65 protein-coding genes, 1 tRNA gene and 1 pseudogene (2 of these 67 running past the window's edge) are annotated in these 52,264 nt (G+C 69.4%); 24 read left to right on the top strand and 43 right to left on the bottom strand.

Going from position 1 to position 52,264, the window contains the following annotated elements; translation table 11 throughout:
- Positions 1-385, bottom strand: partial view of a molecular chaperone DnaK gene (gene dnaK / locus ACEN2M_RS08890; protein WP_441647755.1) — the start only. 1,484 nt of this gene lie to the left of the window's left edge; 385 of the gene's 1,869 nt are visible here — the first part of the coding sequence; the start codon lies at positions 383-385; its stop codon lies off the left edge, out of view.
- Positions 386-650: 265 nt separating this feature from the next.
- On the opposite strand from dnaK, the gene ACEN2M_RS08885 reads away from it, so the two are divergent.
- The 5 genes from ACEN2M_RS08885 to ACEN2M_RS08865 are packed head-to-tail and all read left to right on the top strand — an operon-like array spanning position 651 to position 5,295.
- Positions 651-1,355, top strand: a complete 705-nt coding sequence (locus tag ACEN2M_RS08885) for a response regulator transcription factor (protein WP_441647787.1) — start codon at positions 651-653, stop codon at positions 1,353-1,355.
- Positions 1,352-2,893, top strand: a complete 1,542-nt coding sequence (locus tag ACEN2M_RS08880; protein ID WP_441647754.1) for a sensor histidine kinase — start codon at positions 1,352-1,354, stop codon at positions 2,891-2,893. The genes ACEN2M_RS08885 and ACEN2M_RS08880 overlap by 4 nt, the downstream gene beginning before the upstream one ends.
- 11 nt (positions 2,894-2,904) lie before the next feature.
- Complete coding sequence (locus ACEN2M_RS08875; protein ID WP_441647753.1) at positions 2,905-3,396, top strand: 2'-5' RNA ligase family protein; 492 nt, start codon at positions 2,905-2,907, stop codon at positions 3,394-3,396.
- 20 nt (positions 3,397-3,416) lie between these two features.
- On the top strand, positions 3,417-3,923 hold the full coding sequence (locus ACEN2M_RS08870) for a GNAT family N-acetyltransferase (RefSeq protein ID WP_441647752.1): 507 nt from the start codon (positions 3,417-3,419) through the stop codon (positions 3,921-3,923).
- A gap of 43 nt (positions 3,924-3,966) precedes the next feature.
- Positions 3,967-5,295, top strand: coding sequence for an MFS transporter (locus ACEN2M_RS08865; RefSeq protein WP_441647751.1), 1,329 nt, complete (start codon positions 3,967-3,969; stop codon positions 5,293-5,295).
- Positions 5,296-5,316: 21 nt separating this feature from the next.
- Here ACEN2M_RS08865 and ACEN2M_RS08860 read toward each other — a convergent pair whose 3' ends face one another.
- A complete protein-coding gene (locus ACEN2M_RS08860; protein ID WP_441647750.1) occupies positions 5,317-5,871 on the bottom strand; it encodes a hypothetical protein in 555 nt (184 codons plus the stop codon).
- A gap of 90 nt (positions 5,872-5,961) precedes the next feature.
- The gene (locus ACEN2M_RS08855) at positions 5,962-6,228 is read right to left on the bottom strand and encodes a hypothetical protein (RefSeq protein WP_441647749.1); all 267 of its coding nucleotides are present in this window, start codon (positions 6,226-6,228) and stop codon (positions 5,962-5,964) included.
- 123 nt (positions 6,229-6,351) lie between these two features.
- On the opposite strand from ACEN2M_RS08855, the gene ACEN2M_RS08850 reads away from it, so the two are divergent.
- From ACEN2M_RS08850 to ACEN2M_RS08840, 3 genes are all read left to right on the top strand, one after another.
- Entirely contained in the window at positions 6,352-7,152 is an 801-nt protein-coding gene (locus ACEN2M_RS08850) for an isocitrate lyase/PEP mutase family protein (protein ID WP_441647748.1), read from the top strand.
- 68 nt (positions 7,153-7,220) lie between these two features.
- Positions 7,221-8,318, top strand: a complete 1,098-nt coding sequence (locus ACEN2M_RS08845) for a carboxylate-amine ligase (protein WP_441647747.1) — start codon at positions 7,221-7,223, stop codon at positions 8,316-8,318.
- Positions 8,319-8,326: 8 nt separating this feature from the next.
- Positions 8,327-9,196 (top strand): alpha/beta fold hydrolase, encoded by an 870-nt coding sequence (locus tag ACEN2M_RS08840; protein WP_441647746.1) that lies wholly within the window; start codon positions 8,327-8,329, stop codon positions 9,194-9,196.
- Here the strand turns inward: ACEN2M_RS08840 and ACEN2M_RS08835 are convergent.
- The 3 genes from ACEN2M_RS08835 to ACEN2M_RS08825 all read right to left on the bottom strand — a co-directional run bounded on the left by ACEN2M_RS08835 (position 9,193) and on the right by ACEN2M_RS08825 (position 10,967).
- Complete coding sequence (locus tag ACEN2M_RS08835) at positions 9,193-9,684, bottom strand: FBP domain-containing protein (RefSeq protein ID WP_441647745.1); 492 nt, start codon at positions 9,682-9,684, stop codon at positions 9,193-9,195. The two genes, ACEN2M_RS08840 and ACEN2M_RS08835, sit on opposite strands and share 4 nt — an antisense overlap.
- Positions 9,685-9,691: 7 nt before the next feature.
- Complete coding sequence (locus ACEN2M_RS08830; RefSeq protein ID WP_441647744.1) at positions 9,692-10,330, bottom strand: TetR/AcrR family transcriptional regulator; 639 nt, start codon at positions 10,328-10,330, stop codon at positions 9,692-9,694.
- 61 nt (positions 10,331-10,391) lie between these two features.
- Entirely contained in the window at positions 10,392-10,967 is a 576-nt protein-coding gene (locus tag ACEN2M_RS08825; RefSeq protein WP_441647743.1) for a helix-turn-helix domain-containing protein, read from the bottom strand.
- A gap of 101 nt (positions 10,968-11,068) precedes the next feature.
- Between ACEN2M_RS08825 and ACEN2M_RS08820 the strand changes: the two genes are divergently transcribed.
- Complete coding sequence (locus ACEN2M_RS08820; RefSeq protein WP_441647742.1) at positions 11,069-12,178, top strand: zinc-binding alcohol dehydrogenase family protein; 1,110 nt, start codon at positions 11,069-11,071, stop codon at positions 12,176-12,178.
- Here ACEN2M_RS08820 and ACEN2M_RS08815 read toward each other — a convergent pair.
- A complete protein-coding gene (locus ACEN2M_RS08815; protein WP_441647741.1) occupies positions 12,175-13,293 on the bottom strand; it encodes a DNA alkylation repair protein in 1,119 nt (372 codons plus the stop codon). The genes ACEN2M_RS08820 and ACEN2M_RS08815 overlap by 4 nt on opposite strands.
- A gap of 147 nt (positions 13,294-13,440) precedes the next feature.
- Here ACEN2M_RS08815 and ACEN2M_RS08810 point away from each other — a divergent pair, with 147 nt between their 5' ends.
- Positions 13,441-13,821, top strand: coding sequence for a DUF2255 family protein (locus ACEN2M_RS08810; protein WP_441647740.1), 381 nt, complete (start codon positions 13,441-13,443; stop codon positions 13,819-13,821).
- A 181-nt stretch (positions 13,822-14,002) separates the two neighbouring features.
- The gene (locus ACEN2M_RS08805) at positions 14,003-14,452 is read left to right on the top strand and encodes a VOC family protein (RefSeq protein ID WP_441647739.1); all 450 of its coding nucleotides are present in this window, start codon (positions 14,003-14,005) and stop codon (positions 14,450-14,452) included.
- Between the two features lie 8 nt (positions 14,453-14,460).
- On the opposite strand, the gene ACEN2M_RS08800 is transcribed toward ACEN2M_RS08805, so the two are convergent.
- From ACEN2M_RS08800 to ACEN2M_RS08765, 8 genes and pseudogenes are all read right to left on the bottom strand, one after another.
- Positions 14,461-14,871 carry a TetR family transcriptional regulator C-terminal domain-containing protein gene (locus ACEN2M_RS08800; RefSeq protein WP_441647738.1) on the bottom strand — a complete coding sequence of 137 codons (411 nt, stop codon included), beginning with the start codon at positions 14,869-14,871 and terminating at the stop codon, positions 14,461-14,463.
- 6 nt (positions 14,872-14,877) lie between these two features.
- Positions 14,878-14,961, bottom strand: a pseudogene (locus ACEN2M_RS08795) (helix-turn-helix domain-containing protein); the annotation flags it as partial.
- Between the two features lie 104 nt (positions 14,962-15,065).
- A complete protein-coding gene (locus ACEN2M_RS08790; protein ID WP_441647737.1) occupies positions 15,066-15,599 on the bottom strand; it encodes a hypothetical protein in 534 nt (177 codons plus the stop codon).
- A gap of 10 nt (positions 15,600-15,609) precedes the next feature.
- A complete protein-coding gene (locus tag ACEN2M_RS08785; protein WP_441647736.1) occupies positions 15,610-15,948 on the bottom strand; it encodes a TraR/DksA family transcriptional regulator in 339 nt (112 codons plus the stop codon).
- Between the two features lie 423 nt (positions 15,949-16,371).
- Positions 16,372-18,114, bottom strand: coding sequence for an acetyl/propionyl/methylcrotonyl-CoA carboxylase subunit alpha (locus ACEN2M_RS08780; RefSeq protein WP_441647735.1), 1,743 nt, complete (start codon positions 18,112-18,114; stop codon positions 16,372-16,374).
- The gene (locus ACEN2M_RS08775) at positions 18,111-19,763 is read right to left on the bottom strand and encodes a 5-oxoprolinase/urea amidolyase family protein (protein ID WP_441647734.1); all 1,653 of its coding nucleotides are present in this window, start codon (positions 19,761-19,763) and stop codon (positions 18,111-18,113) included. Before ACEN2M_RS08775 ends, ACEN2M_RS08780 begins: the two co-directional genes overlap by 4 nt.
- A 13-nt stretch (positions 19,764-19,776) precedes the next feature.
- On the bottom strand, positions 19,777-20,562 hold the full coding sequence (locus ACEN2M_RS08770; protein ID WP_441647733.1) for a LamB/YcsF family protein: 786 nt from the start codon (positions 20,560-20,562) through the stop codon (positions 19,777-19,779).
- A gap of 16 nt (positions 20,563-20,578) precedes the next feature.
- On the bottom strand, positions 20,579-21,850 hold the full coding sequence (locus tag ACEN2M_RS08765) for an NRAMP family divalent metal transporter (protein ID WP_441647732.1): 1,272 nt from the start codon (positions 21,848-21,850) through the stop codon (positions 20,579-20,581).
- 214 nt (positions 21,851-22,064) lie between these two features.
- Here ACEN2M_RS08765 and ACEN2M_RS08760 point away from each other — a divergent pair, with 214 nt between their 5' ends.
- Positions 22,065-22,733, top strand: coding sequence for a GntR family transcriptional regulator (locus ACEN2M_RS08760; protein ID WP_441647731.1), 669 nt, complete (start codon positions 22,065-22,067; stop codon positions 22,731-22,733).
- Here the strand turns inward: ACEN2M_RS08760 and ACEN2M_RS08755 are convergent.
- Complete coding sequence (locus tag ACEN2M_RS08755; RefSeq protein WP_441647730.1) at positions 22,709-22,996, bottom strand: helix-turn-helix transcriptional regulator; 288 nt, start codon at positions 22,994-22,996, stop codon at positions 22,709-22,711. The two genes, ACEN2M_RS08760 and ACEN2M_RS08755, sit on opposite strands and share 25 nt — an antisense overlap.
- 69 nt (positions 22,997-23,065) lie before the next feature.
- Between ACEN2M_RS08755 and map the strand changes: the two genes are divergently transcribed.
- Entirely contained in the window at positions 23,066-23,839 is a 774-nt protein-coding gene (gene map / locus ACEN2M_RS08750) for a type I methionyl aminopeptidase (RefSeq protein WP_441647729.1), read from the top strand.
- 17 nt (positions 23,840-23,856) lie between these two features.
- On the opposite strand, the gene nrdG is transcribed toward map, so the two are convergent.
- Both nrdG and nrdD read right to left on the bottom strand, forming a co-directional pair.
- Complete coding sequence (gene nrdG / locus ACEN2M_RS08745; RefSeq protein ID WP_441647728.1) at positions 23,857-24,459, bottom strand: anaerobic ribonucleoside-triphosphate reductase activating protein; 603 nt, start codon at positions 24,457-24,459, stop codon at positions 23,857-23,859.
- A gap of 9 nt (positions 24,460-24,468) precedes the next feature.
- Positions 24,469-26,712: an anaerobic ribonucleoside-triphosphate reductase gene (gene nrdD, locus ACEN2M_RS08740; RefSeq protein WP_441647727.1), complete on the bottom strand. Its 2,244-nt coding sequence runs from the start codon at positions 26,710-26,712 to the stop codon at positions 24,469-24,471.
- 345 nt (positions 26,713-27,057) lie between these two features.
- On the opposite strand from nrdD, the gene ACEN2M_RS08735 reads away from it, so the two are divergent.
- The gene (locus ACEN2M_RS08735) at positions 27,058-28,245 is read left to right on the top strand and encodes a haloacid dehalogenase type II (RefSeq protein WP_441647726.1); all 1,188 of its coding nucleotides are present in this window, start codon (positions 27,058-27,060) and stop codon (positions 28,243-28,245) included.
- Positions 28,246-28,252: 7 nt separating this feature from the next.
- Here ACEN2M_RS08735 and ACEN2M_RS08730 read toward each other — a convergent pair whose 3' ends face one another.
- Together ACEN2M_RS08730 and dcd are read right to left on the bottom strand one after the other, a co-directional pair.
- Entirely contained in the window at positions 28,253-28,774 is a 522-nt protein-coding gene (locus ACEN2M_RS08730; RefSeq protein WP_441647725.1) for a hypothetical protein, read from the bottom strand.
- Between the two features lie 89 nt (positions 28,775-28,863).
- Positions 28,864-29,469, bottom strand: coding sequence for a dCTP deaminase (gene dcd / locus ACEN2M_RS08725; protein WP_441647724.1), 606 nt, complete (start codon positions 29,467-29,469; stop codon positions 28,864-28,866).
- A gap of 69 nt (positions 29,470-29,538) precedes the next feature.
- On the opposite strand from dcd, the gene ACEN2M_RS08720 reads away from it, so the two are divergent.
- Positions 29,539-29,612: transfer RNA gene (locus tag ACEN2M_RS08720), tRNA-Gly, on the top strand.
- Positions 29,613-29,740: 128 nt separating this feature from the next.
- Here the strand turns inward: ACEN2M_RS08720 and ACEN2M_RS08715 are convergent.
- The 4 genes from ACEN2M_RS08715 to ACEN2M_RS08700 form a co-directional block, all read right to left on the bottom strand.
- Complete coding sequence (locus ACEN2M_RS08715; protein ID WP_441647723.1) at positions 29,741-30,097, bottom strand: hypothetical protein; 357 nt, start codon at positions 30,095-30,097, stop codon at positions 29,741-29,743.
- 5 nt (positions 30,098-30,102) lie between these two features.
- A complete protein-coding gene (locus ACEN2M_RS08710; RefSeq protein ID WP_441647722.1) occupies positions 30,103-30,363 on the bottom strand; it encodes a Txe/YoeB family addiction module toxin in 261 nt (86 codons plus the stop codon).
- On the bottom strand, positions 30,360-30,602 hold the full coding sequence (locus tag ACEN2M_RS08705; protein ID WP_441647721.1) for a type II toxin-antitoxin system Phd/YefM family antitoxin: 243 nt from the start codon (positions 30,600-30,602) through the stop codon (positions 30,360-30,362). The genes ACEN2M_RS08710 and ACEN2M_RS08705 overlap by 4 nt, the downstream gene beginning before the upstream one ends.
- Positions 30,603-30,675: 73 nt before the next feature.
- Complete coding sequence (locus ACEN2M_RS08700; protein ID WP_441647720.1) at positions 30,676-31,152, bottom strand: DUF1801 domain-containing protein; 477 nt, start codon at positions 31,150-31,152, stop codon at positions 30,676-30,678.
- Between the two features lie 85 nt (positions 31,153-31,237).
- On the opposite strand from ACEN2M_RS08700, the gene ACEN2M_RS08695 reads away from it, so the two are divergent.
- Genes ACEN2M_RS08695 through ACEN2M_RS08685 form a run of 3 tightly spaced genes read left to right on the top strand, consistent with a single transcriptional unit; the run spans position 31,238 to position 33,069 of the window.
- Entirely contained in the window at positions 31,238-31,945 is a 708-nt protein-coding gene (locus ACEN2M_RS08695; RefSeq protein WP_441647719.1) for a GAF and ANTAR domain-containing protein, read from the top strand.
- A complete protein-coding gene (locus tag ACEN2M_RS08690) occupies positions 31,942-32,799 on the top strand; it encodes a GAF domain-containing protein (protein ID WP_441647718.1) in 858 nt (285 codons plus the stop codon). Before ACEN2M_RS08695 ends, ACEN2M_RS08690 begins: the two co-directional genes overlap by 4 nt.
- A 30-nt stretch (positions 32,800-32,829) precedes the next feature.
- Complete coding sequence (locus ACEN2M_RS08685) at positions 32,830-33,069, top strand: hypothetical protein (RefSeq protein ID WP_441647717.1); 240 nt, start codon at positions 32,830-32,832, stop codon at positions 33,067-33,069.
- Between the two features lie 31 nt (positions 33,070-33,100).
- On the opposite strand, the gene ACEN2M_RS08680 is transcribed toward ACEN2M_RS08685, so the two are convergent.
- The 4 genes from ACEN2M_RS08680 to ACEN2M_RS08665 form a co-directional block, all read right to left on the bottom strand.
- Complete coding sequence (locus ACEN2M_RS08680; protein WP_441647716.1) at positions 33,101-33,733, bottom strand: GPP34 family phosphoprotein; 633 nt, start codon at positions 33,731-33,733, stop codon at positions 33,101-33,103.
- Positions 33,734-33,774: 41 nt separating this feature from the next.
- Complete coding sequence (locus ACEN2M_RS08675) at positions 33,775-34,119, bottom strand: thioredoxin family protein (protein ID WP_441647715.1); 345 nt, start codon at positions 34,117-34,119, stop codon at positions 33,775-33,777.
- 121 nt (positions 34,120-34,240) lie between these two features.
- Complete coding sequence (locus ACEN2M_RS08670) at positions 34,241-34,732, bottom strand: MarR family winged helix-turn-helix transcriptional regulator (RefSeq protein ID WP_441647786.1); 492 nt, start codon at positions 34,730-34,732, stop codon at positions 34,241-34,243.
- Between the two features lie 5 nt (positions 34,733-34,737).
- On the bottom strand, positions 34,738-35,283 hold the full coding sequence (locus ACEN2M_RS08665) for a MarR family winged helix-turn-helix transcriptional regulator (protein ID WP_441647714.1): 546 nt from the start codon (positions 35,281-35,283) through the stop codon (positions 34,738-34,740).
- A gap of 153 nt (positions 35,284-35,436) precedes the next feature.
- On the opposite strand from ACEN2M_RS08665, the gene ACEN2M_RS08660 reads away from it, so the two are divergent.
- The gene (locus ACEN2M_RS08660) at positions 35,437-35,763 is read left to right on the top strand and encodes a hypothetical protein (protein WP_441647713.1); all 327 of its coding nucleotides are present in this window, start codon (positions 35,437-35,439) and stop codon (positions 35,761-35,763) included.
- Positions 35,764-35,825: 62 nt separating this feature from the next.
- Positions 35,826-36,086, top strand: coding sequence for a GlsB/YeaQ/YmgE family stress response membrane protein (locus ACEN2M_RS08655; RefSeq protein WP_441647712.1), 261 nt, complete (start codon positions 35,826-35,828; stop codon positions 36,084-36,086).
- 79 nt (positions 36,087-36,165) lie between these two features.
- Here the strand turns inward: ACEN2M_RS08655 and ACEN2M_RS08650 are convergent, their stop codons facing one another.
- From ACEN2M_RS08650 to ACEN2M_RS08605, 10 genes are all read right to left on the bottom strand, one after another.
- Positions 36,166-36,735, bottom strand: coding sequence for a M15 family metallopeptidase (locus ACEN2M_RS08650; RefSeq protein WP_441647711.1), 570 nt, complete (start codon positions 36,733-36,735; stop codon positions 36,166-36,168).
- A 96-nt stretch (positions 36,736-36,831) separates the two neighbouring features.
- Complete coding sequence (locus ACEN2M_RS08645; RefSeq protein ID WP_441647710.1) at positions 36,832-37,950, bottom strand: sensor histidine kinase; 1,119 nt, start codon at positions 37,948-37,950, stop codon at positions 36,832-36,834.
- A complete protein-coding gene (locus ACEN2M_RS08640) occupies positions 37,947-38,633 on the bottom strand; it encodes a response regulator transcription factor (protein ID WP_441647709.1) in 687 nt (228 codons plus the stop codon). Before ACEN2M_RS08640 ends, ACEN2M_RS08645 begins: the two co-directional genes overlap by 4 nt.
- A gap of 29 nt (positions 38,634-38,662) precedes the next feature.
- Positions 38,663-38,848 (bottom strand): hypothetical protein, encoded by a 186-nt coding sequence (locus ACEN2M_RS08635; protein WP_441647708.1) that lies wholly within the window; start codon positions 38,846-38,848, stop codon positions 38,663-38,665.
- A 42-nt stretch (positions 38,849-38,890) separates the two neighbouring features.
- On the bottom strand, positions 38,891-39,724 hold the full coding sequence (locus tag ACEN2M_RS08630) for an ABC transporter permease (RefSeq protein ID WP_441647707.1): 834 nt from the start codon (positions 39,722-39,724) through the stop codon (positions 38,891-38,893).
- Entirely contained in the window at positions 39,721-40,683 is a 963-nt protein-coding gene (locus ACEN2M_RS08625) for an ATP-binding cassette domain-containing protein (RefSeq protein WP_441647706.1), read from the bottom strand. Before ACEN2M_RS08625 ends, ACEN2M_RS08630 begins: the two co-directional genes overlap by 4 nt.
- A gap of 28 nt (positions 40,684-40,711) precedes the next feature.
- Positions 40,712-41,557, bottom strand: a complete 846-nt coding sequence (locus tag ACEN2M_RS08620; protein WP_441647705.1) for a DUF4097 family beta strand repeat-containing protein — start codon at positions 41,555-41,557, stop codon at positions 40,712-40,714.
- Between the two features lie 93 nt (positions 41,558-41,650).
- Positions 41,651-42,139: a histidine kinase gene (locus ACEN2M_RS08615; RefSeq protein ID WP_441647704.1), complete on the bottom strand. Its 489-nt coding sequence runs from the start codon at positions 42,137-42,139 to the stop codon at positions 41,651-41,653.
- Positions 42,140-42,197: 58 nt separating this feature from the next.
- Entirely contained in the window at positions 42,198-43,325 is a 1,128-nt protein-coding gene (locus tag ACEN2M_RS08610) for a hypothetical protein (RefSeq protein ID WP_441647703.1), read from the bottom strand.
- A gap of 13 nt (positions 43,326-43,338) precedes the next feature.
- Positions 43,339-43,839 carry a DUF6328 family protein gene (locus tag ACEN2M_RS08605; protein ID WP_441647702.1) on the bottom strand — a complete coding sequence of 167 codons (501 nt, stop codon included), beginning with the start codon at positions 43,837-43,839 and terminating at the stop codon, positions 43,339-43,341.
- A 199-nt stretch (positions 43,840-44,038) separates the two neighbouring features.
- On the opposite strand from ACEN2M_RS08605, the gene ACEN2M_RS08600 reads away from it, so the two are divergent.
- Positions 44,039-44,704 (top strand): ANTAR domain-containing protein, encoded by a 666-nt coding sequence (locus ACEN2M_RS08600; RefSeq protein WP_441647785.1) that lies wholly within the window; start codon positions 44,039-44,041, stop codon positions 44,702-44,704.
- Positions 44,705-44,710: 6 nt separating this feature from the next.
- Positions 44,711-45,466: a GAF domain-containing protein gene (locus ACEN2M_RS08595; RefSeq protein WP_441647701.1), complete on the top strand. Its 756-nt coding sequence runs from the start codon at positions 44,711-44,713 to the stop codon at positions 45,464-45,466.
- 67 nt (positions 45,467-45,533) lie between these two features.
- On the opposite strand, the gene ACEN2M_RS08590 is transcribed toward ACEN2M_RS08595, so the two are convergent.
- Positions 45,534-46,484 carry a cation-transporting ATPase gene (locus ACEN2M_RS08590; protein ID WP_441647700.1) on the bottom strand — a complete coding sequence of 317 codons (951 nt, stop codon included), beginning with the start codon at positions 46,482-46,484 and terminating at the stop codon, positions 45,534-45,536.
- 265 nt (positions 46,485-46,749) lie between these two features.
- Here ACEN2M_RS08590 and ACEN2M_RS08585 point away from each other — a divergent pair, with 265 nt between their 5' ends.
- A complete protein-coding gene (locus ACEN2M_RS08585; RefSeq protein ID WP_441647784.1) occupies positions 46,750-47,670 on the top strand; it encodes a 5'-3' exonuclease in 921 nt (306 codons plus the stop codon).
- A 4-nt stretch (positions 47,671-47,674) separates the two neighbouring features.
- Here the strand turns inward: ACEN2M_RS08585 and ACEN2M_RS08580 are convergent, their stop codons facing one another.
- Positions 47,675-48,691: an NAD(P)-dependent alcohol dehydrogenase gene (locus ACEN2M_RS08580; protein WP_441647699.1), complete on the bottom strand. Its 1,017-nt coding sequence runs from the start codon at positions 48,689-48,691 to the stop codon at positions 47,675-47,677.
- Positions 48,688-49,422 carry a DUF4386 domain-containing protein gene (locus tag ACEN2M_RS08575; RefSeq protein ID WP_441647698.1) on the bottom strand — a complete coding sequence of 245 codons (735 nt, stop codon included), beginning with the start codon at positions 49,420-49,422 and terminating at the stop codon, positions 48,688-48,690. Before ACEN2M_RS08575 ends, ACEN2M_RS08580 begins: the two co-directional genes overlap by 4 nt.
- A gap of 111 nt (positions 49,423-49,533) precedes the next feature.
- Between ACEN2M_RS08575 and ACEN2M_RS08570 the strand changes: the two genes are divergently transcribed.
- On the top strand, positions 49,534-50,250 hold the full coding sequence (locus ACEN2M_RS08570; protein WP_441647697.1) for a TetR/AcrR family transcriptional regulator: 717 nt from the start codon (positions 49,534-49,536) through the stop codon (positions 50,248-50,250).
- Here the strand turns inward: ACEN2M_RS08570 and ACEN2M_RS08565 are convergent.
- Entirely contained in the window at positions 50,247-51,491 is a 1,245-nt protein-coding gene (locus ACEN2M_RS08565) for an ABC transporter permease (protein ID WP_441647696.1), read from the bottom strand. The two genes, ACEN2M_RS08570 and ACEN2M_RS08565, sit on opposite strands and share 4 nt — an antisense overlap.
- Before the next feature lies 1 nt (position 51,492).
- On the bottom strand, positions 51,493-52,264 hold the 3' portion of the coding sequence (locus ACEN2M_RS08560) for an ABC transporter ATP-binding protein (protein WP_441647695.1). Its footprint extends 152 nt past the window's final position; only the last 772 of its 924 coding nucleotides appear in the window; its start codon lies beyond the right edge, outside the window; it ends in the stop codon at positions 51,493-51,495.

Raw genomic sequence — 52,264 nt, 5'->3', positions numbered from 1 at the left:
CCTGACGCTCGGCGTCGTTGAAGTAGGCCGGAACGGTGATGACGGCATCCGTCACCTTGTCGCCCAGGTACTGCTCGGCGTCGCGCTTGAGCTTGGCGAGGATGCGGGCGGAGATCTCCTGCGGGGTGTACTTCTTGTCGTCGATGCCGACGGTCCAGTCGGTGCCCACGTGGCGCTTGACCGACGAGATGGTGCGGTCGACGTTGGTGACGGCCTGACGCTTGGCGGTCTCGCCGACGAGTACTTCGCCGTCCTTGGTGAATGCGACGACGGAAGGCGTGGTGCGGAAGCCTTCAGCGTTTGCGATGACGGTGGGTTCTCCACCCTCGAGAACGGCCACCACCGAGTTGGTGGTTCCGAGGTCAATGCCGACTGCACGAGCCATGTGAGAGTATCTCCTTCAAAAGATTGGGTTCAAGGCGTATTTCTAAGACTTGAGTGTTGCTGGCTCAAGTGTGGCACCGCCCGAAAACCGAGTCAAGCTGAGCCGGCCAAAGTTGAGTCGAGGAGGCTCAACTCTCAGCATCTTCACAAGAAAGGGCCAGCTGAAGATGGTGGGAGAATGACGTGTGCCGCCCTCCTCCTCTCCCAGCCCCGACCCCACCGCGGACTCCGTGCGTCGGCGGGCCGTGCTGGCCAAGCTCCCGCGGATGCACCGGCTCGACGGTTCGGCCATCCGCGTGCTGCTCGTCGACGACGAGGACACCCTCACCAACCTGGTGAGCCTGGCGTTGAGTTACGAGGGGTGGCTCGTGGACGTGGCCCACACCGGGCAGGATGCGTTGCGCGCCTACCGGGAGAACCGGCCCGACGTCGTGATCCTCGACATCATGCTGCCCGACACCGACGGGCTCAGCGTGCTTCGGCACCTCCGCACGGGCGGGTCCACCACGCCCACCCTCTTCCTCACCGCCAGGGACTCCGTGGACGACCGGATCATCGGCCTGACCGCCGGCGGCGACGACTACATGACCAAACCGTTCAGCCTCGAGGAGTTGGTGGCCCGGCTGCGCGGGTTGTTGCGCCGCGCCGTGCAGGCCGTTCCGGATGAACAGGCCGCGCTGGTGGTCGGCAGCCTGAGTCTCGACGAGACCAGCTATCAGGTGCGGCGCGGCGACGCCGACATCATGCTCACCACCACCGAGTTCGACCTGTTGCGCTTCTTCATGCGCAACCCCATGCGGGTGCTCAGCCGGGCCCAGATTCTCGATGAGGTCTGGAACTACGACTTCGCCGGCAAGGCGAGCATCGTGGACCTGTACGTGTCGTACCTGCGCAAGAAGATCGACGCCGAGCGCGCCCCGATGCTGCACACGGTGCGCGGCGTCGGCTACATGCTGCGGCCCGCCGAGTGAGCGCGGTCGACCCTTCGGCGCCGGTCCCCGAGCGGGGCGAGGCGCCCTGGACGCTCCGCCGCCGGTTGGTGGTGGGCATCGCCGGTGTCGTGGCCGCCGTGCTGTTCGGCACCGGCCTGTTGAGCATCCTGGTGTTGAGCACCTCCACGAACACCGTGGCCGACACCCAGCTCACGGCCTCACTGTCGGCCTTGAGCCGGTCGGTCGACAAGTACAGGGGGCCGCCAGGTGTCGGCGGGCGCGAGCACGTGCACGTGCACGGCGGCGGCGGCACCGTGAAGACTTTCGTCGACTTCGTCGGCCATGGGCGCGGCACGGTGATCGCGGTGGTGACCAATGACGAGGTCGCCGACTCCGCCCTGTTCTCCGACACCGGTGCCGTCGCCCTGTCCGCCGACGTGACCGCGGCCATCGAGCTGATGGCCGCCGACCCCGACTTCTCGCCGGCCAATCAGAGCCTGGACCTGGGCGAACTGGGCACCTACCGGGTCGCCACCGTCGTCAATGACGGCGAACTGTTGGTGGCCGGGGTGCCACTGGAGGCCGCCGAGACGGCGTTGCTGCGCCAGGGTGTGGCCATCGCGATCCTCACCGTGCTGGCGCTTGCCGGCACCGTGCTGGGCACGATCCTGGTGGTGCGCATCGCGCTGCGGCCGCTGGCCAGGGTGATCGACACAGCCGTCGAGGTGTCGGCGTTGCCGCTGGACGTGGGCGACTTCGGCATCTCCACCCGGGTTGCGGCCGCCGACACCGATCCGCGCACCGAGGCGGGCAAGGTGGGCGAGGCGCTCAACCAGCTGCTCGACCACGTCGACACGGCCCTGAGTGTGCGGGCCGCGACCGACCGGCGCATGCGCCGATTCGTGACGGATGCCTCCCACGAGCTGCGCACCCCCCTCGCGGCCATTCTGGGCTACGCCGAGCTGACCCGGCAGGACAGCGCCGAGTTGCCCGAGATCACCGAGTACTCGCTGGCCCGCATCGAGTCGGAGGCACGGCGGATGAGCTCGTTGGTGAGTGACCTGTTGCTGCTCGCCCGCCTCGACGAGGGCCAGGACCTGCACGTGGAGGACGTCGACCTCGCCGACCTGCTGCTGACCGCGGTCAACGATGCCAGGGCCTCCGCGCCGGCGCACGCCTGGCGGGCCGAGGTGCCGGACACGGCCGTGACGGTGCGCGGCGACCGGGAACGCCTGCACCAGCTGGTGGCGAACCTGCTCTCCAACGCCCGGGTGCACACCCCGCCCGGAAGCACCGTGACCGCACGACTGCGGGTGGGGCCGCCCGGCATGCCTGTGCAACTGAGCGTGCAGGATGACGGGCCGGGCATCGCCGACGACCTGTTGCCGGTGATCTTCGAGCGTTTCGCGCGCGGCGACGCCTCCAGGGCCTCCCAGGGGGCTGGCGGTACCCGCAGCACCGGCCTCGGCCTGGCGATCGCGCTGTCGATCGCCGAAGCGCACGGCGGCACCATCCGCGCGCACTCCTCCCCCGCCGGCACCCTCATCACGGTGACCCTGCCCACCCCGGCGCCGTGATTGCGCCTGCCGTGACCCCCCGCCTCGTGGTGGTGCTGCCGGTGCTGCCGCTGATGGTGGGCGCCAGCTTTGCGGTGGCCGAGTGGCCCCTGCACGTCACGGTGCTGCCGCCGTTTCTCACGGATGCCGCCCCCGGCGACGTCGCCGCCGCCATCCGTAGCGCCGTGGCCGACCAGGCGCCGCTCACGGTGGTCGCCGGCCCCGACGAGCTGTTCGGGCGGCGGCACGACATCCCCGTCACCCTGATGCTCCCGCACGAGGGCCTCGCCCGGCTGCACCGCACCCTGGTCGCCGCCGTGCGCCCGTTCGCGGCCGCCCCCGAGGAACCGGCCTTCACCGGCGCCGGCTTTCGCGCCCATGTCACGCACAAGCCGCCAGCGCGCATCCACCCCGGCGACACCCTCACCCTCAGCCAGCTCGCCCTGGTCGACATGATCCCGCGCGCCGACACCGCCGGCCGCACGGTGCTGGCCACCCACGATTTCGGGGCCGAGCCGTTCTAACCACCCGCTACTTTAGGCGGATGGAGATACGAGAGGCCCGCGAGGGCGACTGGGCCGGGATCTGGCCGTTTCTGCGCGACGTCGTGGCGGCCGGCGAGACCTATTGCTGGCCACGGGACACCAGCGAGGCCGACGCCAGGCAGTGGTGGCTGGGCAAGCCAGGCGGGCGGGTGTTCGTGGCCGAGGACGGCGGCCGGGTGCTCGGCACCGCCGAGCTGCACCCCAACCAGCCGGCCGCCGGCGGGCACGTCGCCAACGCCGGCTTCATGGTGGCCCCGCAGGCCGCCGGCCGCGGAATCGGGCGGGCCCTGGCCGAGCACGTGCTGGCGGAGGCAGCGAACGCGGGATTTCGCGCCATGCAGTTCAACGCCGTCGTGGAGACCAACCACAACGCCGTGCGGCTCTGGCAGTCACTGGGCTTTCGCGTGCTCGCCACCGTGCCCGACGGGTTCAGGCATCCGGTGCACGGCTTCGTCGGACTGCACGTGATGCACCGCTCCCTCGAGGCGGACACGCACGGCGCGTAGCATCCGTCGCCCATTGTTCACCGACCGGCCGTAGGGTGGCCTCATGACCGAGATTCTCGACGGCAAAGGCGCCGCCAGCGCCGCCTCAGCGCCGACCCCCACCCGCGCCTCCGTGCTCGCCTGGAGCCTGTGGGACTGGGGCTCGGCCGCGTTCAATGCCGTCGTCACCACGTTCGTCTTCGCCGTGTACCTCACCGGCTCCTCGTTCGGTGAGGAAAGCGCCGTCGCCGCCCAGCTGGGCTGGGCGCTCGCGATCGCCGGGTTCCTCATCGCCGTGCTCGCCCCTGTCACCGGTGCGCGCTCCGATTCCTCTGGCCGGCGCAAGTTCTGGCTCGGCGTGAACACCTTCATCGTCGTGGCGCTCACCGCCGGCATGTTCTTCGTGCTGCCCAGCCCCGACTACCTGCTGCTCGGCCTGGTGCTGCTGGCCGCGGGCAACGTGTTCTTCGAGCTCGCCGGGGTGAGCTACAACGCCATGCTCGCCCAGGTCTCCACCCCGCGCACCATCGGCAAGGTGAGCGGGTTCGGCTGGGGCATGGGCTACATCGGCGGCATCGTGCTGCTGCTCATCGTGTACTTCGGCTTCATCAACCCCGAGGTGGGCCTGTTCGGCGTCACCAGCGAGAACGGCCTGGCGGTGCGGGTGACCATGCTCATCGCGGCCGGGTGGTTCGGTCTGTTCGCGCTGCCGTTGCTGCTGCGGGTGCCCGAATACCGGGCACCGGATGCCGCGAAACGCGCCAAGGTCGGCTTCTTCCAGTCCTACGTGGAGCTCGGCCGCGACGTCGCCAAACTCTGGCAGACCAACCGTCAGGTGGTCTACTTCCTCTTCGCGAGCGCGATCTTCCGCGACGGCCTGGCCGGCGTCTTCACCTTCGGCGGGGTGCTCGCGGCCTCGGCGTTCGGCTTCTCCCCCGGCGAGGTGATCATCTTCGCGATCGCCGCGAACGTGGTCGCCGGCATCGCCACCATCAGCGTGGGCGTGCTCGACGACAGGCTCGGCGCCAAACCGGTGATCGTAACCGCCCTGGTGGGACTCATCGTCAGCGGCGGCCTGGTCTTCGTGCTGCATGACGGCGGGCAGATCGTGTTCTGGACCGCGGGCCTGGCCCTCTGCCTCTTCGTGGGCCCGGCCCAGTCCGCCAGCCGCACCTTTTTGGCCCGCATCATCCCGGCCGGCCGCGAGGGCGAGGTGTTCGGCCTCTACGCCACCACCGGCCGCGCCGCCAGCTTCCTGGCGCCCACGGCGTTCGCCCTCATGGTCACGCTCTTCGGCGAGACCTACTGGGGCATCCTGGGCATCGTGCTGGTGCTCTTCGTCGGCCTGCTCCTGCTGCTGCCCGTGAAGGCCAGGCAGAACCAGATGAGCTGAGCTGAGCTGAGCCGGGCCTGGCTAGCCGCCCGGCAGCAGGTCGGTCACGGCGAGCGCCCATTCCACCGGCGTGTCGCTGTCGCCGAGCAGCGCGAAGGTGGCTCCGTCGGCGGTCGTGGAGAACGTCATGCCCTGGGAGACGTCGGAGCACCCGCCGGCGAGAGTCGACTCCTCCGCGTTGTCGACGGTGAGGGTCACCGTGGTGTCGGCGTCGCCGCGGCAGGCGACGTAGACCGAGTAGGTTCCGGCGGGCAGGGTCGACGCGCTGAGCGAGAAGGAACCTGGCGCGCCATCCTGGAACGCCCCGTTCTGGGCCAGGATGAACCCGTCTGCTCCACTGGTGGGCACCGCGGTGGCGGCCCACGCCGCTGTCGCCGCAGGATCGACCGCGGGTTCAGCCGTGGTCGCGGTGGGCGTCGCGGCAGCGGCGGGTGTGGCGGTGGCGGTGGGTGTGGCGGGGTCGGTGGGCGCCGGCGTGCCGGGACCGCCCGCCGTGCAGGCGGCCAATCCGGCCGCGAGAGCGACTCCCCCGAGCGTGGTCAGTACGGTTCGACAGGTGTTCCGTGTGTTCCCCATCCATTCAGTCAAGCGCAGTTGCGCCCGCCGAGTACAGGGCCGGCCGAGCCCGGGCGTGTCAGACGGGCCGCCAGATTGCATACACCCGGCTCAGTATTCGAGGTCGTCGATGGCCACCCAGGGCGACGACACGACAGGTTCGAGCACGGCGCGCGGGTCAACCTCGTAGGTCTCCAGCACCACGCTGACACCGGGTGACACGAGCACCTCCACGCTCACGTCGCCGACGACGGGCAGGCTGACCATCCCGCCGCCCTGCTGCACGGCAATCGTGAGCGCGGCGGCGAGCGCGGTCACGTCGCTCGACGTGCGCAGCCGAAACTGGCGCGCGCCGACGGTGAGGGTATGAGCCTGCATCACGCCTCCCTCGGTCGCACCTCAGGCTAGGGCCAAAGCCTGCATGTGTATACAGGCGGCACCGATACGTCATTGTCTGAAATCCCCCAGCCTTTGGGCCGGAGTCCGCGGCACACTAGGACGATGACTACCTCACTGATCCAGAAAGCCGAACTTCTCAACTCGCTGCACGTGCCGGGGACGCCGCTCATCGTCACCAATGTGTGGGACGCGATCACCGCCAAGATCGTCTCCGAAGCCCCCGGCGTGAAGGCCCTGGCCAGCGCGTCACACTCGGTGTCCAATGTGCGCGGCCTGCAGGACGGCGAGGGCCTCAGCGTCGACGAGGCCATCATCGCCGCCCGCATCATCACCGGCGCCACCGAGCTGCCGGTGTCGATCGACTTCGAGAAGGGCTACGCCGCGGATGCCGCCGGTGTGGCCCGGAACGTCCGTCGCCTGATCGAGGAGGCCGGCGCCGCCGGCATCAACCTCGAGGACTCCGTGGGCGCCGCGAAGGCGCCGCAGTTCGACATCGCCACCGCGGCCGCCCGGGTGGCCGCTGCGCGCGAGGGAGCGGACGCGGCCGGGGTGCCCCTGGTGATCAACGCCCGTGTCGACACCCTCGCCGGCGGCGGCGACTGGGCCGAGGCCGTTGAACGCGCCAACGCCTACCTCGGTGCCGGTGCCGACGTGATCTTCTTCCTCGGGCTGAACGACGAAGACACCGTGAAACGGGCCCTCGACGAGGTGAACGGCCGCATCTCCGTGATCGGGCACCCCGGCGCGGTGCCGCTGACCCGCCTGGCCGAACTCGGTGTCTCCAGGGTGAGCTTCGGCCCCGGCACGCTCGGCCTGGCCCTGGCCGCCCTGCAGCGCGCTGCCGCCACCCTCACCGCGCTGGGCGACTACCCCGAGGACCTCGGCTTCCCGTTCACCCTCTGAGGCAGGTTTCCCACACCGCGCGCCGGTGACAGGATGCTCCGTGCACGACCTGCGGACCGGGAGCGAGCATGACGACGTTTGGCATCGAGGAGGAGTACTTCCTCGTGGAACCGCGCACGCTGCGGCCGGCCAGCCTCGCCGACAGCGTCCTGACCGACCTCGACCCGGGGCGGGGCGCCGTGACCCACGAGTTCCTCGCCTCCCAGCTGGAACGGGCCACCGCGGTCTTCACCGATCTGGCCGAGGCGGAGGCCGACCTGCACAAGTTTCGGGCCGACCTCGCGTCGACCGCCCACGCCCACGGCGTGCTGGCGGTCGGCGCCGGCACGCCGTTCGACGCGCATCCGGCACCCACCCTCACCGACGCACCCCGGTACCACCGGATCGGATCGGGCGTGCGCGGGGTGGTGCGCGACCACCAGATCTGCGCCACCCACGTGCACGTGGGCGTGCCGAACCGCGAGGCCGGGGTGCGGGCGCTCAACGCCGTGCGGGTGTGGTTGCCCACCCTGTTGGCCCTCACTGGAAATTCGCCGTTCTGGCGGGGCCGCAGCACCGGTTTCGACTCCTGGCGGGCGGTGATCATGCGGCGGTGGGCCACGACGGGGTGCCCGCCGGCGTTCGCCGACGCGAACGACTACGACCGGCGCATCCGCCGGCTGGTCGGGGTGGGCGGCACCGTCGATACGGCCACCGTGGCCTGGTACGCCCGGCTCTCCGAGCTGCATCCCACCGTTGAGGTGCGGGTGGCCGACGCCCAACTCGACCTGGCGCCCACCCTGCTGCTGGCGGCCCTCACTCGCGCGCTCGTCGTCACCGCCCTGGCCGACGCCGAACGGGGCACCCGCCCGCTCGATGTGGAGCCCGAGCTGCTCGATGCGGCGTTGTGGCAGGCCTCGCGCGACGGCCTGCGCGGAGAGCTGCTCGATCCGACCACGCGCACGCTCGAGCCGGCCCGCGCGGTCGTGGCCACTCTGCTCCGCCAGGTCGACGAAGCGCTGCACCAGGCCGGCGACGGGCCGCGTGTCACCGCCCTGCTCGAACGTCTGGAGCGGGCGGGCACCGGCGCCAGGCAACAGCAGCGGGCCTTCCACCACGGCGGGCTTTCCGGGCTGCGCGGCTTGCTCGAATCGTCGTTCACCCGAGGAGAAATCTCCGGTGGCTAGGGTGAACCATGCCCACCTTCGCCAGCCACGACGGCACCGCCCTGCACTACGACCTGCTCGGCCGCGCGGCGCCCGGTGCGGACGCCCGCCCACCGGTGATCGTGCTGGCCGGCGGGCCTGCCCGCCATCCGGTCTACCTGGGCGATCTGGCCGGGCTCAGCAGCACCCGCACCCTCGTGCTTCTGCACCAGCGTGGCGTGGGTGATTCGCCGCCGTCTCCCACCGCGGCGGCCGCGACCTGGCCGGAACTCGCCGACGACGTGGAGGCGCTCCGCCGCCATCTGGACCTGCCCGAGATCGAGCTGCTCGGCCACTCGGCCGGCACCAGGGTGGCGCTGTCCTACGCCGCCCGCTACCCGCAGCGCCTGACCAGCCTGTGTCTGATCACCCCGCCGGCACAGTGGATCCTGGCCACCCCCGACGACAGTCCGGGCATCATCGCCGCCCACCGCGATGAGTCCTGGTACGCCGACTACGTGGCGCACCGGCTGGCGGCCACGGCCGCGAAGAGCGCCTCCGACCTCAACCATCTCTTTCCCTACCTCGCCCCGATCGCGTGGGCGCGGTGGACGCCGGCGGCCCAGCAGCACGAGGCGACGGGCGCCTGGCACCCGGCGGCGCAAGACAGCTTCTTCGCGGATGCCGACCCCACCGGCATCGTCGACGGCCTGGCGCAGGTGCACTGCCCGGTGCTGATCGTCGCGGGCGCCGCAGACGGGCTCACCGGGCACGCCCCGGTGCTGGCGCTGGCCGGGCTCTTCTCCGACGGCCGGGCCGTGAGCATCGCCGACGCCGGGCACTACCCGTGGGTGGAGCAGCCCGCCGCGTTCGCGGCGGCCCTGGCCGGTTTCTATCCCGACGGCGCGGCGGCGGCCTAGCTCGGGGCCAGGATCTCCGTGACGAAACCCGCGGACCGCTCCTGCAGCATGCTGATCCGCTCCTGGCGGGCGGCGTCCACATCGAAGCCGATGTAGGCCATGGACGGGAGCTTCCGCACGTTCACGGAGCACTGGAACTCCGCGCAGATCCAGATGGCGACGGTGTCGCCGTTGCGGCCGGCCGCCCCGGCCCGCTGGGCGCTGTAGAGCACCACGTCGTTGGGCAGTTTCACATCGCGGCACCACGAGCACTGGGCGCGTCGGGGCGGGGACGCATCCGCTTGCCGCAGCACGATGCCGACAGGTTCGCCGTCGACGGGAACGACGGCGTAGGAGCGCCGCTTCATCTTGGGGTCGATCCAGCCGAGGTAGTCCAGCTGGGCCCAGTCGATGGTGTTCAGGTCGGCCGGCAGGGTGATGTCGGCGACGACCTTGCGGGAGGCGTTCACGAAGGTGGCCTTGATGGTGCTGGTGTCGAGCGGGAGCATGCGGGTCTCAATCGGTGATGTGGTCGGGATGCTGCGGGTCGGGATGCTGCGGGCCGGGCTGGTCCAGATCGGCCCTGGGCCAGTTCCGCAGTGACGTGTCGATGGCGTCGAGCACGCGGGCCCAGCTCACGGCCGCGGCTGGCTCCGAATGGTCGAACCCGCCGCCGGACTCGAGCGTGACGAAGCCGTTGATGGCGCTGCCAAGCAACCGCACAGCGTGGACCTCGTCGTGCGGGGAGAGACCGTAGCCGCTCACGATGGCCCGCGCCGCCCGGGCGATGACCCGGCCCGCACCGCCGTCGGCAGCGTCGGCAGCTTCGGCCGAGACGCGCCGCTGCGCCGCCTGCCAGCGGCCGGGGTGGGCGAGAGCGTAGTCGCGGTGGGTGTCGGCGAAGGCGAACAGGGCCTCCCGGCCGGCTTTGCCGGGCAGCGCCTCGGCCAGGGCGTCGGCGAGTTCCTGCAGGGCGAGGGCGGCGGTGAGGTCGAGCAGGCCGTCGAGGCCGGTGATGTGCGAGTAGATGCTCGCCGGGCGCACGGCGAAGCGGCGGGCGAGGGCCGACACGGTCACGGCCGGCAGGCCGGCCTCGTCGGCGAGGTCGGCCGCGGCCCGTACCAACTTGGCCTCGGTGAGTCCGGGACGCTTCACGAATACTCCTATGGTCTGTAGTCAATTAACTACACACTATAGGAAAATCGCGGTGAGGAAATCAGGGCTGGGCCATCAGGGCCTGCAGGCGCACGAGGGTGCCCTGGAGCACCTCGGTCAGCGGGCGGGCGGCATCCGCACCGGCGTCCAGCCAGTCGGTGAGCGCGACATCGAAGACCAGCACGCCGAACGGCGCCACCAGCGCGGCCGCAGCCGGCTCGACCCCCTCGTTGACCAGGGCCAGCTCGATGGCGGCGGCGAGCCGCGCGGACTTCAGCAGCTCCCGCTCACGCAGCCTGTCGTCGGAGTGGATGATGCTGCGGCGCACGATCATGCCGGGCCGCCACAGGTCGAAGTTCTCCGCGGTCACGGCCTCAAGACCGAACATGACCAGCTCCAGCGGCGTGAGCCCGGCCGGGGCAGCAGCGAGCACGGTGGCGACGACGACGGGGAACTCCCGGTCGCGCAGGAACAGCACCTCGCGCTTGTCGGTGAAGTGCCGGAAGAAGGTGCGGGTGGTGAGGCCGGCCCTGGCCGTGATCTGGGGCACCGTGGTAGCGGCGTAGCCCTGCTCGGCGAAGAGCTCGAGCGCGGCGCTCTCCAGCCGCAGTGCTGCATCCGGTGCCCAACGACTCATCTGCCCAGCGTACCTGGAGGCGGGGTGACTGATGACACGAACTGTCGTTATAGTGATGACATCACGTGTCGTCACCAATCGCACCCGTCCCGGAGGATCCGATGCCCACCAACACCGCCGCCTGGCTCGCCGGGCGCTACGCCGACCTCACCGTGGGCCCGGCGCCGTACACCGCACCAGGCGCGACCGACATCGTCATTCGCAACCGGGCGCTCGCGGTCAACCCGCTCGACACCATCAAGCAGTCCACCGGCGACTTCATGTACCGCTGGCTGCCCTACCCCGCGGTGCTCGGCGAGGATGTCGCCGGCGAGGTGGTGGAGGTGGGCAGCGCCGTGACCCGGTTCCGGGTGGGCGACCGGGTACTGGCCTACGCCGTCGGCATGGAGAAGGGCCGCGACCATGCGGCGGAGGGCGGCTTCCAGCACTACACGGTCGCTCGCGAGCAGCTCGCCGCGCCGCTGCCGCCCGACCTGAGCTTCGAGGACGCGGTGGTGCTCCCGCTGGGGATCTCGACGGCGGCCTCCGCACTGTTCCAGCGGGACCAGCTCGGCCTGCGGCATCCGTCGGTGACGCCGCAGCCGACCGGCCAGGTCGTGGTGGTGTGGGGCGGTGCCACGAGTGTGGGCAGCAACGCGATCCAGCTGGCCGTGGCGGCCGGCTACGAGGTGCTGACCACGGCCTCTCCGCACAACCATGACCGGATGCGCCGGTTGGGCGCCGCCCTGGCCGTCGACTACGCGAGCCCCAGCGCCGTGCCCAACCTCGTGGCCGCGGTGGCTGGCCGCACCGTGGCCGGCGTGCTCGCCGTGGGGACCGGATCCGCCGAACCGGCCGTGACCATCGCCGCCGCAACCGGGGCCAAACGGGTGGCGATGGCGAGCCCGTCGGTGTCTTTCGCCGGCATCCAGGGCGTCAACGTGCACTTCTTGCGCACGATGTCCCGGCTGGTGGGCGGCAACATCGCCCTGCAGGCCCGCTGCCTGGTGCACGGCATCCGGGCCAGGTTCGTCTGGGGCAGCTCCCTGATGACCAACGAGGTCGGCCCGATGCTCTGGGCCGACTACCTGCCGACCGCCCTCGCGGACGGGCGCTACCAGCTCGCGCCTGCGGCGGAGGTCGTGGGCGTCGGACTCGAGCAGGTGCAGCCCGCGCTGGATGCCCTGCGCCGGGGAGTGTCGGCCCGCAAGCTCGTGGTGAGCCTGGTCTAGCCGACCGCCCCGGCATCCGGCAGCAGGATGAACTGGGCCAGGCCCGACGCCACCCCGTTCACCTGCACCTCGAGGGCGTGCACGCCCGGGTGGTACCGCCGGGTGGTGATCGCCCGGAATGAGTGCGACCGGCTCAGTTGCACGGTCTCGCCGGGCGCCAGGGTCACCGTGGTGAGCTTGAAGGTCTTGCCGGTGAGGCTGCCGTTGGCCTTCTGGTGGTGCATCACGTAGTCCACGGCCAGCCGGGTCGGCTCGGTGCCAGTGTTGCGGATGTCCACCGTGAAACCGATCGTGCCGCCGAATTCCAGGGACTCGGAATCGAGCACCGGACCGGTGACGTGCACCTCGGCGGGGTGGAAGCCCAGCTGCGCCAGTGCCTGCGGGTTGCCCTTCTTGACCAGGGTGCGGAGCGCGTGCCGCACCAGCTGGGCCGTGTTCTCATCGGGCTCGGCCAGCCAGGCCGCGGTGGTGGCGGTGACCAGCTCGGGCTGTTGCCGGCTGAGGTCGTTGAGGTGGTTGGCCACCGAGCGGCGCACCACCTCGTTCTCGTCCAGGTACAGCGCGTGCAGCACGGGCAGGGTGACGGTGGGTTCGGCCAGGATCGCCGGCACCCGGATCGCCCAGGGCAGGAACGGCCGGGTGCCCTCCGAGGCCAGCCGGCGCACATCCGGGTCGGGCGAGCCGGTCCAGCTCAGCACGAACTGCATCGCCCGGTTCAGGTCGTGGGCGAGCAGCAGCCGGATGGCGAACTCCGAGGTGAGCCGCGGGGTGAGTTCGGCGAGCATCCGCATGCCGTCGTCGAACGCCACGTCGGTGCCGGCCTCGATGGCCTTCACCGCGATGGCGCTGGTCACCGGCCAGATCAACCAGCCGGTGAAGGGCGCGCTGCCGGCGGCGGCAGCGCGGATGGTGCCGGCGAACGACTCGTAGTCTCCGGGCAGGTCGGCCAGCAGGGCGCCCCGCAGCAGGTCGCTGCGCTCCCGCAGCGAGAGCGGCCCGAGCGCATCCGCGGCGGCCTGCAGATTGGCCAGCGGCGCCTGCGGGGCGGCGGCCTGAATGGCGGCCGCGAGGGCGCGCGCGGTGGGAACACCAATGAGTTCGTCGGCGAAGGGCATGGGGCTCCAGAGTGTGGGTTCGCGGCTCTCCAGCGTGCCACACGCGTGCCGCACGTGCCTGTTGCCGGGGCCCGACCGTGGGTAGCGTCGAGGGCGCACGACCCGTAGGCCGTGCGCCCTCTCTCGCGACCTGAATGGAGCTCCCGAATGAGCGACTGGACCGCCGACGACCTCACCCGCATCGGCGCCGCCGAGGAACTGCAGGTCTCCTCCACCCGCGCCGACGGCAGCCTGCGCCCGTACGTCACCATCTGGGTGGTGCGCGTCGGCGACGAGATCTACATCCGCTCCGCGTACGGCTCCGACAACCCGTGGTTCGTGCGCGCCACGACCAGTGGCACCGGCCGCATCCGCGCCGGCGGGGTGCAGAAGAATGTCACCTTCGCCGCCGCCGCCCCGGAGGCCCACGCCGCGATCGACGCCGCCTATCACGCCAAGTACGACCGCTACGGGCCCGCCATCGTGGGCACCGTCACCGGTCCGAACGCCGAGGCCACGACCTTGCGGTTGGTGCCGCGCGCCGACTGAGAGCGGCCGGGATGAGCGGCCGGGATACGCGGCCGGGATGCGCGCTGGCGGGAGCACCTGGAGCTGAACTCGCCCGGCCGCCCGCCGGCAGCGTCGAGCGCCATTGCGCCCGGGCACCACCCTTCGTACCGTGTCAACGAACACTCCCCGGCGAGGCACGACCAACGAGAGGAATGGATCGATGACGACCACGGGCCCACTGCGCGGTATGAGCAACGTGAGCTATTGGGCGGCCGACCACGACGCCGCCACGGCCTGGTACACCGATTTGCTGGGCATGGAGCCCTACTTCCGCATGCCCGGCTACGTGGAGTGGCGGGTCGGTGACTACGGCCACGAGCTCGGCCTGATCGACGCCCGCTACGCCCCAGAGCCGTCGGCGGATGCGCCGGGTGGCGCCGTGCTCAACTGGCACGTCGACGATGTGCGGGTGGCCCTCGACCGGCTCCTGGAGCTCGGCGCCACCCTGCGCGAAGACATCCGGGAGCGCGGCGAGGGCTTCACGACCGCCGCGGTGGTCGACCCGTTCGGCAACGTGCTCGGAGTGATGACCAACCCGCACTACCTGCAGGTGCTTGCCGACGCCACCCCCGACGGCGACGCCGCGCGGGCGGGGCATCCGGCCCCGTAGCAACCGGGTCAGGCGTCGGTGCGGGGCGCCGCGATGACCGCCCGGCTGGCGGAGAGCAGGGCGGCGCTGACCTTCTCGGCGTTGCCGAGGTAGCCGCTGACCATGGCGCCGTCGCGCAACATCATCAGTTCTTCGGCCACCGTCGGATCGTCGATCCCGATCGAGGCCGTGAGCTTTTGCAGCATGGACCGGAACCAGGCGCGGTGTTCGTCGACGACCTTGCGCACCGGATGATCCGCATCCGCGTATTCGGCGGCGGCGTTGATGAACGGGCAGCCGCGGAACCCCGGCGTGCAGGCCTCCCGGCCGATGCCCTCGGAGACCAGGCGGATCGTCTCGTCGACGTTGCCGTGTGCCGCCTCGCTCGCGCCCAGGACCGCGCCCCTCTCCCAGGCGGCCCGGCGCTCGAGGTAGGCCACGATCAGGTCGTCTTTGCTGGGGAAGTGCCGGTAGAAGGTGACCTTGGTGATGCCGGCGCGCTCGATGATCTTGTCGGCGCTGACCGCGCGGAGGCCATGCGCATTCTATTCACGCGATGTTCGTGCCGACAGCCGGCTATCCCTCATTTGCGTGCGTGCCCATCCCTGCTGCAGCACCGATACACCGTCACGGGTCACAGGTAGTGGTCGGCGGTGAGGTCTTGAATGGCGGCCTGGGCGACCTCCCGCCAATTCACCACCCCGTGCGCATCGGAGGCCGGAATCTGGCCGGCTCGACCGAGAAGCCGACGTGCCAGCAGCTCCGGGTTCTCGCACCCGGTCACGACGACAAACGTGACGATGACGTAGGCCCCGCAGTCCTGCTCGATCCGGCGATGAGTTGTCTCTGCGGCTTCGTCGCAGAGGGTGAGCACGTCATCCTCCGCGATCGTCGGCGCCGCGTCGACCACCACGATGAGGTGTCGAAGCGTCGGCCGCTGCAGGCAGACGGAGATACACGCCTGCGCCCGGTGCCGCAGCAACGTGCGCAGAGCCCGCCGCGACGTGGCGGCGGCACCGTTCAGCCCCATCACCACCGTCTGCGCGTGCCGACCGCCGGCCGCGTGCGGCAGCACGACGGCCGGTTCGGCCTGCAGCGCCCCCAGACAGTCGAGGGCGTCGCCGAGCAGCACGACGGCCGACGTGGTCACGGTCTGACCCGCAGCCACGCCGCCGTCACTACGGCGCCTGCTCTGCGCGGCCCTGGCAGGTCACGCACAACTCGGCGTGCGGCACGACCGCCAGGCGGTCCTTCGCGATGGGCTCGAAGCATCCGGTGCAGGTACCGAAGGTCCCCGCGGCGATGCGCCCCAGGGCCCGGGTGATCTGGCCGACGACTCGCTTGCTGGACTGGGTCGTCGACCAGGCCACGACGTCGAGGTGGGGTGCCGCGCGCGGGTCCAGTTCCCCGATGAGGGCTTCCCGCTCGCGAAGCTGGTTCTGGAGAATGCGACGAAAGGCGTCGACGTCGATCCGGCGGCCACGGGTGGCACGGGACAGGGAAGGCTGGGTGATCATGGTTACTCCTACGCGTTAAACGAAAAACGCGCCGCAACTGCGACGCGCTACTGCCGGCCGAACTGACCGAATACCTTGGGGGTCAGTGCGGTGGCGCGCGCGTGAGAGAGCAGAAGAGCACAACACATCCTGCGAAGTCGAGGTGGCGCGTCAACGCGACACCCGTGGCATTGCTGGCGCCCGCACCGACCGGGGTGCGCGGAGCGCATCCGGTGAACGTTCGAGGCGTGGGCATAGCCTCACCATAGCCCGCGCCACAGGAAAGGCAAGTTGGCCTCCGCCCGGCACCCCACCGCGCCATGACTGGCCCACATTTGCTAGTGGAACGGGTGCCCGCACTAGCGAAAGTGGGCCAGTCATGGACTGCCTGGACTGGCAGAGGTTGGCGGGGGCTAGCGGGGCGGGTGGGGTCGGGGGATCTTGCTAGTCGAGGGTGGCTAGTCGCTCCCCCGCGGCCACGGCGTCGCCGGGCGCGGATGTGTGGTGCAGCGTGCCCGCGCTGGTTGCCGTGATGGTGGTCTCCATCTTCATGGCCTCCAGCACCACGACGGGGTCGCCCGCCGCCACGGCGCTGCCGTCCTCGACCAGCCAGGTGATCAGGGTTCCGGCCATCGGTGCGACGACGCCGGGCTCGGGGATGCCGGTGGCCGTATCTGCAGCGGATGCGCCGGACGGAACACCGGACAGCGCGCCGGACAGCGCGCCGACGGCCAGGGCGCCGGCGGGCATCCGCAGCGTGTGCCGCACCCCGTCGATCTCGATCCAGCTGCTGCTGACACCGGCGTCTTCAGGCTCGGGGCGGAGCGCCTCGGCGGGAATCCGCTCGGCGAAGGTCGTCTCGATCCACTGGGTGTGCACGTTCAGGACCTCCCCGTTGACGAAGTCGTCGTCGCGGAGCACCGCCTTGTCGAACGGGAGCACCGTGGCGATGCCCTCGAGCACGAACTCGTCCAGGGCCCGCCGGGCGCGGCGGATGGCGATCTCGCGCGTCGGCCCGGTCACGATGAGCTTGGCCAGCATGGAGTCGAACCGGCCGGAGACCACGGTGCCGGTTGCGACGCCCGAGTCGACCCGGATGCCGGGGCCGGTCGGGGCCTCGAAGCGGGTGATGGTGCCGGGCGTGGGCAGGAACCCGCGCGCGGCATCCTCTGCGTTGATCCGGAATTCGATCGAGTGCCCGGTGGGCGCCGGGGTGGCCGTGACCGACAACGGCAGGCCCTCGGCGATGCGCAGCTGCTCGGCCACGATGTCCACGCCCGTGGTCTCCTCGGTGACCGGATGCTCCACCTGCAGCCGGGTGTTCACCTCGAGGAACGAGATGGTGCCGTCCACGCTGAGCAGGTATTCCACCGTCGCGACGCCCCGGTACTTCGCGGCGGCGCAGATGTCGGCGGCCGAGCGGTGCAGGCGCTCGCGCTGCTCGTCGGTGAGGAACGGCGCGGGGGCCTCCTCGACGAGTTTCTGGTTGCGCCGCTGCAGCGAGCAGTCCCGGGTGCCGAGCACCACGACATTGCCGTGGGCGTCGGCGAGCACCTGCACCTCCACGTGCCGGGGCGCGTCGAGAAACTGCTCCACGAAGCACTCGCCGCGACCGAAGGCGGTCACGGCCTCGCGCACCGCGGCGTCGAACTGTTCGGCCACCTCGTCCAGGCTGCGGGCCACCCGCATGCCGCGGCCGCCGCCACCGAAGGCGGCCTTGATCACGATGGGCAGGCCGTGCTCCTCGGCGAAGGCCACGGCCTCGCTCGCCGAGGCCACCGGGTCGGGCGTGCCGGCCACCAGCGGTGCGCCCACGCTGGCGGCGAGCTGGCGGGCGGCGATCTTGTCGCCGAGCAGGTCGATGCTCTCCGGGCTCGGGCCGATCCAGGTGAGGCCGGCGTCGGTCACCTGGCGGGCGAATGCGGCGCTCTCGGAGAGGAACCCGTAGCCGGGGTGCACGGCGTCGGCGCCACTCGTCACCGCGATGGCGATCAGCTTCTCGGCGTCGAGGTAGGTGGTCGCCGGGCTGTCGCCGTCCAGGCCCCAGGCCTCCCCCGCCAGCCGCACATGCAGGGCATCCGCGTCGCTGTCGGCGTAGACGGCCACGGTGGCCAGGCCCCGGTCGGCGCAGGCGCGGATGATGCGCACGGCGATCTCGCCCCGGTTGGCGATCAGGACTTTCTTCATGGCTGCACCTCGGTCACATCGGCGGAGTATTCGGCGAACGGGCCGACGGGTCGAAACCGGATGCGCGCACCCGGCGGAAGCTGGCCGGCGAGCGGCAGGTGGTGGGTGGCGACCGCGCCGATCACCGGGTACCCGCCGGTGAGCGGGTGATCGGCGAGGAAGAGCACGGGCTGCCCGTTCGGCGGGATCTGGATCGCGCCGGAGACGGTGCCCTCGCTGGGCAGTTCGGCATCGACGACCCGGGTCAGCGAGTCGCCCTCCAGGCGCAGCCCCACCCGGTTCGACCGCGCGCTGACCAACCAGCTCTGGCCGGTGAGCGAGGCGACGGCGTCGGAGGAGAACCAGTCGGTGCGCGGGCCGAGCACCACATCGAGCACCACCTCGGCGCTCGTCTCGACGGCAGAGCCCACCGCACCCGCAGCCGGGCCGGGCAGGGCGACCGCCGCGATGCCGCGGGAGGGCACCGCGACCGGCAGCACGGTGCCGGCGATCACCGGGTCAGGGCCGAGGCCGGCCAGAACGTCGGTCGACAGGCTGCCGAGCACCGGCGCCAGGGCGAAGCCGCCGCGCACGGCGAGATAGCTGCGGATGCCCGTGGTCGGTGCGCCCACGACGAGCTCCTCGCCGTCGGCCAGGGCGAACGGCTGCCCGAAGCCCACGCTGCGGGTGCGGGCGCCGCGGCCGTCGGCATCCGCCGGGGTGATCACGCTGAGCGGCGCCGGTGCCCCGGCGACGGCGACAACCTGCTCGCCGCGGGAGCGCAGCCGGAGCCCGCCGAAGGTCAGTTCGAGGCAGGCCACCCGGGTGGCGTTGCCCACCAGCCGATTGGCCTCCCGCAGCGACACCGCGTCGAGGGCGCCGGAGGAAGACACGCCCATGCTGGCGTAGCCGGGCCGGCCGAGGTCCTGCAGCAGGGTCAGCAGTCCGGGGGTGAGGACCTCCACTCCGTGGCTGACCTCGGTCTCGGCGGCCGGACCGGCCACGGTCTCCGCCGTGGGCACCGGCACGGTGCGCGGCACGGAGCGCGGCACGGGACGGCCGGACACATCCGTGAAGCGCACCCTGTCACCGGGCAGCAGCAGGGCGGGCCGGTCGCGGGACAGGTCCCACATCCGGGCCTCGGTGGTGCCGATCAGCTGCCAGCCGCCGGGGCTTTCGCGCGGGTACACGCCGCTGAAGGTGCCGGCCAGGGCCACCGACCCGGCCGGAATGCGGGTGCGCGGTGAGCTGCGGCGCGGCACGTCCAGCGCGGGGTGGCCCCCGGAGAGGTAGGCGAAGCCCGGGGCGAACCCGGTGAAGCCCACGGCGTACTCGTGGCCGGTGTGCAGCCGCACGACCTCCGCGGCGCTGATGCCGAGCAGGTCGGCGACCTCGTCGAGGTCCTCGCCGTCGTAGGTGACCGGAATCTCGATGAGGGTTCCCTCGCCGGCGACGCGCCCGCCCAGGTCGCGGGAGCGCGCGGCGCGCACGATCTGCTCCGGCGTCACCGCGCTCGGCCGGTAGAACACCAGCAGCGTGCGGGCGCCGGGGATCAGCTCGCCGGTGCCGGTTACGGGGTCGCTGCTGAGCGAGTCGAACAGCGCGAGGGTGCTCTCCAGATCGTCGAGTTCGATCAGGAGCGCGTCGTCGCGCACCGGGAGAAAACGCATGCTGGCTGGCACCCTAGGAGGTTCGCGTCTCGCCCGGCCGCGGCGCGAAGGCGGTGAGGCCGATGCCGGCCGCGGTGAGGGCAGCGCGCACCTGCCGGGCCATCTCGGAGGCGCCGGGGCTGTCGCCGTGCACGCAGATCGAGTCGGCGGTCACCCGGATGGTGCTGCCGTCGATGGCGGTCAGGGTGCCCTCGGTGGCCAGCTGCACCATGCGGGCGGCCACCAGTTCGGCGTCGTGCAGTACCGAGCCGGCTTCCCGGCGCGACACCAGGGTGCCCGCCGGCGTGTAGGCGCGGTCGGCGAACGCCTCGGTCACACTGCGGAGGCCCGCGGCGTCCGCGGCGCGCAGCACCTCGGAGCCCGGCAGGCCGAGCACGGCCAGGGCCGGGTCGATCTCGCGGATCGCGGTCACCACATCCTGGGCCTGGCGCGTGTCGTGCACGATCGTGTTGTACAGCGCGCCGTGTGGTTTCACGTAGGTGACGGTGGTGCCGGCGGCCCTGGCGATGCCCTGCAGGGCCCCGATCTGGTAGATCACGTCGGCGACCAGTTCGGCGCTGGAGACGTCCATGTTGCGGCGGCCGAACCCGGCCAGGTCGCGGTAGCCCACGTGCGCGCCGATGGCCACGCCGGCATCCCGGGCGCCGAGCACGGTCTGGCGGATGACCAGCGGGTCGCCGGCGTGGAAGCCGCAGGCGATGTTGGCGCTGGTGACGATGCCGAGCATCTCTGCGTCGTCGCCGAGGGTCCAGCGGCCGAAGCCTTCGCCGAGGTCGCTGTTCAGGTCGATGGTGCTCATGGGGTGCCTTTCCCGGTTAGACGGTCAGCAGCGAGAAGATCGGGCCCACGGCCATCACGGCCATGTACCAGGTGAGCACGGTGGCGAGGGTGCCGATGATGAGCAGCCACTTCGGGTAGCGGTAGCCGTTCATCAGGTCGCCGCGGAACCAGCCGATGTACATGAAGATGGTGAGGCCGATCGGCAGGATCAGCCCATTGAAGCCGCCGACGAACACCATCAGGGTGGCCGGGGCGGTGCCGATGAGCAGGTAGACCGCCAGCGAGACGACGATGAAGACGATGGTGGCGAGGTCGGCGGCGCGGCCGACGATCCTCTTGGAGAACACGGGCAGGAACGACACCGAGGTGTACGCCGCGCCGATGATGCTCGTGATCGCGGCGATCCAGAAGATCGCGCCGAAGACGCGCAGCCCGAATTCGCCGGCCGCTGCCTGGAATGCCTGGGCGGCGGGGTTGGCCGCGGTGCCCGAGGTGTCGATGGCCACGCCGCCGGCGACCACGCCGAGGATGGCCAGGAACAGCACGTAGCGCATGACGCCGGTGACCAGGATGCCGTTGAACGCCGCGCGGTTGACCTGCTTGACGTGCTCCACGCCGGCGGTGCCGCTGGCGAGCAGGCGGTGGGCGCCGGCGTAGGTGATGTAGCCGCCGACGGTGCCGCCCACGATGGTGGTGATGGTGGCGAAGTTGATCTCGTCGGGGAACACGGTCTGGCGCAGGGCATCCCCGATGGGCGGTTGGGAGATGAAGGCCACGATGATGGTGAGCACGATCATGACGAGGCCGGCGATGACCACCACCTTGTCGACCACCGCCCCGGCGCGCTTGGCGAGGAAGATCGCGATCGCGAAGAGGGCGCTGAGCAGCCCGCCGATCTTCGCGTCCAGTCCGGTCAGCACGTTCAGGCCAAGGCCGGCACCGGCGATGTTGCCGATGTTGAAGACCAGGCCGCCGAGGATGACGAGGAAGGCGAGCACGAACCCGCTGCCGGGGATGGCGAGGTTGGCCAGCTCGGGGGCGCGCTTGCCGCTGACCGTGATCATGCGCCAGATGTTCAGCTGCACGGCGAAGTCGATCAGGATCGAGGCGAGGATGCCGAAGGCGAACGCGGCGCCCATCTGCGCGGTGAAGGTGGCGGTCTGGGTGATGAAGCCAGGGCCGATGGCCGAGGTGGCCATCAGGAACAGGGCGCCGATCAGCGCGGTGCGGCGGCTCTTGGCGATGCTGCGCACGCTGGCGTGCTCGGTGGATGTGGTGGATGGCGTGGTGTCGGTCGAGTCGGTCAAGGGGCACATCCGTTCATCGAGGGCAGCGGTCCGGCGGATACGGCAGAAGTAGGCGGGGATCGGTACCCCACAAAACGAGCCTAGGTGTGTGAACGATACGTTATCGATTGTTGAACAATCAATCGCATGAAGAGTTTGTTTCGGGCATGTTTCGGTGAACAAGGAGACTCGCACCGCCGACACGATGCGCGAGCCCGTTCGCTAGAGTGGCGTCGTGGCGGATCATGACGAAGCGGATGACAGCAATTCCCGTGCCGATCAGGCCGCCGAAAAGCTTCGCCGACTGCTGATTGCCGGCGACCTCGTGCCCGGCCAACGCCTGTCGGAATCCGCCGCCAGCGAGCGGCTCGGCGTCTCCCGCAACACCCTGCGCGAGGCGTTTCGGATGCTCACGCACGAGCGGCTTCTGGTGCACAAACCGCACGCCGGGGTGTTCGTGGCCGTGCCGTCGCTCGCGTCGATCATCGACATCTACCGGGTGCGCCGCATGATCGAGTGCCAGGCGCTGCGCTCCTCGCCGACCCGGCACCCCGCTAGCCGGCGGATGTCGGCCGCCGTGGCATCGGCGCAGGCCAGCCGTGACGCCGATGACTGGATCGCGGTGGGCACGGCCAACATGGAGTTCCACTCCGCCATCGTGGCGCTCGCCGACAGCGACCATCTGGACCGCCTCTACGCGAACATCTCCGCCGAATTGCGGCTGGCCTTCGGCCTGCTCGATGACCCGGAGTACCTGCACCGGCCCTACGTCGACCGCAACGCCGCCGTGCTCGAGCTCTACCTGGCCGGGGATTCGGCGGCGGCCGCAGCCGTTCTGGAGGACTACCTGCTGCAGTCCGAACGCACGATAGTGGCCGCTTACGCGCGCCAGCTGCCCGCCTGAACCGGTTCCGCATCGCGGCCGGGCTGATTGATCTCGGCCCACACCGCATCCAGCGAGAGCCCCACGACCTGGGCGATCGCGGCGATGGTGGGGAAGGCCGGCGTCGCGACCCGGCCGGACTCGATCTTGCGCAGGGTTTCCGGCGAGACACCGGCCTCGAGGGCGGTCATGAGCATCGAGCGCTCGCCTCTGGCCTGCCGCAGCAGGGCGCCGAGGCGCGCTCCACGCTCGACCTCTGCGGGGGTGAGCGGCAACCGAACCATGCCCCCGATTCTACCGGGATAATATGGCCGGTATAGTTATTGGTCTGGCACGCGTACGGAAGGCACCGCATGATCGAGATTCTCACCCCCACCGAGCTGGTCCGCGCCCGGGAGACCGGCGCGCTGGTCGGGCACATCCTGCAGACCCTGAAGGGTCAAAGCACCGTGGGCACGAACCTTCTGGACATCGACCGGTGGGCCAAAGCCATGATCCTTCAGGCCGGTGCGGTGTCGTGTTACGTCGATTACGCACCGTCGTTCGGCCGCGGGCCGTTCGGCCACTACATCTGCACGGCCGTCAACGACGCCGTGCTGCACGGGCTGCCGCACGACTACACGCTGGCCGACGGCGACCTGCTCACCCTCGACCTCGCCGTTCTGCTGAACGGGATCGCGGCCGACTCGGCGATCAGCTTCATCGTGGGCGAGACCCAGCCCGCAGCGAGCCTCGCGATGATCAGCACGACCGAACTCGCCTTGGCCGCCGGCATCGCGGCGGCCGGGCCCGGGGCCCGCATCGGCGACATCTCCCATGCCATCGGCACCGTACTCACCGAGGCGGGGTACCCGATCAACATGGAGTTCGGCGGTCACGGCATCGGCTCGACGATGCACCAGGACCCACACGTGTCGAACGACGGGCGCCCCGGCCGGGGCTACACCCTGCGCCCCGGCCTGCTGCTGGCCCTCGAGCCGTGGATCATGGCGGACACCGCCCGGCTCGTCACCGACGCCGACGGCTGGACGCTTCGCAGCGCGACCGGCTGCCGCACCGCGCACAGCGAGCACACCATCGCCATCACCGACGACGGAGCCGAGATCCTCACCCTGCCCACCCGCTGACCGGTGAGCGGTTCCCGCTAGATCAGGGCCTGCTTCTCCAGCTGCTCGTAGCTCCGGGTGGCGTCGACCCTGGCCGCCCAGAGCACGGTCTGACCGGTGGCCAGGGACTTTTTCACGTCGATGATGCGCTGGTTGCTGCTGCCGCGGAATTGCAGCTTGAAGTCTTTCTTGGCGAGGTCGAACCGGCCGTCCACCAGGATGTCGATCTGGTCGAGCAGCTCGAGCTTGTCGGGGCTCTCGAGCAGCAGCTCCTCGTAGGTGTAGCCGGTCCACGACCAGATGTCCTTGCTGGCCCCGAACTCCGCGCGCACCCGGCGCACCAGGGAGAGGCACACTCCGGTGTTCACGAAGGGTTCCCCGCCCAGCAGGGTGAGGCCCTGCACATACGGTTGGGCCAGGTCGGCGAGGATCCGGTCCTCCAGCTCGTCGGTGTACGGCGTGCCGTAGCGGAAGTTCCAGGTGGCCTCGTTGAAGCAGCCCTCGCAGGCGAACAGGCATCCGCTCACGTACAGGCTGCAGCGCACGCCCTCGCCGTCGACGAACATGAACGGCTTGTAGTCGCCGATGAAGCCCTGGCTGAGCTTGTCGGAAAGCCACTCGCCGGGCTTCGGGTTGCGCATGACGGATGCCTAGAGGGAGCCGCTGACGCCGGTGGCGCCGGCCATGTGCTTGACCCTGGAGACGATCTCCTGGTGGCGGCCGTGCACCATCGGGCGGGCCTGCGGGTTGCCGAGGTAGCCGCAGGTGCGCTTGACCACATCGCAGCTGGCCGGGTCGTCGTTGCCGCAGTCCGGGCAGGCGAAGCCGCGCTCGGTGGGGGTGAAGTCGCCGGAGAAGTCGCACTTGTAGCAGCGGTCGATGGGGGTGTTGGTGCCGAGATAGCCCACCCGGTCGTAGGCGTAGTCCCAGACGGCTTCGAGCGCCTTGGGGTTCTGCTGCAACACCGGGTACTCGCAGTAGTGGATGAAACCGCCGGAGGAGAAGACGGGGTAGTCCTTCTCGAAGTCGAGCTTCTCGAACGGGGTCGGGTTCTTGCGCACGTCGTAGTGGAAGCTGTTGGTGTAGTAATCCTTGTCGGTGATGTTCTCCACCGAGCCGAATTTGACCTTGTCGAGGCGGGAGAACCGGTCGGTCAGGCTCTCGCTCGGGGTGGAGTAGACGCTGAACTGGTAGCCGTACTCGGCGCTCCAGGCCTTGGTGCGCGCGTCGAGGGTCTTGAGAATCTCGAGCGTGAACGCCTTCGCCTCGGCGTCGCCCTCCCAGGCGCCGCCGAAGAAGGCCGCGGCCACCTCGTAGAGGCCGATGTAGCCCAGCGACACCGTGGAGCGGCCGCCCTTGAAGAGGGTGTCGACGGAGTCGGTGCGGGCCAGCTGCTGGCCGAACGCACCGTAGACGTAGAGGATCGGGGCGTTGGCGGGGGTCGCCTGCTTGCACCGTTCGATGCGGTAGACCAGGGCGTCGCGGGTGATGGCGAGTCGCTCTTCGAGGATGCTCCAGAACTTCGCCTGGTCGCCGGCGGCCTCCAGTGCGATGCGCGGCAGGTTCACCGTCACCACGCCGAGGTTCATCCGGCCCTCCGAGACGTCGTTGCCGTCGGCGTCGGTCCAGCCCTGCAAGAAAGACCTGCAGCCCATCGGCACCTTGAAGCTGCCGGTGATCTCGATGAGCTTGTCGTAGCTGAGCACGTCCGGGTACATCCGCTTGGTGGAGCACTCCAGCGCGAGCTGCTTGATGTCGTAGTTCGGGTCGCCCTCGGCCAGGTTGAGGTCGCGCTTGAGCGTGAAGATCAGTTTGGGGAAGATCGCGGTGCGCTTCTCGCTGCCGAGGCCGTCGATGCGGATCTGCAGGATCGCCCGCTGGATCTCCCGCTCGAACCAGTCGGTGCCCAGGCCGAAGCCGAGCGATACGAACGGGGTCTGCCCGTTCGAGGTGAACAGGGTGTTGATCTCGTACTCGAGGCTCTGCATCGCGTCGTAGATGTCCTTGCGGGTCTTCTCCTCGGCGTAGGCGTGGTGCTGGGTCTCGTCGCCGATCCACCGTTGGGCGTCGGCGAGGTGCTTGGCGAAGTTGGCGCGGGCGTAGGGGGCCAGGAGTTCATCGGTGCGGTTGGCGGAGCATCCGCCGTACTGGCTGGACGCCACGTTGGCGATGATCTGCGAGATCTGCGCGGTGGCGGTCTGGATGGAGCGGGGCGGCTCCACGTCGGCGTTGCCGATGCGGAAACCCCGGCTGAGCATGCCCGTGAAGTCGATGAGGCAGCAGTTGGTCATCGGCGCGTAGGGGCTGTAGTCCAGGTCGTGAAAGTGGATGTCGCCCTTCTGGTGCGCGTTGGACACGTGCGGGGGCAGCATCTTGTGGCCGATGGCCTTGCCCACCGCGCCGGCGGTGAGGTCGCGCTGGGTGTTGAAGACGTCGCTGTCTTTGTTGGCGTTCTCGTTCACCACGGAGGAGTCTTTGCTGAGCAGGTTGATGATCGAGTGGTTGATGTCGGTGGACTTGCTGCGGGCGAAGTCGCGCTGGGTGCGGTAGCCGATGTACTTCTCGGCCAGGTCGTATTCGTGGCTTTCGAGCAGCGCGTGCTCCACGATGTTCTGCACCTCGTAGATCTTGATGTCGGTGGCGAAGCGTCCGGCGATCTCCCGGTTGACCGCGGCGACGATGTCCACGATCGCGCGGTGCACCAGCGGGGTCATGTCGCGGTGAATCTCCACTGCCGCTTTCACCAGGGCTTCGTAGACCTTGGTGTCATCGAAATCCACCCGGCGGCCGTCGCGTTTGACTACCTGGATGGTAGGCAGCGGCGGCGTCGACTGGTCGACGGCGTCGCCCTGAGTGGCAGGGGTCTGGGCCGGGGCGCTGATACTTGGATTCACGCCTTCAGCATAGGGACGCCGTGATCGCACAATCACTAGATTTAGGTGGCTTTGGTCCCTGGTGCCGCTACATGTAGTGGTTGGGAGCCGCGGATGGCCGGAAAGACGCCGTACGATCTGTCCCCGGTTTCGGGTGCACATCCGTTCATTTCAGACTCCTCGGCGTGTCTGGTCTGGCGCCCGCGATCCACAAGATTGGGGGTGCGATGGACGCACGTCGATCCGTCAGAGCGGCAAGGATGGAAGGGGCGAAACCTGGCCGCGCGACTCGCCGTGGCCGACGACGCCCCAGGCCTCCTGCGCCTGCTGCCGCGTACCGCTGTCTGACCGGAAAGGAACCGACCCATGACCAGCACCACCCCGGCCGTGATCGTCTTCGATGTCAACGAGACCCTCTCGGACATGTCGGCCATGAAAGCCCGGTTCGTGCAGGTCGGCGCGCCGGCCCACCTCGCGTCGGCGTGGTTCGCGGCGCTGCTGCGGGACGGTTTCGCCCTCGCCGCGGCGGGCGGCGCGGCGCCGTTCTCGGTGATCGGGTCCGAGCTGCTGCGTGCGGTGCTGCGCGATGTGCCCCTCATGCGCGAGCCCGACGAAGCCGTGGAGCACATCATGGCCGGGTTCGGACTGCTCACGCTGCACCCCGACGTGCCCGAGGGCATACGCGCCTTGACCGGCGCCGGGATGCGCCTGGTCACGCTGTCCAACGGATCCGCCGAGGCGGCCCGGTCACTGCTGGCCGCGGCCGAACTCGAGGGTCACTTCGAGGCGCTGCTCAGCGTCGAGGATGCCGGGGCGTGGAAGCCGATGCGGGCCGCCTACGATTACGCGGCCGAGGCCTGCGGCGTGCGCCCGGCCGAACTGCTGCTCGTGGCCGTGCACCCCTGGGACGTCCACGGGGCCGCAGAGGCCGGCCTGGCCACCGCCTGGCTGAACCGCGGCGGCGACACGTACCCGAGCTACTTCACGGCCCCGGACTACACGCTGACCCGGCTCGCCGAGCTGGCGACCCTGTTGGCGGGTGTGCCGGGTGCGGCCACGGGTGCGGCGCCGGACTCCACCACAGACACCCCTGCGGACTCGACCCCGCCCGACCCGGCCGAGGGCCTCGTCGTCGTGACCGAAAGCGGAACTGGCGGCTACGCCCAGCAGATCACCGTGGGCCCGCACCGCCTCGCCGCCGACGAGCCCCGGCCCCTCGGCACCGACACCGGGCCGTCCCCATACGATCTGATCCTGGCCGGCCTCGGAGCCTGCACCTCGATGACCGTGCGCATGTACGCGGAGCGCAAGAAGTGGCCGCTGAAGAAGGTCACCGTGACCCTCCGCCACGACCGGGTGCACGCCACGGACTGCGCCGACTGCGAGACCGTTGTCGGGCAGATCGACCACATCGCACGCCTCCTCCGGCTCGAGGGAGACCTCGATGAGGATCAGCGTCAGCGGCTGGCCGAGATCGCCGACAAGTGCCCTGTGCACCGCACGCTGCACTCGGAGATCATCGTGCACACCACCGTTGTGGAGGCAACCGAATAGGGATCGGTCAGTGCACCCGCACGGCTTCGTTGTGCTCCACGAGGTGCCAGTTCGCGCCCTCGTCGTCGCTCACCCAGCCCTCCCAGGTGTAGCCGTCCTCGGTGATCGAGGCGAAGTTCCAGCGCACCGGGCGGCCGTCGGTTCCGGTGCCGTCCTGGCGCAGCCCGTTGCGGTAGGGGGTGGCGATCAGGTGGCAGTACTCCCCCAGCGTCGGGGCGAAGTAGCTCACCCGCCAGGCGCCGGCGAACGGGTCGTAGACGCGCACCGCAGTGGCGACGGTTTCGAAGCCCGACGGATGCGTCGTGCTGGCCACGACCTCCACGTCTTGCACCGCGCGCCCGTCGAGCACGAACTGCACGATCCAGGTGAACTCGCGTTCGGTCCACTCGCCGGTGGCCTCGTCGAGCCGGCTGCCGTGTGCGGCCCAGGTGCCCACGAGCTGGCCGAACCGGCGCATGCGGCCGGGGTATTCCGGGGTGGGACCGTCGGCGATCAGCGCCTCGGCAAAACGGGACTCTGAGGTGGTCATGCCCCGAATTTTACCGCCCCCGCGTAACGCCCGCGTGAACACGGTGTTCCAGACCCCGCAAGGCGGGGGCCGAACCGTTGGCTGGGTGCCTATGCGCCCAGGCTGCCGGCATCCGTTGCGGTCGTGTCGGTGCGGTGGAAGTTCAGGTGGGAGCGGGAGGCGGTGGGGCCGCGCTGGCCCTGGTAGCGGGAGAGGTAGGAGGCGGAGCCGTAGGGCTTCTCGGCCGGCGAGCTGAGCTGGAAGAAGCACAGCTGACCGATCTTCATGCCCGGCCACAGCTTGATCGGCAGGGTGGCCACGTTGCTCAGCTCCAGGGTGACGTGCCCGGTGAAGCCCGGGTCGATGAACCCGGCGGTGGAGTGGGTGAGCAGGCCCAACCGGCCCAACGAGCTCTTGCCTTCGAGCCTGGCGGCCACATCGTCGGGCAGGGTCACGGCCTCGAAGGTAGCGCCGAGCACGAATTCGCCCGGATGCAGAATGAACGGCTCGTCGTCCTTGGCCTCGATCAGCCTGGTGAGTTCGGGCTGATCCTCGGCCGGGTCGATGAACGGGTACTTGTGGTTGTCGAACAACCTGAAGAACCTGTCGAGCCGCACGTCGATGCTCGACGGCTGGATCATCTCCGGGTCGTAGGGGGCGAGCGCGATGCGTTCCGCGTCGATCTGGGCTTTGATGTCACGATCCGAGAGAAGCACGGTGCCAGCCTATAGGCGCAAGTCTTGATAGGCTGGCACGGTTCCATGCGGCCTCGGCGGCCTGGACGCGCGGATGTAGTTCAATGGTAGAACTTCAGCTTCCCAAGCTGATAGCGCGGGTTCGATTCCCGTCATCCGCTCCACACAGCTCGCAGGAACGCGGCGTCGCGGACGTACTCGACCTGGCCGACATGTCGAGGCTGATCGAAGGCTCAGGGGTCATCCGCTCAGGTTACGCGACCGGCCCGTCGTCGTCACGGCGAGGGCAGGCTCACTCGGGGCGGAGCGTCTCGGGTGCGGGAAACGGCAGCCTGAAGCTGTCGCTGTTGGCGCCCACCGCGGAGGCGGCGCCGTATTCGTCGGCCACGACGGTCACCCCGTCGGGGCTCGCCTCGCTGATCCGCACGGGCCGCTCCGTGCCGTCGGCCAGGCGCAGCAGGTACCGCTCGGCCAGGAAGCCGAGGCCCAGTGCCTCCAGGATCTCCTCGGCCTCCAGCCAGTCGACCGGTTCGGTGGCCACCCCTCGGCCGAGGCGATCCACCGGGCGGAATCCTTCGCCCTCCGGCACGATCCAGCCCACCGGCTCGCGGTCCTCGCGGCGGTGTTCGATCCAGTCCTCAGGCAGCATGGTTGCTAGGTCCCGTAGTGGTAGCGGCAGCCGGCGATGCGAATTTCATCGCCTTCCACCTTGTACACCAGGCGATGCTCCTCGGTTATGCGTCGAGACCAATAGCCGTGAAAGCCGTGCTTGAGGGGTTCGGGCTTGCCGATGCCTTCGTTCCCGTTCCGGGCAACGTCACGGAGAAGTGCGTTGATGCGCTTGAGGATCTTCCGGTCCTGGGTCTGCCACCACTCGTAGTCGGCCCACGCGTCCTCGTCCCAGACGAACTTCACTCGACCGGGTCGTGCTCGGTACCGCGTCCGGATTCAAGCCGTTCGATGGAGCCGAGAAGTCGTCGTGCGTTCGCTGGGTTCCGCAATAGGTAGGCGGTTTCCTTGAGCGACTCGTACTCGTCCAGGGATACTATGACTACCGGCTCGTGGCCGGCACGGGTGATGATGACTTCTTCGCGGTCATCAACTACAGCCGAGAGAGTCGCCGCGTAATTGGCGCGTGATTCTGAATAGGTCATGGTTCGCATCGGAGTACCTCCTGTACGTAATAGTGTACGTCAACGGGTTGAGGTCGGCCCGGCGGGCACTGGGTTAGGCGGTCACGGCCTTCTTGACCAGTGCGGCGATCGCCGCTGCGGTCTCCTCGGTGAGGTGGTCCAGCGCGTACGACGAGGGCCACATGCCGTTGTCGTCGTCGAGTTTCGCATCGCCGCTGAAACCGAGCGTCGAGTAGCGCGCCTTGTCCATCTGGCCGCTGCGGAAGAAGACCACGACCTTTCCGCCCTTGGCCCAGCCCGGCTGTCCGTAGTAGAGCTTCGGCAGCAACTCGGGGGCGGCCTCGGTGACGAGAGCGTGCAGACGCTCGGCCATCGCCCGATCGGGCTGCGGCATTTCGGTGATTTTCGCCATCATTCTCTCCTCGTCGGCGGCCGCCTTGTCGCCGGCCTTACCGCGCCGGGCCTCGGCCTTCAGCTCGGCCGCGCGGGCCTTCATGGCGGCGCGTTCCTCGGCGGAGAAACCCGCCCCGGTCGACTCGCTGCTCTCGCTGGCGTTCGGTGATGTGCTCATTGCGGGTGCGTCCCCTCGTGGATTGTCAAGCCATTGGATTTCAATTCCCTGGCTCGTAGTCTGGCAAATAAGGGGAGGAGATGCAGTGCTTGCCAACGATTCATTCCAATTGGCATCGGATGCCCTTTCCGAGAGCCACGGACGCGTCTCCGAACTCGCGCGGCCGTTCCTGCGCTTCCTGCCCGTCTCGGGCGCGTCGGTCTCGACGTTCGGGTCTCTTCTGGGCTCCGAGACGATGTCAGCCACCGACGCGCTGGCCGGGCGAGTCGACGAGCTGCAGTTCGACCTCGGCGAAGGCCCGTGCTGGGACGCCCTCGCGAGCAAACGACCGGTCCTCGAATCCGACCTCGGCACACGCACCGACGTCTCCTGGCCCGCCTTCCTGCAGGAGATCCGCAAGGAGCCGATCGGTGCGATCTTTGCCTTCCCGCTCCTGTTCGGCCCACTCGAGATCGGCGCAGTCGACCTGTACTCCGCCACTCCGGTCTCACTCAGCCCGCAACAACAGGAGCAGACGCAGGCTCTGACGGCGATCATCAGCCGCATTCTGTTGCACCACGCCCTCAACGAGGCCGACACCCCCGGCGAAACGACCACGTTCTCCAGGCGGTCGATCCATCAGGCCACGGGCATGGTGCTCGCCCAACTCGACACCACCGCCGAAGACGCCCATCTGATCATCCGGGCCAGGGCCTACGCCGAGAACCGCCCGATGCTGGCGGTCGCCGAAGACGTCATCGCCAGGAAGATCCGGTTCAGTCCGCTGGCGGAGCCGGGTGAGGACACCCAGTGAACGACACCATCCGCCTCGAACGGCTCATTGACGCCTTCGCCACCCTCGCCGACACCCTCGTGGCCGGGTATGACGTCATCGATCTGCTGCAAACCCTCGTGGAGAACTGCCACGACCTCCTCGACGTCGATTCCGCCGGCATCCTGCTAGCCAACGCCGAGGGCAGGCTGGAGGTCGTCGCCTCCACGAGCGAGGCCAACACCCTCGTGGAGATCATGCAGCTCGACGCCAACGCGGGACCCTGCATGGAGTGCTTCCAAACCCGCGAGGTCGTGTCACTACCCGACATCGACGTTGATTCGTCGCGCTGGCCCGACTTCAGCACCACGGCCCTGGCCCAGGGCATCCACTCGGTCTACGCCATTCCGTTGCGACTGCGGGAGACGACCATCGGCACCCTGAACCTCATGCGCAACGAGCGCGGCGAGTTGAATACAGCCGACATCCGGGCAGCGCAGGCCCTCGCCGACGTGGCCACGATCGGGATTCTGCAGGAGCGCACCATCCGCGATGCGTCGACCCTGCAGGATCAACTGCAGAAGGCCCTGTCGAGCCGGATCATCATCGAGCAGGCCAAGGGTGTGGTGGCAGAGACGGCGGATGTGCCGATCGAGGCCGCTTTCGGCCTGATTCGTCAATACGCCCGCTCGCACCAGACGTCCCTGAGCCTGGTCGCCCGACGGCTCGTCGCCCGGGAGCTCCGTTTGGGCTCCGTTTGGGCTCCGGCGACGGAGACAGACGCGCGGCCGGCTACCCCCGAGCCGCTACCTCCGAGTCCCCTGGGTACGTGGCCGATCAGCCTCGAACGAGGGTCAGTAGGGCACAATGGTGCACACGGATTCCCTGGGCACTGACGCACCTGGATTCGCGAGGCGGAGGACACCATGACCGGCGACACCCAGGACGAACCGATTCAGGCCCAGCGCAGTCACACCGATGCCGACCAGGTGGCGGGCATCCTGTTGCAGCAGGAGGCGGACCTCGCCGGCCAGGACGAAGCCAAAATTCTGGACGCGTTGCGTGAGCGCTTCGCCGACGGCGGCCACCAGGTAGACGACACCGTGCTGCAGGAGCACGCCCGTCGCATCGCCGGCCTCGAACCGAACGACTTCTCCAAGAAGTAGACCCAAGGGCCCGCTGGCCTTGGGGGGCGGGTCAGACCGCGGAGCCTGTGGCGATGTACAGCGCGCTCAGAGCACCGCGGGCGGTGATGGCCACGTTCTCGGAGTAGTCACCGAGCAGCGGCGGCTTTCTCTGCCCGGGCTTGGCGGTCCAGCCCCACGCGGAGTGCTGTCGGATGTCCAACAGCACCGTGGCCAGTGGGTCGCTCGCCGACGGCGCCCGGTCGAGGCGCGCCATGGTCGCGTGGCGCAGCTCCTGATCGAGCGGCTCGAGCCGGCCGCCGCGGTCCCGCAGGAAGCCGTGGGCGCTGACCGCGCCCCTGGCCACCAGGCTGGCGGTGGTCGCTTCCGACGCCGTCGCCCACAGCTCGGTCACGGCGGAGTACGCCTTCCAGGGCTTGCCGCGGGCGACGAACGCCCGCATGACCGCATCGAGGGGCGCGTTGCCGATCGGGGCGGCATCCACCAGCGTGAGCCTGGCGCTCGACGGCTGAGCGAAGCGGGATTTTGTGGCCACGATCCGGCCACGCAGGGCGAGGTCGATGATCGCGGCGACGGCGATGTCCATCGAGCCGAAGCGCAGCTGACCGGTCATGAGCGGCAACGCCAGTTGCAGCTCTTCGGGCAAGCTGAGTGTCGTGCCGACTGCATTGGCACTCGTAATCATGGGGCTGTCTGTAACGGGGCGGTCTGTCACGGGGCAATTTGTCACGGGCGGGCTCCTTCGGTGAGGTGGTTCGAGGTCTGCGGTGCTTCGCGGGCACGGGCGGTGGCCACCAGGATCTGAGGCAGCGACGGCACACCTGTGGCCCGGGTCACCTCGCGCCCTCTGGCATCGCGGATGATTGTCGTCGGCGTGTGCTCGATGTTCAGGGCTTCGGCGCGGGCGGGGTCTCCGGCCACGTCGACCTCGGTCAGCGTGGAGCCGGGCACCAGTTGGAGCACTCGGTTGAGGGCCATCCGGGTCTGCCGGCAGGCACCGCAGAACGACGACGAGAACAGCTCGAAGTGCACGGTGTCGTCATCTGCGCGAGAACTCAGATCGGCGTACAACTCACCCTTCCCACTGTCGATCGGTCGATCAACGCAGTAGTGGATGCAACGCGTGCGCCGCCCATCTATTCCCGATCCGGTGGTTACCCTTCAGTTTCGACCGAGTCGGAAACACGACGGATCAGTGGGCGCGGAGGCCTCCGGCGCCCGCGTCGATGCTGTCGACGGCTGCCGTCATCGACACCAGGAAGTGCTCGATGAGCGCGGCATCCGCCGGGCTGAGCGCTCTGGTCGTCTCGATCATGCGGCCGTGCATGGCGCCGAGGGTCTGGCGCACCTCGTCGTCGGAGCCCGGCGTGGCGGTGACCATGTTGCTGCGCCTATTGGTGGGGTGCGGGGTGCGCTGCACATGACCGCTCTTGGTCAGCCGGTCCAGCAGCGCCGTGACGGATGCCGAGGTCATGCCCAGGTGGTCGGCCACGTCGCGGCCGGAGACGATCCGGTCCTCGCCCTGTGCCTTGATCAGAAAACGGAGTGCCTGCAGGTCGGTCGTGCCCATGTGCATGGAGTCCCGGGTGCGGCGGCGCATGGCTTCTTCGGCCAGCCTGTATTCGAGCAGCGTTGCGATCACGTCGTGGGCGTGGGGCGCGATGAACGGCTCCGCCGAATTCACCGTGGTCAACGAGCCGGGGAAGACGGAGTGGGCGGTGTGCCGGCGGCGGCGTGCGCGTCGATCTCGTCGACCGCTGCCCGCATGTTCGTCAGAAAGTCGATGACAACCTTGGCCTCTGCGGGGTCCAGGCGGTTCGCCACCTCCACCATCCGGGCCGGCACGTCACCCAGCGCGGCGTGGATTTCCTCGTCGGTGCTGGCGGTCGGAACCAGGATCAGGGCACGACGGTCGAAGGGGCTGTGTTCCCGGCGCACCTGCCCGGACCGCTCCAGGCGGTCGATCAGCACCGTGGTCGAGGCACTGGAGATACCCAGATATGCCGTCAGCTCTTTGGGGCCGATGGTTCGGCCGTCCTGCTTGGCTATGAGCAGGTAGCGCAGCGCGAGGAGGTCGTTCTCGCCCAGGCCCATGGACCGTTGGGTGCGGCTGCGCATCGCGGCCTCTGCCGCCCGATACGTGCGCATTGCCTCGAGAACGGCGACGCTGCGCTCACGCTGGGCGTCGTCGGAGTACCAGTAATGCGTGCCCGCGTCCTGTACCGAATATGCCATTTACAAATACTAGTTCCACTAACAAGACGTCGGGCAGAGGTCCAAGGACCCTCCCAGCTAGCGGATTCTCGGCGATTTGTGCATTGTATTTTGGTTCATGTACGTTATTACTAGACAGACGAACTAATAGACCAACTAGCTAACGGGGACGTGATGACGGTGTTCGGTACTCCATCAGGCGGGGAGAACCGCTCCACCGCGATCCAGTGGTCCAGCCCCGCCGGCAACCTCTGGGTCGCCACCGAGAACGGCGACCACGCGGGTCTGGTCGAGTTCGTCAACGGCCACTTCAGCGTGCGCAGCAGCACCGGCTCCGTCGTGGCCGAGTGCAGCAGCATCCCGGCCGCCAAGGACGCGCTCGCCGTGCACCTGGCTGCGCCGGACTCGGGCACCCGATCCACGTTCAATCTGGCCACGTCCCGCACCTTCCTCGGCCGGGTCCCGCGGCCCGGTTACCTGCGCGGCTCTCTCGCCGCCTGACCCACAGTCTTTTCTTCCCACCCACCCACAGTCAGTACCACGAACAGAAAGCAGACACACCCATGGGCTTCCTCGGATTCCTTCTTCTCGGCCTCATCGCCGGCGCCATCGCCAAGCTCATCCTCCCCGGCCGCAACGGCGGCGGCTGGCTGATCACCCTCGTGCTCGGTGTCGTCGGCGCCCTCGTCGGCGGGTTCCTCGGCGGAGCAATCTTCGGCGTGGGTATCAACGACTTCTTCTCGCTGTCCACCTGGGCTCTCGCCATCGGTGGATCCATCATCGTGCTCGTCATCTACGGCGCGGTCACCGGTCGTCGCAAGTAGTAGGCAGCATTAGAAAACACGGCACCGGCTCCGCAAGGGGTCGGTGCCGTTTTCTGTGCCCGGCGCACAGGGTGGTCGTTCAGCCGGCAGCGTTGCTGATTTGGGCCGGGCACTCCCCGCCCGGGGTCGTCGCTAGTTCGAAGTGCCACATCTCATTGGCGTAGGTCTGGCAGAGCCCGTAGTCGGCTCCGTGCTGGCTGAGCCAACTGTTCGCATCGGTGCGGCCGATGTCGACGGCTTCGCCGGTGACGTGCTGGGACCTGTCCGGTGGCAGCACGAATTCGGCGGCCACCTCCGCGCTGCCGTATTCGATCACCGCGGCGTCAAGCAGCGACTGCTGATGCGCGGCGCTCCGCCAACCACTTGTCACGACGAACTCGACGCCGTCTGCGGTGGCGTCGCGGGCGGCGTCTTGCATGGCCGACCGCAGCGCGGGTTCGAGGTTGGCGATAGCGGGCAGGTCGTCGGCGAATGCCGAAACCGCCTCGCCCTCGTCGATGAACCCGTCGGCCACCCCAACGGCGGCCCCATCCGGCCACACCGCGCCAGATGCAGCGTCATCGCGCGGCAGAGTCGACAGCACTGTCGCCACCACCAGCCCACCGAGCAGCACCAGGCTGAGGATCACCACGGTTGTTTTCTTCGACACGGCTGCGTCTCCTTCTCTCTTGGAAGACATCAGTCCAACAGGGGCGCTGTTGCGGTGCCGTCTCAGAAAAGACATACGCTCCCGATACCCCGCCGTTCACTCCGCGGCGGCGCCTGCCGAGCCGGGGCCTGGAAAACGCACCGTCACGTCGAGGCCGCCGGCCGGGCGGGCCACGATCTGGAGCACGGCGCCGTGCACGTCGGCGACGCGGGCGACGAGGGCGAGACCGAGACCGCTGCCCACCGGGCCCCGGCCCGTCCCCTGGCCCGGTCCGGCCGTGCGGGTGGCGACCCTGCCCACGCCTCGAACGAAGGGTTCGGTCAGCGTGCCGAGCAGCGCAGGCGACACCAGGGGGCCGGAGTTGCTGACCGAGATCTCCACGCCTCCGTCGTCCACGGTCTCGGTCCGCACCTCGACCCAGCCGTCGGCTGTGTTGTGGCGGATGCCGTTGAGCACGAGGTTTGCCGCTAGCTGGCGCACCAGCGTGGCGCTGGCGTCGATATCGCCCTCGCCCAGCACCCGGCTGACGGTGATGCCGGCCTCGTCGGCCAGCGGGCCCAGTTCGCGAAGCACGTCGGCCACTGTTTCGGCCACGTCCAGCGGGCTGTGATCGATCGCGCGGCCGGAGTCGATGGTCGCCAGCGCCAGCAGCGCCTCCACCACCTCGATGCCGCGCCGGTTGGTCTCGTCCAGCCGGCCGAGCAGCCGGTCGATGTCCAGCGCGCCCGGATCGGCCAGGGCCACATCCAACATCGAGCGTTCGATCGCGTAGGGGGTGCGCAGCTCGTGTGCAGCGTTCGCGGCGAACCGTCGTTGCTCGTCAAACGAGCCTTGCAGCCTGTCAAGCATCGAGTCGAAGGTCTCGGCGAGCTCGCGGAACTCGTCGTGCGGGCCGTCGAGGCGCACCCGGTGGTCGAGCGACCCGGCGGCGACGCGGCGAGCGACACTGTTGATCCGCTGCAGTGGCCGCAGCATCCGGCCCGCCAGAAACCAGCCGCCGCCGAACCCGATCACCACGAGCACGAGCAGCACCTGCCAGGTGCGCGGCCAGAGCGCGTCGAGGAGGTCGCTGCGATCGGGCATGAATGGGCCTTCGTTGTTGAGGTTTCCCTCGGGCACGAAGCGGAGGATGTAGAACACGAGCGCCATCAGCGCGATGCCCGCCACGAGCAGGAACCCGGCGTAGCTCAGGGTGAGCCGGAGGCGGGCGCTCATGAGCGCCCGCTGACGCCGTCGTCCGCGGCGTCCAGCCGGTAGCCGACGCCGGCCACGGTGTGGATCAGCCAGGGGTCGCCGAGTCGTTTGCGCAACGAGGAGATGGTGATGCGCACGGCGTTCGTGAACGGGTCGGCGTTCTCGTCCCACGCCCGCTCGAGCAGGGCTTCGGCGCTCACCACGCCGCCACGCGCCGCGATCAGCACCTCGAGCACGGCGAACTGTTTGCGGGTGAGCGCGACGTACCGGCCGTCGCGGTACACCTCGCGCCGAAAGGTGTCGAGCTTCAGGCCGGCATGCTCCTGCACCGGCGGGGCGCCCTCGGCGGGCCGGCGGCCCAGGGCGCGCAGCCGCATCACGAGTTCACGCAACTCGAACGGTTTGGTGACGTAGTCGTCTGCGCCGATCTCGAAGCCGCGCACCTTTTCGTCGAGCAGGTCGGCGGCGGTGAGCATGAGGATGCGGCAGGGAAGACCGGAGGCCACGATCCAGCGGGCCACGTCGTCACCGTGGGTGCCCGGGATGTCCCGGTCGAGGATGACGGCGTCGTACTCGTTCACCGCCAGGTTCTCCAGGGCGGTGTCGCCGTCGCCGGCGATGTCAGACGCGATGGCCTCGAGCCGGAGTCCGTCGCGGATCGCTTCGGCCAGATACAACTCGTCTTCGACGATCAGTACGCGCATGCCCCCATCGTAGGCAGCAGCAGATATGGTCAGCGTATGGCCCGTCGTCGCGCGAGCAGAAAGCTGAGTTCCGGATGCTCCGCGCCGTCTAGGTGAGGGAGTTCAGCCAGAACCAGCTCGAACAGCGCCTGGTACTCGTTGTCGGCCAGGTCGTGCACGCGACGCGCCTGAACCAGCACGCCGCATGCCACGTGGTGTTTGGGAAGGGGCGCCATTCGCCCACGCTAGTGCCCATCCGACCGCGCGAACCGCGCCGTTTAGACCGATTTGCGCTCGTAGAGCACCATCGACCAGGCGTAGCCGATCACCGCAATCACGACGCACCAGCCGACCGCGAGCACCGCGTTCCAGCCCAGCGGCGTGCCGAGCAGCAGCCCGCGCAGAGCCTCGACGATCGGGGTGAAGGGCTGGTACTCCGCAAACCAGGCCAGACCGGCCGGCATCGAGTCCGTCGGCACGAAGCCGCTGCCCAGGAACGGCAGCAACACCAGCACGAGCGGCAGGTTGCTGGCCGTCTCCACGCTCTTCGCCTGCATTCCCATGCCGACCGCGAGCCAGGTCACCGCGAAGGCGATCAACGTGATCAGGCCGGCGGCGGCGAGCCATTCGAGCGGCTCGGCGGTGGGCCGGAACCCGATCAGCAGGCCGACGCCGAGCACCAGGGCAACGGCGATGATGGCCTGGATGGTGTTGCCGAGCACGTGCCCGGCGAGCACTGCCGCGCGGGAGATGGCCATGGTGCGGAACCGTGCGGTGATGCCCTCGGTCATGTCCATCGAGACCGTCGTGGCGGTACCGCCGGCCGTGCCGGCGATGGTGATCACCACGATGCCGGGCATCACGTAGGCGAGGTAGGCCTCGCGCCCGCCGGCCGGGTCGACGCCGGGCAGGCCGGCGCCGAGAGTGCCGCCGAACACGAACACGAACAGCAGCAGGATCACCACCGGCCCCACGATCGTGAAGATGGACAGACCCGGGTACCGCACCATGTGCAGCAGGTTGCGGCGCAGCATCGTGATCGCGTCGGCGATCACGTGCGACGGGCGACTGAGGCCCGGTGCGGTGGGGCGCGGGGCGGTGAGGGTGGTCATGACTCTGGTCCTTTCGTCTCGACCCGGTCCCGCGGCTGTGTCGTGCCGGTGAGGGCGAAGAACACGTCGTCGAGATCGGGGGTGTGGATGCTGAGGTCGTCGACCTCGAGCTGGGCCGCGTCCAGGCGGTCCAGCACGCTGCGCAGCGCGCCGATGCCGCCGTCGCTCGGCACGGTGAGGGCGAGCCCGCTCTCGTCGCGGGCGGAGCCGGGCAGAATCTGGGCGGCGGCGTCCAGGTCCGCGGCATCCGCGAAACTCAGCCGCAGGTGCCCGCCGGGCACGAGGCTCTTGAGTTGGCTGGGCGTGCCGTCGGCCACGATGCGGCCGCCGTCGAGCACCGCGATCTGGTCGGCGAGCCGGTCGGCCTCCTCGAGGTGCTGGGTGGTGAGCAGCACCGTGGTGCCCTCCGTGACCAGGCGGCGCACGATGTCCCACACGACGTGCCGGCTGCGGGGGTCCAGGCCCGTGGTGGGCTCGTCGAGGAAGATCACGCTCGGGGTGGCGACGAGGGTCATCGCGAGGTCGAGCCGGCGGCGCATGCCGCCGGAGTAGGTGGCGAGGGGCTTGCGGGCGGCCTCGACGAGGTCGAACTGGTCGAGCAGTTCGGTCACCCGCGACTTGGAGCGCGCCGCGCCGAGGTGCCGCAGCCGGGCCATCAGTAGCAGGTTCTCCTCGCCGGTGAGCAGGCCGTCGACAGCGGAGAACTGGCCGGTGAGGCCGATCGCGGCGCGCACCCCGTCGGGGTCACGAAGCACGTCGCATCCCGCCACGGTGAGGGTGCCGGCGTCCGGCCGCACCAGGGTGGAGAGGATGTGCACCGCCGTGGTCTTGCCCGCGCCGTTCGGGCCGAGCAGCGCGGTCACGGTGCCGGCAGCAACCGTGAGGTCGATGCCGTCGAGCACGGTCTTGGTGCCATAGGCCTTAAGCAGGCCTCGCACTGAAATGGCTGGGGTGGTCATGGGTCGTTCCCTTCGCTTCGGTGCGCGCTCAGCGCGCGCGGTGGATACCGATGTCGCCGAACGCGGTGCGGGCGCGCACCGCCACGGTCTGCTCGGCGGGGTTGGGGGCGCTGTCGCCGGCGAGCTCGTTGCGCAGGCGCCCGTTCTTGGAGGCCAGGTCGAGCCACGCGGGAACGCCGGGGCGCACGCCGATACTGACCTGGCCGAAGCCGCTCTCGACCTGCACAGATCCGCTCGAGATCTCCCCCAGCGCGATGCTGCCGTAGGCGGTCTTCGCCGTCACGGCGGCGAGCGCCCTGCCGATCTCGAGGTCGCCGTAGGAGAGTTTGGCGTCGAGGTCGCCGCCGGCTTCTCCGATCGTGATGCTGCCGTGCGAGGCCTTGAGGACGGCGTTGCCGGTGACGGTGCCGATTCTGAGCTGGCCGTGATCGGCGGTGATCTCGACGTCACCCTCGGCAGCGCCGACGGTGGCGTTGCCGTTGCCGGCCCGCAGCCACAGGTCACCGGTGGCCTCGACCTCGGCCGCACCGTTCGAGCACTTGAGCCGGGTGGCGCCGAGGCGCCCCGTTGCCCGCACGTTCCCCGACGAGATCTCGGCCGTGAGGCGCGATCCCGTCGGCACCTCCACGAGCAGGTCCACCGACTCGCTGGGGCCGATGATCGTGAAGCGGGGCTTCGGGGCGGTGATGGTGAGCCGTTCTCCGTCGAAGTCCACGGTGGTCTCCTCGGCGCCGCGACGGTCGACCGCCTTGGTCGGGCTGGTCGGTGACACCGTCACGACGGTGTCGGTTCGGTCGCTGGCGATCACCTCGATCGCGCCGACCGGCAGTTTGATGGCGACGTCGATCGGGTTGGGGGTGTTGTAGGTGGGCATGCTGGCGCGTCCCTTTCTCTGGGCTATGCAGTTTGGGTACAACCGACCGACCCCGCGGGTGCGCGTGGCTGGCAGTGCTGGCGTGCTGGGCGGTTAGCGCGCCCAGCCCGCGAAGTTGTCGCCGGTGCGCAGGGTGCGCTGAACGGACCGGCGTTGTTTGGGTTGCAGGGCGGCGGCCGTCGCGCGCACCAACCAGGTGTTGACAGAGAGTCCGTCGGCCGCTGCCGCGTCGTCGACTTGGGCCTTGAGGGCATCCGGCAGGCGAAGCGTGGTGCGCGAGGTGCTGGCATCGTCGAGGTCGACGGATGCGGCGGGCCGCTCGTCGTTGTCCGGCTCACTGCTCGGCGGGGTCACCACGAACTCCACCTCGCGGCCGCGCAGCCGCAGGTCCACCGAGCCGGGGGCGAGGTCACGGGTGATCTCCCCCACCGCGGCCGACAGCACGTCCAGGAGCACGAGCCGGGTCGCGGCATCCAGTCCGGCGGCCAGCCGCTCGGCCACGGCGCGGGAGTCCTCCGCGCCGTGAGCCGCGGCATCCACCAGTTGGCGCTGGAGGTCGGTGACGTACTGTCCAAGTTCCATGTCACCATCATGACACCACAGTGGTGTCACGTCAACACTTTATGGTGTCATCGTGGCATCAGGCGTCGGGCTGGGCCGCCCAGTCGCTGTGCTCCCGTCGCCACACCCGGCTGGTGCTGTGGTCGTGCTCGACGTCGATGAACCACCAGGTCTGGTCGGGGTCCCAGCCGGCGAGCACCGTGGCGAGGTCGTCGGCGACCGGAATGGCCCGGCCGGCCGTGGCCAGGTACCCGGCCACGGTGAGGTGGACAGCGTCGAAATCGAGGGCAACGCGGGACCAGTCGGGCATAACCCAGCGGCCGATTCTCGCGGTGGTCATGAACCAGACCTGCCGGCGAGCCGCCGTGACCTCCACCGGGTACCGCCGGCAGAGGTACGCCCAGGCGTCCGCGCCGTCGATCTCGTAGACCCGCGCTCCTTGCGGTGCGTGAATGCGATGCGCGGTGGCCGTCTGCCAGCCCAACGCGTCTTCGACCAGCCCGAGCCCCACCGGCTGGGCACCGGCGAGGGCGCGCGTGCTGTTGGTGAGGCGCGCGGGCGGCTTGGACCACCACGGTCCGCTGAACACGGCGCGGGGGTCGGCCGGCCAGGTCCGCTCGGCGAGCGCGTTCTCCTCGGCGCGCGCGACGCCCCACTGCTCCAGCAGCTGGGCGGCCGTCTGCACCGGATCCCCGGGCTCCACGGTTCCCTCGAATTCGACTGCCCACTGCTCGGCACGGTCGAGCGGAGTGGCCCACCAGGCGGCCGGCCGCGACGAGGCGATCAGTGCGGCGACCCGGGCCAGGGCAGCACGCATCTCGGGTGCCGCGGCGAGCACATCCTCGCCGTCGGGCGGCTGCCAGTACCGGGCGTGGTCGACCGCCGCGACCAGAGCCCGCAGCAGGGCGCGGTCATCCGGATCGGCGAGCGCGGCGGCCGCGAGCAGGTGCGCCACCTCCTGCGCCGAGGGGGTGGGCCGTTCGGCAATGGGCGGCGCGGATTGACCGGCGACGAAGCTGAAGAGCACCCGGGAGCTGCCGCGGTCCGGGTCGAGATTGTGGGCGGCGTAGAAGATGGCGCTGGTCAGGCGATTGTCGTCGGCGGTGTCGTCGCCGGTGTCGTCGGAGCGCTGAGCGACCTGAGCCCACTCCAGACACAGCCGGCGGCCGCGCGGGCCGGCGAGCAAGACTGCGGGATCGACGGTCATACCGTCACCCTATCTACGCGCCGCGACGGATGCCGCGGGGCACCACCACCCAGAGGACCGCCACCACCACCAGGATGAAGCCGGCGAAGGCCATGCCCCAGGCCCGGCCGAGCACCAGGTCGAAGATGAGCAGCCCGATGCCGGCGACGGTGATCGCGACTCCGGCGAGCGTGGCCTGCACGAAGTAGTCGGTGTAGCGCACGATGCGGCTCTTCGCGTGCCTGCGGAACAGAACCCGGTGCAGGCTCACCGGGGCCAGGCCCACCAGGGTGGTGAGCACCGAGGTGACCACCAGAACCAGGTAGACGTCCTGCTGAAACATGTCGAGATCCTCGAACCTGGCCTGGAAGACAGCGGCCAGCAGGAAGCCGGTGAGAATCTGAGTGCCGGTCTGGATGACCCGGAGCTCCTGGAGCAGTTCGTTCCAGTTGCGGTCCAGGCGCTCGTTCGGCGATTCCGCGCGGCCATCGTGGGCTGCACCTGGTTCGTTTTGAGACGGCGAGGCGTGGGTCATGGCTGAACCTTCCGTGGGTGGAGCCCGCTGCACTGACAGCGGTGGGTCGGGGATACCGACAGTAGCGCCGGGCATCCGCTGCCGCACCCGGTTGAACTGGTCGGCCAGGGCCACAGAGGACTAACGTTGGCAGTGGCCCGGACTCGTGGCTCGAACGTGCCCGCCCTGAAGGTGACGATGGATACGACTGGTGGTGCTGATGAGTGAAGGCTCGGGAACACGCCTCGCGACCGGCGGGCACCTGGCCTCCCCATTTCTGGAACTGTTGCCCATCACCGGGGCGGCCATTTCGGTGTTCGATCAGGGCCGCAGGGCCTCATTGATCGATGCCACCGACCCCATCGCGGCCCGGTTGGAACAAATGCAGTTCGATCTGGGCGAAGGCCCGTCGCACGATGCCTTCAGGACGGCGGCGTTCGTATCCGTTCCCGACCTGGCCGCGACCGAACGGTGGCCCGTGTTTCTGCGGAGTGCCGTTGAGCTAACCGTGGGTGCACTGTTCACCTTTCCCCTCATGTTGGGAGCGGCGTGCACCGGAACGGTCACGTGCTATCGCACCGACCCCGGCGCCCTCACCGACCAGGCCACCGACATCGGCACCTCGTTGTGTCGCGCCATCTCCGGGCCCGCGTTTCGCCGTGCGATAGTGCTGGCCGAACACGAATCAGCCGACCACGAGGCGCCGATCGAGTCGCGGCGGGAGATTCACCAGGCGACCGGAATGGTTCTCGATCAGCTGGATATCAGCGCAACGGATGCTTTCTCACGAATCCGGGCCTACGCTTTTTCTAGCGGATACACCGTCCAAGAGATTGCGCACGCCGTCGTCAGCCGGCGCCTCAATTTCGCAGAACTCCCAGAGTAGGCAGATATGCACGACATTGACCACGCGGCTGACAACACCCGTGAAGAAAAGATCAACGACGCTTTCGTGCGCGTGGCCGGCACCTTGGTGGCCGACTACGACATCGTCGACCTGCTGTCGACCCTGGTGCACACCTGCACCCAGCTTCTCGACGTGCAGGCGGGCGGCATTCTGCTGGCCGACGGCACCGGGGTGCTCGAGCTTGTGGCCTCGACCAGCGAAGAGGCCGAGATCGTGGAAGTCATGATCGTCGCCGCCGGGGCCGGCCCCTGCATCGACTGCTACAGCACCGGCGCCGTGGTGAGCATCCCCAACATCGACACGGATGCCGGCCAGTGGCCGCGCTTTCGCCGTTCTGCGCTCGAGCAAGGCTTCCGGTCGGCACACGCCACCCCGCTCCGGCTGCACGGCGAGGTGATCGGAGCGATGAACCTGTTGGGCACGGTGACCGGCGCCCTGAGCGACCGTGACGCCCAGCTCGCCCAGGCGTTGGCGGATGTCGCGACAGTCGGCATCCTGCACGAACGCAGTTTTCGCCAGCCCGAGGTCGTTGCCGCCCAGCTGCACCTGGCCCTGGATACCCGAATTCTGATCGAGCAGGCGAAGGGTGTGCTCGCCCACGTGCTCTCGTGCACCATGACCGAGGCCTTCGACGCCCTGCGCGACTACGCCAGGGCGCACGAGACCACCCTGCGGGCGGCGGCCGAGGGCGTGGTGAATCGCAGCATCTCTGTCGAGGCCCTGGCGGGCCAGCGCGGCTGACCAGCCCGCGTCGCCGTGCCGGCAGGAGCGGTGCCGGCAGGAGCGGTGCCGGCGGTAGCGGTGCCGGCTACTCGCGCCCGAACAACCGGCCGAGGTCGGAGAGTCCGGGGATCTCGAAGTTCGACGCGAGGTCGGACAGGCCGGGTGCCTCGAAGTTCGAGCCGGCCTCGGTGAGCTGCTCACCGATCCCGCCGGCATAATCCTCCGCGCCCGCCGTGAGATCTTCCGCACCCGCGGCGAGGTCTTCAGCGCCGGCGGTGAGATCCGCGGCGCCCGCGGTGAGGTCGCCGGCCAGGGACTCGAAATCCACACCGAGGCCTGCGGCCTGTTCCAGGATCGGAGCGGCGACGCCGCTGAGCACTGCGCCCCCGGCGACGGCGGCGAGCAGCCCACCGGTCGCACCGACTCCGGCGCCGGCAACGGCGCCCACACCGGCTCCGGCGAGCGCACCCATGCCGCCGCGACCGGCCGGCTTGGCGAACAGCTTGCGCAGAAAGCCCGGGTTGTGGGCCTCGCCGCGGGCGGCGGCGCGGGCGAGGTCGCCGGGCTCGGCCGACAGCGGCTGCTCGGTGGCCGGCAGCTCGGCGCGCAGCTGGGTGTTGACCTGCTCGCGCTGGGCGGGAGTCAGCCGGGCGAAGGCATCGCGGTGCACCTGCTCGAGCTGTTCCGGCTGGGCGGTCTTCAGCAGGTAGTCGTAGCGGGCGATGGCCGCGGCATCCTCGGGGCTGGGCGGCGCGACCGCCGGCCGACCGGCCGCACGCTGCCCGGCGGCAACATGCTGCCCGGTGGCGGGGCGGGAGTCTGGGCGAGCGGCGGAGCTCGCATCCGGGCGGGCATCCGGGCGCGTGGCGGGCCGGGCATCCGGGCGAGTGTCCCCGGTCACGCGGTCGGCCGCGGTGCGCACGAGGTCGCGCCAGTCGGTCTTGCCGGTGGTTGACGAGGACTGCCCCGGGTTGGACTGCCCCGACTTGTCGAGGGCCTTCGCTGCCATGTTCAGAATGCGCTGGAGATTGCTCACAGGAGGCCCTTCAAGTTGACTGGGCTCCCAGTGTTGCCGACCGCGCCTGAGCAAACCCTCCGAGCCCGCCCTCCCCGCCCACCGAGCTGGTGAGGCTATACGGAGAAAGTGAGATTAAAAGGACCCCAGCCGCCGTTTCGTCCCAATAAAGTCACGACTTCCTTCCAAACGTGCGCCCCAATCGGCGAGCGGCGGCGTCCGTCGGCGTTTCGCTGCGACCGGGCTGCCGATGTGGCAACATGGCGCCGTGACCACTCAGCGCCGAATGCTCCTCGACTCCGCCTCCCTCTACTTCCGTGCCTTCCACGGCGTGCCCGACACCGTGCGGGCGCCCAACGGCGATCCGGTCAACGCCGTGCGCGGGCTGCTCGACATGATCGCCCGGCTCGCCACCGAGTTCCAGCCCTCCGAGATCGTGGCCTGCTGGGACGACGACTGGCGCCCGCAGTGGCGGGTCGACCTGATTCCCACCTACAAGACTCACCGGGTTGCCGCCGAGGCGCCCACGGATGCCGACCCGTCGATCGAGATCGTGCCCGACCTGCTCAGCCCCCAGGTGCCGATCATCCGCGAGGTGCTCACCGCGCTCGGCATCCCCATCGTCGGCGCCGCCGAGCACGAGGCCGACGACGTGATCGGCACCCTCGCCTCGCACGCCGACATCCCCGTTGACGTGATCACGGGCGACCGCGACCTCTTCCAGCTCGTCGACGACTCTCGCGGCGTGCGGGTGATCTACACGGGCCGCGGCATGGCGCGGCTGGAGATTCTGACCGATGCGGCGCTCACGGCCAAGACCGGCGTCTCGCCGGCGCAGTACGCCGACTTCGCCGCGATGCGCGGAGACGCCTCCGACGGGCTGCCGGGCGTGGCCGGGGTGGGCGAGAAGACCGCGGCAACGCTGCTGGCCGAGTACGGCGACCTCAACGGCATCGTCGCGGCGGCAGCCGACCCGGCGGTGAAGCTGAGCGCGGCAGTGCGGGCGAAGATAGTGGCCGCCGCGGACTACCTCCTGGTGGCGCCGGCCGTGGTGAACGTGGTGCGGAACCTCGACCTGCCGGCATTCGACGCCCGCATCCGCCCCAGCACGCCCGAGCAGGAGGCCGAGCTGGAACGGCTGAGCACCGAGTGGGGACTCAGCTCGTCGATGAAGCGGGCGCGCGAGGCCTTGGCCGCGCTGGCCTGAGCACCTACCCGGCTGCGGTGCCCCCGGCCGCAGGCGGTGTCGGCGGCTCGGCGGCGATGCGCAGCACCACGCTGCCCCGCTTGTGCCCGGCGTCGACGAAGCCGTGTGCGCTCGCGATCTCGCTCAGCTCGAAGCTCCGGTCGAGCACGGGCTTCAGCCGCCCGGACTCGGCGAGGCCCACGAGATAGGCCAGATCGTCGGCGCGGTACTCCACACCGCCGGCACTCACGAGCTTGCCGCTTGTGCGGGTGCGTGACCGCGCGCGCAACAGGGTGTTGAGGTCGGCGATGACCGCCAGCAGTGCTCCGCCGGGGGTGATCAGGTGCTGCACGCGGTCGAAGGTCGCGTTGCCGACGCAGTCCATGATCACGTCGTAGCTGCCGGGCCCGGTGGTGAAATCGGTGGTCGTGTAGTCGATCACCCGGTGGGCGCCGAGAGCCGTGACCAGATCGGCGTTGCGGGCGGCACACACCGCGGTCACGGTGGCGCCGAGGGCGACGGCCAGCTGCACCGCCGCGCTGCCGACGACTCCGGAGGCGCCGTTGACCAGCACCCTGGTGCCGGGCCGGATGTCGGTGCGGTTCAGGAACCCCCGCGCCGTGATGCCCCCGAAGACGAGAGCCACCGACTCGGCGTAGCCCATCCCGGCCGGCTTGGCCACGATCGGCCCGTCCTGGCTGATCCGGGCGTACTCGGCATGGCCACCGAACTTCGCGCCGAGCATCGCGATCACCCCATCGCCGGGGGCGAACCGGGTGACCCTCTCCCCCACGGCCTCCACCACCCCGGCAGCGTCCATGCCCAGCACCCGCCGGCGCGGGCGCACGAAACCCACCCCGATGCCGGCCAGCAACCCGAGCCCCTTCGGCACCTCGCGGGACCGGGCCCGGTGATCGGCGGCGCTCACGGTGCTGGCGATCACGCGGATCAGCACCTCTTCCGGACCCGGCGTGGGTGTGGGCACCTCGGCGATGGCCACGACGTCCGGTGCGCCGAAGCGCCGGTACACCGCGGCCTTCATCGGGCCGCCTCCGCCCGCTCGGCCCCGTCGCGGGGGCGCTGCATCCGCTCCAGCGCGGCACCGTCGAAGCCCTTGATGATCAGCCAGAGTGCGAGCGAGAGCTCCCAGGCGAACACCGGCAGCGCCACCAGCAGCCCGATCGCGGAGAACTGGCCGTAGAGGCCGAAGATCACCAGCACCGTGGAGAGCGTGATGATCGCACCACCGGCCAGGCCCAGAATGGCGATGCCGCGCGGCACCAGCCGCGCGGTGTACATCAGCGTGGCCAGCAGGATCGACCCGATGCCGAGCGCAAAACCCGGGCCGAACAACAGGGTGCCGTCTTGCAGGGCCAGCAGGGCAGCCGCCACCACCTCGAGGCCGCCGTCGTCGGTGCCGCGCGGTTGCCGGCGCAGCATCAGCACGGTGAGCAGGCTGAGGGTGCCGACCAGGATGATCGCCGCTTCGAGGATGCGCGCGGCCACGTAGGCCAGCGCCAGCGCCGGGTTCTGGCGCTGCACGATCGGGTAGAAGACGACCGCGGTGCCGACCACGGCGATGACGAGCAGCACCTCGAAGAGCACGCCAACGGCCACCATCGGGTCGGGGTGGGTGCCGAGCACATACCCGGGGGTGTTCAGCACCGGCGCGTAGAGCAGACGACCAACGATCGCGCCGATCTCGGTGAGCAGGAAGAGCACGCCGATCAGGATGGCGGCTCTGCGATGTGACGTCATGCGGGTGGGTGGCATGGGTGACTCCTCAGAGAAAGGTGTACAACGTACACTCGGATGCCTCGACCCTAAGGTGTACGCTGTACTCCTGTCAATGGGCGAGGCTGGTCTTGCCCCGGAGGACCCTCAATGGCTCAAGTTCTGGTCGCCCCGCGCGTGCGTCTCAACCGTGATCGGGTGTTGCAGGCCGCCGTGCAGCTGGCCGATCAGATCGGCATCGAGCCGCTGAGCATGCGCCGGCTCGCCGAGGAACTCGGGGTCGTGCCGATGGCGCTGTACAAGCACGTCGCGAACAAGGAAGAGCTACTCGACGCGATGGTCGAGGTGATCGTCGCGGAGATCGACCCGCCGCACCCCGACGCCGGCTGGAAGGCCGCCGTGCGCCTGCGGGTGCTCTCGGCGCGGCAGATGCTGCTGCGGCATCCGTGGGCCCGCCCGGTGCTCGAGTCACGCACGAGCCACACCCCCACCGTGCTCGACTACATGGAGTCGACGATCGGCATGTTCCTGGCGGGCGGCTTCTCGGTCGACCTAACCCACCACGTGATGCACGCCCTCGGCAGCCGCATGTGGGGATTCACCCAGGAGCTCTTCGAGACTCCTACCGGCGCAGACGGCGCGGTAGCGCCCCAGCCCCAGCCCCAGCCCGCGCAGCTCCTGGCGATGGCCGAGCGCTACCCGAACATCGCGCAGATCAGTGCAGCCGCCGCGCACGACGACTCGGTCGTGACCAGCGGCTGCGACGACAGGTTCGAGTTCGAGTTCGCGCTCGACCTGCTCCTCAACGGCTTCGAACGGCTCCACGACACGGGCTGGTCCTCAGCCGACGCCGCGCCGGCGGTCTAGGACCGACTCGGCGCCGCTTCGAGCCGGGTGCGCGCGAAGACAGTCTTCAGCGATACCCGGCTGGTGTACTGGATCGACCCATAGCGGAACAGCCGCACGGCCAGCTGCAGCACGACGGCGCTGAGCAGGAAGAGTTCGACGATGACCACCGCGGCTTCCCAGCCGTTCAGAGTGCCGAAGGCGTTCCGCAGCATCGCGGTGAGCGGGGCGGAGTACGGGAAGTAGGTGAATATCTGCACGACGAAGCTGTGCGGGCTCGAGATGATCGTTGAGACTGCATAAACAGGCATGATCAGGAAAATGATGAGAATGGCCGACAGGCTGCCTGCGTCCTTCGCGGTGGGCATGATCGCCCCGATGGCCACCAGCGTGCCGGTGAACAGCGCGAACCCGCCGATGGCCAGGAGCGCTCCAACGATCATCTGCGCGGGGTCGAACGACAGCGCCGACAGGTCGACCTCCGGGATGTTCAGCGACCCGCGGAAGAAGACGTAGGCGATCAGCACCGGCGCCAGGAACACGAGCACCTGGGTGAACCCGACGATGAAGAGCGAGATGATCTTGCCGATGATCAGGGTGGTGGGGTTGAGGGTGGTGAGGATCATCTCGGTGACCCTGTTCTCCTTCTCCTCCAGGGTGCTTGTGAGCATCTGGTTCGACAACAGGGTGAACACGAGGAAGAACACCACGACATAGATCAGCGGCGGGATCACACCCATGAATCCGGCGGTCTTCTCGCCGTCGGCGTAGGTCGTGGCGTTCACCGAGATGTCGCCGCGTGCCACCGCAGCCAGGGCAGTGTCCCCGATTTGGTCCTCTGCACTCACGACGAGCAGGTGGCTGGCCACCCCGTCGTACTCGCCGTTGCCGAACAGGCCCTTGTCGACGCCGTACACCTTGATGGCGGCGGTGCTCGGGTCGGCCGGGTAGACAAAATGGGCCTTCTCGGCGCCGGACTTCACGTCGGCGATCGCGGCCGCATCATCCGTGACGGCGGTGCCGCCCATGCGGGTGGCCACGGCGGGGTCGACGTAACCGGATGCGTCGCTGTAGGTGAACGTGATCGCCGCGTCGGCCTGGGCATCGGTGGTGCTCGCGGCCGAGAGATTGCCCAGGATCACGAGGGTCATGACGATGCCGATGCCGATCGGCACCATCAGGGTGGTGATCCAGAACCGGCGTTTGCTGAGCGTGCGACCGACTTCGAATCCGATCACCGTGCGGAGGTTGTGCCTGGCCATGTCAGCTCGCCGCCATTTCGTTCTGTTCGCCGTAGACGCTCACGAAGATCTCGTCCAGCGAGAGCTTGCTCGTCTCGAAGCTGCGCACCAGCACCCCAGAGGTGACCAGGTCGCGCAGGATGAGCGCTTCGTCGGCGTTGTCGGTAAGGGTGAGTTCGGCGTAGTTGCGGTCGCGGGTGCTGACCTCGTAGTGAGCCGATGGGGGAATCTCGCCGGAGTAGCCGAGCCGGATCATGGTGCCGCCGTATTGGTTCTGCACCTCGGGAATCGTGCCGTAGGCCTCGGCGCGACCGTTCTTGAGCAGAATCACCCGGTCGCACAGGCGCTCCACTTCCTCCATCTGGTGGGTGACCATGAGCACCGTGGCGCCGTTGCGCTTCTGCTCGTCGATGATGTCCATGAGCAGGCGCCGGTTGACCGGGTCGAAGCCCTTGGTGGGTTCGTCGAGAATCAGCAGCTCCGGGTCGTTCATGATCGTGACGCCCAGCTGCACCTTTTGCTGCTGCCCGCCCGAGAGCTTGTCGACCCGGGTCTTGGCCTTATCGGCCAACCCCACCCGCTCGAGGTAGTCCATCGACCACGTGATTGCCGCCTTTTTGCTCAGCCCTTTGAGGGCACCGAAATACGCCATCACGGCGATCACGGATTCCTTCTTGTACAGTCCGCGTTCTTCGGGCAGGTAGCCGAGCCGGCTGCCGGCCTCCGGGGTGAACGGGCGGCCGTCGATGTGCAGCACCCCTGCACTGGGGAGGTAAATCCCCAGCAGTGCCCGC

This window comes from Cryobacterium sp. W22_MBD10_FK3, assembly GCF_052113745.1.
In the GTDB taxonomy this organism is placed as follows: Bacteria; Actinomycetota; Actinomycetes; order Actinomycetales; family Microbacteriaceae; genus Cryobacterium.
Note: the sequence above shows the minus strand (reverse complement) of the source record. Positions and strands in the feature narration are given on the sequence as shown.

Coding starts and splice junctions, on each gene's coding strand:
- ACEN2M_RS08660 (WP_441647713.1), top strand. CDS start 35,437: ATGACGGTGTTCGGTACTCCATCAGGCGGGGAGAACCGCTCCACCGCG.
- ACEN2M_RS08845 (WP_441647747.1), top strand. CDS start 7,221: ATGACGACGTTTGGCATCGAGGAGGAGTACTTCCTCGTGGAACCGCGC.
- ACEN2M_RS08825 (WP_441647743.1), bottom strand. CDS start 10,967: ATGAGTCGTTGGGCACCGGATGCAGCACTGCGGCTGGAGAGCGCCGCG.
- ACEN2M_RS08815 (WP_441647741.1), bottom strand. CDS start 13,293: ATGCCCTTCGCCGACGAACTCATTGGTGTTCCCACCGCGCGCGCCCTC.
- ACEN2M_RS08735 (WP_441647726.1), top strand. CDS start 27,058: ATGACCAGCACCACCCCGGCCGTGATCGTCTTCGATGTCAACGAGACC.
- ACEN2M_RS08775 (WP_441647734.1), bottom strand. CDS start 19,763: ATGCGTTTTCTCCCGGTGCGCGACGACGCGCTCCTGATCGAACTCGAC.
- ACEN2M_RS08860 (WP_441647750.1), bottom strand. CDS start 5,871: ATGGGGAACACACGGAACACCTGTCGAACCGTACTGACCACGCTCGGG.
- ACEN2M_RS08635 (WP_441647708.1), bottom strand. CDS start 38,848: ATGGCGCCCCTTCCCAAACACCACGTGGCATGCGGCGTGCTGGTTCAG.
- ACEN2M_RS08585 (WP_441647784.1), top strand. CDS start 46,750: ATGCTCCTCGACTCCGCCTCCCTCTACTTCCGTGCCTTCCACGGCGTG.
- ACEN2M_RS08885 (WP_441647787.1), top strand. CDS start 651: ATGCACCGGCTCGACGGTTCGGCCATCCGCGTGCTGCTCGTCGACGAC.
- ACEN2M_RS08680 (WP_441647716.1), bottom strand. CDS start 33,733: ATGATTACGAGTGCCAATGCAGTCGGCACGACACTCAGCTTGCCCGAA.
- ACEN2M_RS08600 (WP_441647785.1), top strand. CDS start 44,039: ATGAGTGAAGGCTCGGGAACACGCCTCGCGACCGGCGGGCACCTGGCC.
- ACEN2M_RS08620 (WP_441647705.1), bottom strand. CDS start 41,557: ATGCCCACCTACAACACCCCCAACCCGATCGACGTCGCCATCAAACTG.
- ACEN2M_RS08805 (WP_441647739.1), top strand. CDS start 14,003: ATGACGACCACGGGCCCACTGCGCGGTATGAGCAACGTGAGCTATTGG.
- ACEN2M_RS08565 (WP_441647696.1), bottom strand. CDS start 51,491: ATGGCCAGGCACAACCTCCGCACGGTGATCGGATTCGAAGTCGGTCGC.
- ACEN2M_RS08655 (WP_441647712.1), top strand. CDS start 35,826: ATGGGCTTCCTCGGATTCCTTCTTCTCGGCCTCATCGCCGGCGCCATC.
- ACEN2M_RS08645 (WP_441647710.1), bottom strand. CDS start 37,950: ATGAGCGCCCGCCTCCGGCTCACCCTGAGCTACGCCGGGTTCCTGCTC.
- ACEN2M_RS08610 (WP_441647703.1), bottom strand. CDS start 43,325: ATGACCGTCGATCCCGCAGTCTTGCTCGCCGGCCCGCGCGGCCGCCGG.
- ACEN2M_RS08640 (WP_441647709.1), bottom strand. CDS start 38,633: ATGCGCGTACTGATCGTCGAAGACGAGTTGTATCTGGCCGAAGCGATC.
- ACEN2M_RS08625 (WP_441647706.1), bottom strand. CDS start 40,683: ATGACCACCCCAGCCATTTCAGTGCGAGGCCTGCTTAAGGCCTATGGC.
- map (WP_441647729.1), top strand. CDS start 23,066: ATGATCGAGATTCTCACCCCCACCGAGCTGGTCCGCGCCCGGGAGACC.
- ACEN2M_RS08870 (WP_441647752.1), top strand. CDS start 3,417: ATGGAGATACGAGAGGCCCGCGAGGGCGACTGGGCCGGGATCTGGCCG.
- ACEN2M_RS08855 (WP_441647749.1), bottom strand. CDS start 6,228: ATGCAGGCTCATACCCTCACCGTCGGCGCGCGCCAGTTTCGGCTGCGC.
- ACEN2M_RS08630 (WP_441647707.1), bottom strand. CDS start 39,724: ATGACCACCCTCACCGCCCCGCGCCCCACCGCACCGGGCCTCAGTCGC.
- ACEN2M_RS08785 (WP_441647736.1), bottom strand. CDS start 15,948: ATGATCACCCAGCCTTCCCTGTCCCGTGCCACCCGTGGCCGCCGGATC.
- ACEN2M_RS08615 (WP_441647704.1), bottom strand. CDS start 42,139: ATGGAACTTGGACAGTACGTCACCGACCTCCAGCGCCAACTGGTGGAT.
- ACEN2M_RS08665 (WP_441647714.1), bottom strand. CDS start 35,283: ATGGCATATTCGGTACAGGACGCGGGCACGCATTACTGGTACTCCGAC.
- ACEN2M_RS08835 (WP_441647745.1), bottom strand. CDS start 9,684: ATGCTCCCGCTCGACACCAGCACCATCAAGGCCACCTTCGTGAACGCC.
- ACEN2M_RS08810 (WP_441647740.1), top strand. CDS start 13,441: ATGAGCGACTGGACCGCCGACGACCTCACCCGCATCGGCGCCGCCGAG.
- ACEN2M_RS08700 (WP_441647720.1), bottom strand. CDS start 31,152: ATGAGCACATCACCGAACGCCAGCGAGAGCAGCGAGTCGACCGGGGCG.
- ACEN2M_RS08820 (WP_441647742.1), top strand. CDS start 11,069: ATGCCCACCAACACCGCCGCCTGGCTCGCCGGGCGCTACGCCGACCTC.
- ACEN2M_RS08770 (WP_441647733.1), bottom strand. CDS start 20,562: ATGAGCACCATCGACCTGAACAGCGACCTCGGCGAAGGCTTCGGCCGC.
- ACEN2M_RS08595 (WP_441647701.1), top strand. CDS start 44,711: ATGCACGACATTGACCACGCGGCTGACAACACCCGTGAAGAAAAGATC.
- ACEN2M_RS08715 (WP_441647723.1), bottom strand. CDS start 30,097: ATGCTGCCTGAGGACTGGATCGAACACCGCCGCGAGGACCGCGAGCCG.
- ACEN2M_RS08570 (WP_441647697.1), top strand. CDS start 49,534: ATGGCTCAAGTTCTGGTCGCCCCGCGCGTGCGTCTCAACCGTGATCGG.
- ACEN2M_RS08575 (WP_441647698.1), bottom strand. CDS start 49,422: ATGCCACCCACCCGCATGACGTCACATCGCAGAGCCGCCATCCTGATC.
- ACEN2M_RS08755 (WP_441647730.1), bottom strand. CDS start 22,996: ATGGTTCGGTTGCCGCTCACCCCCGCAGAGGTCGAGCGTGGAGCGCGC.
- nrdG (WP_441647728.1), bottom strand. CDS start 24,459: ATGCGCAACCCGAAGCCCGGCGAGTGGCTTTCCGACAAGCTCAGCCAG.
- ACEN2M_RS08865 (WP_441647751.1), top strand. CDS start 3,967: ATGACCGAGATTCTCGACGGCAAAGGCGCCGCCAGCGCCGCCTCAGCG.
- ACEN2M_RS08780 (WP_441647735.1), bottom strand. CDS start 18,114: ATGAAGAAAGTCCTGATCGCCAACCGGGGCGAGATCGCCGTGCGCATC.
- ACEN2M_RS08580 (WP_441647699.1), bottom strand. CDS start 48,691: ATGAAGGCCGCGGTGTACCGGCGCTTCGGCGCACCGGACGTCGTGGCC.
- ACEN2M_RS08685 (WP_441647717.1), top strand. CDS start 32,830: ATGACCGGCGACACCCAGGACGAACCGATTCAGGCCCAGCGCAGTCAC.
- ACEN2M_RS08730 (WP_441647725.1), bottom strand. CDS start 28,774: ATGACCACCTCAGAGTCCCGTTTTGCCGAGGCGCTGATCGCCGACGGT.
- ACEN2M_RS08705 (WP_441647721.1), bottom strand. CDS start 30,602: ATGACCTATTCAGAATCACGCGCCAATTACGCGGCGACTCTCTCGGCT.
- ACEN2M_RS08605 (WP_441647702.1), bottom strand. CDS start 43,839: ATGACCCACGCCTCGCCGTCTCAAAACGAACCAGGTGCAGCCCACGAT.
- ACEN2M_RS08850 (WP_441647748.1), top strand. CDS start 6,352: ATGACTACCTCACTGATCCAGAAAGCCGAACTTCTCAACTCGCTGCAC.
- ACEN2M_RS08840 (WP_441647746.1), top strand. CDS start 8,327: ATGCCCACCTTCGCCAGCCACGACGGCACCGCCCTGCACTACGACCTG.